The 57,671-nt window shown below is 71.5% G+C and carries 42 protein-coding genes and 3 pseudogenes (2 of these 45 only partly in view); 19 read left to right on the top strand and 26 right to left on the bottom strand.

The features are described from left to right. From A4E84_RS32730 to A4E84_RS32700, 7 genes are all read right to left on the bottom strand, one after another. Window positions 1–184 carry the 5' portion of a non-ribosomal peptide synthetase gene (locus A4E84_RS32730; RefSeq protein WP_062930003.1) on the bottom strand. Its footprint begins 17,273 nt before the window's first position, so 184 of the gene's 17,457 nt are visible here — the first part of the coding sequence; the start codon lies at window positions 182–184; its stop codon lies off the left edge, out of view. Beyond that, window positions 181–14,442, bottom strand: coding sequence for a non-ribosomal peptide synthetase (locus A4E84_RS32725; RefSeq protein WP_063827587.1), 14,262 nt, complete (start codon window positions 14,440–14,442; stop codon window positions 181–183). The genes A4E84_RS32730 and A4E84_RS32725 overlap by 4 nt, the downstream gene beginning before the upstream one ends. Before the next feature lie 93 nt (window positions 14,443–14,535). Continuing rightward, entirely contained in the window at window positions 14,536–14,805 is a 270-nt protein-coding gene (locus tag A4E84_RS32720) for an acyl carrier protein (RefSeq protein WP_062930001.1), read from the bottom strand. Next, window positions 14,802–16,550: a fatty acyl-AMP ligase gene (locus A4E84_RS32715; protein ID WP_079129205.1), complete on the bottom strand. Its 1,749-nt coding sequence runs from the start codon at window positions 16,548–16,550 to the stop codon at window positions 14,802–14,804. Before A4E84_RS32715 ends, A4E84_RS32720 begins: the two co-directional genes overlap by 4 nt. A 259-nt stretch (window positions 16,551–16,809) precedes the next feature. After that, a complete protein-coding gene (locus A4E84_RS32710) occupies window positions 16,810–17,775 on the bottom strand; it encodes an ArsR/SmtB family transcription factor (protein WP_063827529.1) in 966 nt (321 codons plus the stop codon). Between the two features lie 83 nt (window positions 17,776–17,858). Beyond that, window positions 17,859–18,329: a phospholipase gene (locus A4E84_RS32705; protein ID WP_240004007.1), complete on the bottom strand. Its 471-nt coding sequence runs from the start codon at window positions 18,327–18,329 to the stop codon at window positions 17,859–17,861. Window positions 18,330–18,526: 197 nt separating this feature from the next. Continuing rightward, window positions 18,527–20,332: an AfsR/SARP family transcriptional regulator gene (locus A4E84_RS32700; protein ID WP_159029643.1), complete on the bottom strand. Its 1,806-nt coding sequence runs from the start codon at window positions 20,330–20,332 to the stop codon at window positions 18,527–18,529. A gap of 421 nt (window positions 20,333–20,753) precedes the next feature. Here A4E84_RS32700 and A4E84_RS32695 point away from each other — a divergent pair, with 421 nt between their 5' ends. The 5 genes from A4E84_RS32695 to A4E84_RS32675 are packed head-to-tail and all read left to right on the top strand — an operon-like array spanning window position 20,754 to window position 25,831. Further along, complete coding sequence (locus A4E84_RS32695) at window positions 20,754–21,740, top strand: SCO3242 family prenyltransferase (RefSeq protein WP_062929997.1); 987 nt, start codon at window positions 20,754–20,756, stop codon at window positions 21,738–21,740. Then, window positions 21,737–22,399 (top strand): EboA domain-containing protein, encoded by a 663-nt coding sequence (locus A4E84_RS32690; protein ID WP_062929996.1) that lies wholly within the window; start codon window positions 21,737–21,739, stop codon window positions 22,397–22,399. The genes A4E84_RS32695 and A4E84_RS32690 overlap by 4 nt, the downstream gene beginning before the upstream one ends. A gap of 6 nt (window positions 22,400–22,405) precedes the next feature. Continuing rightward, window positions 22,406–23,266, top strand: coding sequence for a TatD family hydrolase (locus A4E84_RS32685; RefSeq protein ID WP_062929995.1), 861 nt, complete (start codon window positions 22,406–22,408; stop codon window positions 23,264–23,266). Between the two features lie 10 nt (window positions 23,267–23,276). Then, entirely contained in the window at window positions 23,277–24,452 is a 1,176-nt protein-coding gene (gene eboE, locus A4E84_RS32680; protein WP_062929994.1) for a metabolite traffic protein EboE, read from the top strand. Then, complete coding sequence (locus A4E84_RS32675) at window positions 24,449–25,831, top strand: alkaline phosphatase family protein (protein WP_062929993.1); 1,383 nt, start codon at window positions 24,449–24,451, stop codon at window positions 25,829–25,831. Before eboE ends, A4E84_RS32675 begins: the two co-directional genes overlap by 4 nt. Before the next feature lie 22 nt (window positions 25,832–25,853). On the opposite strand, the gene trpD is transcribed toward A4E84_RS32675, so the two are convergent. Beyond that, complete coding sequence (trpD, locus tag A4E84_RS32670) at window positions 25,854–26,912, bottom strand: anthranilate phosphoribosyltransferase (protein ID WP_062929992.1); 1,059 nt, start codon at window positions 26,910–26,912, stop codon at window positions 25,854–25,856. A 150-nt stretch (window positions 26,913–27,062) separates the two neighbouring features. On the opposite strand from trpD, the gene pdxR reads away from it, so the two are divergent. Continuing rightward, on the top strand, window positions 27,063–28,496 hold the full coding sequence (gene pdxR / locus A4E84_RS32665) for a MocR-like pyridoxine biosynthesis transcription factor PdxR (RefSeq protein WP_062929991.1): 1,434 nt from the start codon (window positions 27,063–27,065) through the stop codon (window positions 28,494–28,496). Here pdxR and A4E84_RS32660 read toward each other — a convergent pair. Together A4E84_RS32660 and A4E84_RS32655 are read right to left on the bottom strand one after the other, a co-directional pair. Beyond that, on the bottom strand, window positions 28,445–29,068 hold the full coding sequence (locus tag A4E84_RS32660; protein WP_062929990.1) for an anthranilate synthase component II: 624 nt from the start codon (window positions 29,066–29,068) through the stop codon (window positions 28,445–28,447). The two genes, pdxR and A4E84_RS32660, sit on opposite strands and share 52 nt — an antisense overlap. After that, window positions 29,065–30,678 carry an anthranilate synthase component I family protein gene (locus A4E84_RS32655; RefSeq protein ID WP_079129203.1) on the bottom strand — a complete coding sequence of 538 codons (1,614 nt, stop codon included), beginning with the start codon at window positions 30,676–30,678 and terminating at the stop codon, window positions 29,065–29,067. Before A4E84_RS32655 ends, A4E84_RS32660 begins: the two co-directional genes overlap by 4 nt. Window positions 30,679–30,854: 176 nt before the next feature. Between A4E84_RS32655 and A4E84_RS32650 the strand changes: the two genes are divergently transcribed. Next, a complete protein-coding gene (locus A4E84_RS32650) occupies window positions 30,855–32,288 on the top strand; it encodes a class II 3-deoxy-7-phosphoheptulonate synthase (protein WP_079129202.1) in 1,434 nt (477 codons plus the stop codon). On the opposite strand, the gene A4E84_RS32645 is transcribed toward A4E84_RS32650, so the two are convergent. From A4E84_RS32645 to A4E84_RS44825, 11 genes and pseudogenes are all read right to left on the bottom strand, one after another. Further along, complete coding sequence (locus A4E84_RS32645; RefSeq protein ID WP_079129201.1) at window positions 32,243–32,782, bottom strand: flavin reductase family protein; 540 nt, start codon at window positions 32,780–32,782, stop codon at window positions 32,243–32,245. The two genes, A4E84_RS32650 and A4E84_RS32645, sit on opposite strands and share 46 nt — an antisense overlap. Window positions 32,783–32,787: 5 nt before the next feature. Continuing rightward, a complete protein-coding gene (locus A4E84_RS32640) occupies window positions 32,788–34,047 on the bottom strand; it encodes a cation:proton antiporter (protein WP_062929989.1) in 1,260 nt (419 codons plus the stop codon). 10 nt (window positions 34,048–34,057) lie between these two features. Further along, on the bottom strand, window positions 34,058–35,605 hold the full coding sequence (locus tag A4E84_RS32635; RefSeq protein WP_079129200.1) for a tryptophan halogenase family protein: 1,548 nt from the start codon (window positions 35,603–35,605) through the stop codon (window positions 34,058–34,060). A 653-nt stretch (window positions 35,606–36,258) separates the two neighbouring features. Further along, window positions 36,259–36,711 (bottom strand): DUF3618 domain-containing protein, encoded by a 453-nt coding sequence (locus A4E84_RS32630; protein ID WP_062929988.1) that lies wholly within the window; start codon window positions 36,709–36,711, stop codon window positions 36,259–36,261. Beyond that, window positions 36,708–37,145, bottom strand: coding sequence for a phage holin family protein (locus A4E84_RS32625; protein ID WP_237305027.1), 438 nt, complete (start codon window positions 37,143–37,145; stop codon window positions 36,708–36,710). The genes A4E84_RS32630 and A4E84_RS32625 overlap by 4 nt, the downstream gene beginning before the upstream one ends. A gap of 211 nt (window positions 37,146–37,356) precedes the next feature. Then, entirely contained in the window at window positions 37,357–37,713 is a 357-nt protein-coding gene (locus A4E84_RS44830; RefSeq protein WP_237305026.1) for a phosphatase PAP2 family protein, read from the bottom strand. Between the two features lie 448 nt (window positions 37,714–38,161). Continuing rightward, window positions 38,162–39,181: a hemolysin family protein gene (locus A4E84_RS32615; protein WP_062929987.1), complete on the bottom strand. Its 1,020-nt coding sequence runs from the start codon at window positions 39,179–39,181 to the stop codon at window positions 38,162–38,164. Then, entirely contained in the window at window positions 39,178–40,515 is a 1,338-nt protein-coding gene (locus A4E84_RS32610) for a hemolysin family protein (protein ID WP_062929986.1), read from the bottom strand. The genes A4E84_RS32615 and A4E84_RS32610 overlap by 4 nt, the downstream gene beginning before the upstream one ends. A gap of 338 nt (window positions 40,516–40,853) precedes the next feature. Next, the gene (locus A4E84_RS32605; RefSeq protein WP_062929985.1) at window positions 40,854–41,879 is read right to left on the bottom strand and encodes a hemolysin family protein; all 1,026 of its coding nucleotides are present in this window, start codon (window positions 41,877–41,879) and stop codon (window positions 40,854–40,856) included. Further along, window positions 41,876–43,213 (bottom strand): hemolysin family protein, encoded by a 1,338-nt coding sequence (locus A4E84_RS32600; protein WP_062929984.1) that lies wholly within the window; start codon window positions 43,211–43,213, stop codon window positions 41,876–41,878. Before A4E84_RS32600 ends, A4E84_RS32605 begins: the two co-directional genes overlap by 4 nt. A gap of 318 nt (window positions 43,214–43,531) precedes the next feature. Continuing rightward, a pseudogene (locus A4E84_RS44825) lies at window positions 43,532–43,914 on the bottom strand (universal stress protein); the annotation flags it as partial. A gap of 451 nt (window positions 43,915–44,365) precedes the next feature. On the opposite strand from A4E84_RS44825, the gene A4E84_RS32590 reads away from it, so the two are divergent. The 4 genes from A4E84_RS32590 to A4E84_RS32575 all read left to right on the top strand — a co-directional run bounded on the left by A4E84_RS32590 (window position 44,366) and on the right by A4E84_RS32575 (window position 46,992). Next, complete coding sequence (locus A4E84_RS32590; RefSeq protein ID WP_062929983.1) at window positions 44,366–44,584, top strand: hypothetical protein; 219 nt, start codon at window positions 44,366–44,368, stop codon at window positions 44,582–44,584. A 96-nt stretch (window positions 44,585–44,680) separates the two neighbouring features. Next, window positions 44,681–45,691, top strand: coding sequence for a sporulation protein (locus A4E84_RS32585; RefSeq protein WP_062929982.1), 1,011 nt, complete (start codon window positions 44,681–44,683; stop codon window positions 45,689–45,691). Between the two features lie 154 nt (window positions 45,692–45,845). Next, the gene (locus A4E84_RS32580; protein WP_062929981.1) at window positions 45,846–46,301 is read left to right on the top strand and encodes a tellurite resistance TerB family protein; all 456 of its coding nucleotides are present in this window, start codon (window positions 45,846–45,848) and stop codon (window positions 46,299–46,301) included. A gap of 97 nt (window positions 46,302–46,398) precedes the next feature. Next, window positions 46,399–46,992, top strand: coding sequence for a hypothetical protein (locus A4E84_RS32575; RefSeq protein WP_159029642.1), 594 nt, complete (start codon window positions 46,399–46,401; stop codon window positions 46,990–46,992). 102 nt (window positions 46,993–47,094) lie between these two features. Here A4E84_RS32575 and A4E84_RS32570 read toward each other — a convergent pair whose 3' ends face one another. Then, the gene (locus A4E84_RS32570; protein WP_079129198.1) at window positions 47,095–48,471 is read right to left on the bottom strand and encodes an LCP family protein; all 1,377 of its coding nucleotides are present in this window, start codon (window positions 48,469–48,471) and stop codon (window positions 47,095–47,097) included. 207 nt (window positions 48,472–48,678) lie between these two features. On the opposite strand from A4E84_RS32570, the gene A4E84_RS32565 reads away from it, so the two are divergent. Further along, window positions 48,679–49,047 (top strand): hypothetical protein, encoded by a 369-nt coding sequence (locus A4E84_RS32565; protein ID WP_063827586.1) that lies wholly within the window; start codon window positions 48,679–48,681, stop codon window positions 49,045–49,047. Between the two features lie 18 nt (window positions 49,048–49,065). Here the strand turns inward: A4E84_RS32565 and A4E84_RS32560 are convergent, their stop codons facing one another. After that, window positions 49,066–49,998: a M56 family metallopeptidase gene (locus tag A4E84_RS32560; protein ID WP_062929978.1), complete on the bottom strand. Its 933-nt coding sequence runs from the start codon at window positions 49,996–49,998 to the stop codon at window positions 49,066–49,068. Between the two features lie 6 nt (window positions 49,999–50,004). Next, window positions 50,005–50,394: a BlaI/MecI/CopY family transcriptional regulator gene (locus A4E84_RS32555; RefSeq protein WP_062929977.1), complete on the bottom strand. Its 390-nt coding sequence runs from the start codon at window positions 50,392–50,394 to the stop codon at window positions 50,005–50,007. Window positions 50,395–50,578: 184 nt separating this feature from the next. Between A4E84_RS32555 and A4E84_RS32550 the strand changes: the two are divergent. From A4E84_RS32550 to A4E84_RS32525, 6 genes and pseudogenes are all read left to right on the top strand, one after another. Further along, window positions 50,579–50,839: pseudogene (locus A4E84_RS32550) on the top strand (GlsB/YeaQ/YmgE family stress response membrane protein). A 134-nt stretch (window positions 50,840–50,973) separates the two neighbouring features. Next, window positions 50,974–51,549 carry a TerD family protein gene (locus A4E84_RS32545; protein ID WP_062929976.1) on the top strand — a complete coding sequence of 192 codons (576 nt, stop codon included), beginning with the start codon at window positions 50,974–50,976 and terminating at the stop codon, window positions 51,547–51,549. 105 nt (window positions 51,550–51,654) lie between these two features. Beyond that, window positions 51,655–52,362 (top strand): hypothetical protein, encoded by a 708-nt coding sequence (locus A4E84_RS32540; RefSeq protein ID WP_063827527.1) that lies wholly within the window; start codon window positions 51,655–51,657, stop codon window positions 52,360–52,362. After that, window positions 52,319–52,903, top strand: coding sequence for a TerD family protein (locus A4E84_RS32535; protein WP_062929975.1), 585 nt, complete (start codon window positions 52,319–52,321; stop codon window positions 52,901–52,903). The genes A4E84_RS32540 and A4E84_RS32535 overlap by 44 nt, the downstream gene beginning before the upstream one ends. A 64-nt stretch (window positions 52,904–52,967) precedes the next feature. Continuing rightward, window positions 52,968–53,270: a twin-arginine translocase TatA/TatE family subunit gene (locus A4E84_RS32530; protein WP_062929974.1), complete on the top strand. Its 303-nt coding sequence runs from the start codon at window positions 52,968–52,970 to the stop codon at window positions 53,268–53,270. A gap of 710 nt (window positions 53,271–53,980) precedes the next feature. After that, a complete protein-coding gene (locus tag A4E84_RS32525; RefSeq protein ID WP_062929973.1) occupies window positions 53,981–55,150 on the top strand; it encodes a PP2C family protein-serine/threonine phosphatase in 1,170 nt (389 codons plus the stop codon). Between the two features lie 493 nt (window positions 55,151–55,643). Here A4E84_RS32525 and A4E84_RS32520 read toward each other — a convergent pair whose 3' ends face one another. Together A4E84_RS32520 and A4E84_RS32515 are read right to left on the bottom strand one after the other, a co-directional pair. Continuing rightward, window positions 55,644–55,847, bottom strand: a complete 204-nt coding sequence (locus A4E84_RS32520) for a cold-shock protein (protein ID WP_031104458.1) — start codon at window positions 55,845–55,847, stop codon at window positions 55,644–55,646. A 243-nt stretch (window positions 55,848–56,090) separates the two neighbouring features. After that, the gene (locus tag A4E84_RS32515; protein ID WP_062929972.1) at window positions 56,091–56,429 is read right to left on the bottom strand and encodes a MerR family transcriptional regulator; all 339 of its coding nucleotides are present in this window, start codon (window positions 56,427–56,429) and stop codon (window positions 56,091–56,093) included. A 1,196-nt stretch (window positions 56,430–57,625) separates the two neighbouring features. Here A4E84_RS32515 and A4E84_RS44815 point away from each other — a divergent pair. Continuing rightward, window positions 57,626–57,671: pseudogene (locus A4E84_RS44815) on the top strand (hypothetical protein) (its annotated part continues 220 nt past the right edge of the window); the annotation flags it as partial.

Here is a 57,671-nt window from a genome sequence, read left to right as displayed (position 1 = left end):
CGACGGCCGCGCGCAGGGCGTCCGTGTCGAGGGGGGCGGCGCCGCCGTGGTCGGTCAGTTCGAACACGGACTGCGCGGTGTAGACGTCGTCGCCGGAGCGGTCGTAGACGCTGTGGAAGAGGAGCCCCTCCTGCAACGGGGAGAGCGGCAGAATGTCCTCGATGGCCTTCGGCTGTCGGCTCATGTGTGTGTCTCCCACTCCTGCGTCAGCTCGTCTTCGAACTCGTCGATCTCGCGCTGGTCGATGGACGACAGCGCCACGTCGGACGGAGTCAGTCCGCCGGCGTCGGGGCGTTCGGCGTGTGCGGCCAGGGTTTCGAGGGCCCCGAACCACAGCCGGGCGAGCTCCTCGGCCCGGTCCTTGGTCAGCAGTTCGGCCGCCCAGGTCCACACGGCCACCAGCTCCGGGCCGTGGGCGGTGTCGCGGGTGGCCGCGTTCACTTCCACGGCGTGCGGCAGCGGCATGCCCGGATCGTGGTCGGATCCGGTGTCCGCGCCGACCACCACGGTCCAGTCGGCGGCGTCCTGGCCGGAGCCCACCGTGTAGCGGCCCAGGTAGTTGAACCCGATCCGGGGGCGGGGCCGGGCGGCGAGCCGCTGCGCCGTACGCGGGTCCAGATAGCGGGCCAGGCCGTAGCCCATGCCCCGGTCGGGGACCGCCCGCAGTTGTTCCTTGACCTGTTTCACCAGGGCACCGGCGGCCGGTCCCGCGGCCCAGGCGTCGGCCCGGTCCAGCGAACCGGTACCGAGACGCACGGGGTACAGGGCGGTGAACCAGCCGACGGTCCGCGACAGATCGGCGCCGCCGGCGAACTCCTCCTCGCGGCCGTGTCCTTCGACGTCGACGAGGATGTCCCCCGCCCGCTGCTGCCACTCCGCGAGGGCCAGGGTGAACGCGGCCAGCAGCACCTCGTCGGGGCCGGCCCGGAACGCGGCGGGGACGGCGCCCAGGACGGCCGAGGTGACGTCCGGTGGCAGGGTCAGGGTCAGGTGCCCGGCGGTCGCGTAGGTGTCGCGGGCCGGGTCGGGGGCCGGGAGGCCGGCCGGCGGGTCGGGGGTGTCGAGGACGGCCTCCCACCGGGCGAGTTCGGTATCGGGCCGGGTGGCGGCCAGTTCGGCCAGCCGTGTCGCCCAGCCGCGCAGCGAGGTGCCCACGGGCTGGAGCTGCGGTGCCTCGCCCGCGGCGTCCGCCCGCCAGGCCTCGGCGAGGTCGGGCAGGAGGATGCGCCAAGACACTCCGTCGACGGCGAGGTGGTGCACGGCCAGCAGCAGCCGTCCCTGCCGGTCGGGTCCCGCGTCGAACCAGACGGCCTGCACCATCCTGCCGTCACGGGGGGCGAGCCGGGTGCGCGCCGCGGTGCCCTCGCTCAGTACGGTCCTGCGCACTTCCTCGTCGTCGAGGCGGGACACGTCGACCCGGTGGAGGACGTCCGCGGCGCGCGGCCCGGGACCGTCGGGGATCTCCAGCCGCCAGCCGGCCGCCCCCGCACCGGTGACGTCGGTGTGGAGCGTCAAGCGGAGCGCGTCATGGTGGTCCAGGACCGCCTGGAGTGCCCGCTCCAGCCGCTCGCGGTCGGCCCCGGCGGGGGTGCGGATCAGCTGGGACTGGCTGAAGTGGTCGACGGGCCCGGCAAGTTCGGCAAGCCAGTGGGTGATCGGCAGGAGCGGCACGGGGCCGGTTCCACCGGGTTCGTCGACCCGACCGCCGGTGTGTCCGCCGGCCTCGCGCACGGTGTGGGCGAGCGCCGCGACCGTCTGATGCTCGAACACCTCACGGACGGTCAGTTCGAGACCGGCGCGCCGGGCCCGGCTGACCAACTGGATGGCCATGATGCTGTCACCGCCGAGAGCGAAGAAGCCTTCGTCGATGCCGAGCTCGTCCTGCCCGAGGACCTCGCCGAACAGCGCGCACAGGGCCTCCTCGCGTGCTGTGCGGGGGCCGCGGCGTCGGGTCTCGTCGCCGTACACCGGTCGGGGCAGCGCCCGTTGGTCGATCTTGCCGTTGGGGGTGAGCGGCAGGGTGTCCAACGGCACGATCGCCAGGGGCACCATGTAGTCGGGCAGGTCCTGCGCGAGGTGTTCGCGCAGATCGGCGGTGTCCGGGAGGGCGGTGGCGCCGGCGGCCGGCACGGCGTAGGCGACGAGCCGCTTGTCACCGGGCCGGTCCTCGCGGACCACGACGGCACATTGGCCGACGTCGGGATGACGGGCCAATGTCGCTTCGATCTCGCCGAGTTCGATGCGGAAGCCGCGGATCTTGACCTGGTGGTCCGCTCGCCCGAGATACTCCAGCCCGCCGTCCCGCAGACGGCGTGCCAGGTCACCGGTGCGATACATCCGCGTACCGTCGCCCGCGAACGGATCCGCGACGAACCGCTCCGACGTCAGCCCCGCACGATCCAGATACCCCGTCGCCGGAGCACGACCACCGACATACATCTCCCCCAGCACCCCGAACGGCACCGGACGCAACCACTCATCCAGCACATACACCCGCAGATCCGGGATGCCCTCACCGATCAGACTCCGCGACTGCCCCGCCGCCAGCTCCCCACCCATCGGCAGATACGTCACATGCACGGTCGTCTCGGTGATCCCGTACATGTTCACCAGCACCGGCGCACGATCACCATGACGCGCGAACCAGTCCGCCAGACGAGACGGCTCCAGCGCCTCACCACCGAACACCACATACCGCAACGCCAGATCGGCACCCGGCCGCTCCGCATCCACCTGACTCAGCTGATGGAACGCCGACGGCGTCTGATTCAGCACCGTCACCCGCTCCCGCACCAGCAAGTCCAGGAAATCAGCCGGAGAACGGCTCACATCATGCGGCACGACCACCAGCCGCCCGCCATACAACAACGCGCCCCACAACTCCCACACCGAGAAGTCGAACGCGAAAGAGTGGAACAACGTCCACACGTCATCCGGCCCGAAACCGAACCAGCCGTCCGTCGCGGTGAACAACCGCACCACGTTCTGATGCGCCACCACCACACCCTTGGGACGCCCCGTCGAACCCGACGTATAGATCACATACGCCGCATGCTCCGGCACCAACCCACCCCGACACCCGGCAGAACCAGAAACCGGCATCCCCGCCAGCTCCCCCACCACCACCGGATCATCCAGCACCAACACAGCACCACCGAAGGACCCGAGCCGCTCCACAACCCCAGCCGCCGTCACCAGCAGCTTCGGCCGGCAGTCCCGCACCGTGAACGCGATACGGTCCGCGGGATACGCCGGATCCACCGGCACATACGCCGCACCCGCCTTCAACACACCAAGAATCGCCACCACCAGATCCGCAGACCGCGGCAACGCCAACGCCACGAAATCACCAGGCCCCACTCCCCGACCCAGCAACACATGCGCCAACCGCTCAGCCCGCGCATCCAACTCCCCGTACGACAGCGCCTCACCACCGAACACCACCGCCGTACGCTCCGGCCCCTCAGCCACCCGCGCCTCGAACAACGCCGGCACCGTCGACCGCACACCCCCACCACCCAACCCACCAGCCACAAGCACACGCTCCTCAGCCAGCAGGACATCCACCTCGCCGATGCGCGCCGATGGCCGCTCGGCGACGGCGGTCAGGACGCGGACGAACCGCGTGGCGATCGCGTCGGCGGTGTGCCGGTCGAAGAGGTCGGTGCGGAATTCCACGGTGCCGCGCAGGCCGGTGGGTGCGCCGCCGTCCCCGTGCCGTTCCTCCACGACGAAGGAGAGGTCGAACTTCGCGGCGCGGGTGCTGACGGGGTGTCCGGTCACGGTGAGCCCGGGCAGCTGTCCGACGGTGTCCAGCGCGTCCTGCCGGTCGGAGCCGTCGACGGTGAGGGACACCTGGAACAGGGGGTGGCGGCCCAGGGACCGCTCGGGGTTGAGCGCGTCGACGAGGCGCTCGAAGGGGACGTCCTGGTGGTCGTAGGCCGCCAGGTCGGTGGTGCGCACCCGGTCCAGCAGTTCGGTGAAGGCAGGGTTGCCTGAGGTGTCGGTGCGCAGGACGAGGGTGTTGACGAAGAAGCCGATCAGGTCCTCGAGTGCCTCGTCGTTCCGGCCGGCGACGGGGGTGCCGATGGGGATGTCGTGGCCCGCGCCGAGTCGCGTCAGGAGTGCGGCGAGTGCGGTCTGCACGACCATGAAGAGGCTGGCTCTGCTGCTGTGGGCGAGCCGCAGCAGCCCCTCGTGGACCTGTGCGGGCACCTCGAAGGCGACCTCGTCACCGTCCTCGGACGCGACCAGGGGCCGCGGGTGGTCGGTGGGCAGGGTGAGTTCGGCCGGCAGCCCGGCGAGCGCCTCGGACCAGTGGGCCAGTTGGCGCGAGATCGCGGAGTCCGGGTCGTCCTCGGAGCCGAGGTGTGTGTGCTGCCACAGGCTGTAGTCGGCGTACTGGACGGGCAGCGGCGCCCAGTGGGGTGCCCGGCCATCGGCGCGGGCGGCATAGGCGGTGACGAGGTCGCGGGCCAGCGGCTGGAGCGACCAGCCGTCGGTGGCGGCGTGGTGGATCACCAGCATCAGCACGTGCTCGCGCGGGCCGACCGCGTACAGCCGGGCGCGCAGCGGTGCGTCGGCGGTGAGGTCGAGACCGGTGCGCGCGGCGTCGGCGAGCACGGCGTCCAGCCGGTCCTCGGTGACGTCCTCGACGGGCAGGCCGGGCAGGGCCTCGGCCGGGTGCAGGATCTGCTGGCGGGGTCCTTCGTCGTCCTCGGCGAAGACGGTGCGCAGCGACTCGTGCCGGGTGACGAGGTCACGCAGGGCCGCGCCCAGAGCGTCGCGGTCGAGGTCGCCGGACAGCCGGAGCGCGGCCGGGATGTTGTAGGCCGGGCTGGGTCCCTGGAGGTGCTGGAGGAACCACAGCCGCTGCTGCGCGTACGACAGGGGAATGCGCTCCGGCCGGGGCTCGGCACGGGTCAGCGCAGTGCGCGCCGCGTCGGCCGTAACGAACCGCCCGGCCAGTTCGGCCACCGTGGGCGCCTCGAACAGGGCGCGTACGGACAGTTCGGCGCCGAGGGCGGCACGGATGCGGCCGATGAGCCGGGTCGCGAGGAGCGAGTGCCCGCCGAGGGCGAAGAAGTCGTCGTCCACGGTGACCTGCGCGACGCCCAGGACGTCGGCGAACAGACTGCACAGGATCTCTTCGCGCGCTGTGCGCGGGGCACGTCCCTCGCTCGCTGCGCTGATCGGGTCGGGAGCGGGCAGCGCCTTGCGGTCCAGCTTGCCGTTGGGGGTGAGCGGCAGCGCGTCCAGGGTGACGAACTGGGACGGCACCATGTACTCGGGCAGTTCGGCCGCAGCGTGCTCCCGGAGCGCGCGGTGGTCCGGTGCGCCGTCCGCCGGGACGACGTAGGCGACGAGCCGCTTGTCACCGGGCCGGTCCTCATGGACGACGACGGCCGAGCCGGCGACCGCCGGATGCGCCACGAGAGTCGCTTCGATCTCGCCGAGTTCGATGCGGAAGCCGCGGATCTTGACCTGGTGGTCCGCTCGCCCGAGATACTCCAGCCCGCCGTCCCGCAGACGGCGTGCCAGGTCACCGGTGCGATACATCCGCGTACCGTCGCCCGCGAACGGATCCGCGACGAACCGCTCCGACGTCAGCCCCGCACGATCCAGATACCCCGTCGCCGGAGCACGACCACCGACATACATCTCCCCCAGCACCCCGAACGGCACCGGACGCAACCACTCATCCAGCACATACACCCGCAGATCCGGGATGCCCTCACCGATCAGACTCCGCGACTGCCCCGCCGCCAGCTCCCCACCCATCGGCAGATACGTCACATGCACGGTCGTCTCGGTGATCCCGTACATGTTCACCAGCACCGGCGCACGATCACCATGACGCGCGAACCAGTCCGCCAGACGAGACGGCTCCAGCGCCTCACCACCGAACACCACATACCGCAACGCCAGATCGGCACCCGGCCGCTCCGCATCCACCTGACTCAGCTGATGGAACGCCGACGGCGTCTGATTCAGCACCGTCACCCGCTCCCGCACCAGCAAGTCCAGGAAATCAGCCGGAGAACGGCTCACATCATGCGGCACGACCACCAGCCGCCCGCCATACAACAACGCGCCCCACAACTCCCACACCGAGAAGTCGAACGCGAAAGAGTGGAACAACGTCCACACGTCATCCGGCCCGAAACCGAACCAGCCGTCCGTCGCGGTGAACAACCGCACCACGTTCTGATGCGCCACCACCACACCCTTGGGACGCCCCGTCGAACCCGACGTATAGATCACATACGCCGCATGCTCCGGCACCAACCCACCCCGACACCCGGCAGAACCAGAAACCGGCATCCCCGCCAGCTCCCCCACCACCACCGGATCATCCAGCACCAACACAGCACCACCGAAGGACCCGAGCCGCTCCACAACCCCAGCCGCCGTCACCAGCAGCTTCGGCCGGCAGTCCCGCACCGTGAACGCGATACGGTCCGCGGGATACGCCGGATCCACCGGCACATACGCCGCACCCGCCTTCAACACACCAAGAATCGCCACCACCAGATCCGCAGACCGCGGCAACGCCAACGCCACGAAATCACCAGGCCCCACTCCCCGACCCAGCAACACATGCGCCAACCGCTCAGCCCGCGCATCCAACTCCCCGTACGACAGCGCCTCACCACCGAACACCACCGCCGTACGCTCCGGCCCCTCAGCCACCCGCGCCTCGAACAACGCCGGCACCGTCGACCGCACACCCCCACCACCCAACCCACCAGCCACAAGCACACGCTCCTCAGCCAGCAGCACGTCGATGGCGTGCAGGGGCAGCCCGGGTCGTTCGGCGACCGCGTGGAGCAGGCTCAGGAGGCGGGTCGTCAGGGAGCGGGCGGTGGCTTCGTCGAACAGGTCGGTGGCGAAGACCAGGGCGGCGCGCAGGCCGTCGGGGTCGCCGTCGGGCGTGCGCCGCTCGGCGAAGCCGAGGACGAGGTCGAATTTGGCGGAGCCGGTCGCCGCACCGTGTTCCGTGACGGTGAGGCCGGGCATGGCCGTACCGATCCGCTCGTGGGCCGGCCCGTCGGCGTCGAAGGTGAGGACCACCTGGAAGAGGGGGTGGCGGGCGAGGGAGCGTTCGGGTTTGAGCTCCTCCACGAGTCGTTCGAAGGGCAGGTCCTGGTGGGCGTAGGCGGCCAGGTCGGCCTCGCGGACGCGGTCCAGGAGCTCGGCGAAGGTGGGATCACCTGAGGTGTCGGTGCGCAGCACGAGCGTGTTGACGAAGCAGCCCACGAGGCGCTCCACCGCCTCGTCGCCCCGTCCGGCCACCGGGGTGCCGATCGGCACGTCCGTGCCCGCGCCCAGCCGGGACAGCAGCGCGGCCAGCGCCGCCTGCATCACCATGAACACACTGACCCGGTGCTCGCGGGCCACCTCGGCCACGCGTGTGTGCAGTGCGGCCGGCACCTCGAACTCCAGGCGGTCGCCCCGGTTCGAGGCGACCGCCGGACGCGGCCGGTCCGCCGGCAGCGCCAGTTCCTCCGGCAGTCCCGCCAGCCGGTGCCGCCAGAACTCCAGCTGACCGCCCAGCAGCGACCGAGGATCGTCGCCCGACCCCAGCACCTCACGTTGCCACACCGCGAAATCGGCGTAGTGCACGGGCAGCGGCTGCCAGGCCGGGGCGGCTCCGTCGAGCCGCGCCGCGTAGGCGGCGGCGAGGTCCTCGGCGAGCACGGGCAGGCTCCAGCCGTCGGCAGCGATGTGGTGGAGGAGGACCAGCAGAACGTGCTCGTCCCCGCCCGTCTCGAAGAGGGTCACGCGCAGCGGCGGTTCGGCGGTGAGGTCGAAGGGGTGCCGGGCGGCGCCGGCCAGTTCGCCCTCGAGCCGTTCGGTGTCCGTGGTGACGAGGGTCAGGTCGAGGGCGGCGTCGTCCCGGACCACCTGGTAGGGCCCGTCGGCGTCCTCGGCGAACGTGGTGCGCAGCGGCTCGTGGCGGGCCACGACGTCGTCCAGGGCGGCACGCAGCGCGTCCCGGTCCAAGTGGCCGGACAGGCGCAGCGCCATGGGCAGGTTGTAGGTGGCGCCGGGTCCTTCGAAACGGTGCAGGAACCAGAGGCGTTCCTGCGCGTAGGAGAGGGGGAGGCGGTTGGGCCGCGGGCGGGCGGTCATGGGGGGACGGGCCCGGTCGGCGGTCGCCAGTGCGTCGGCGACGCCGGCCACGGTCGGCGTGCGGAAGACGCGCTGGAGGGGCAGTTCGGCGCCGAGGACGGTGCGGATGCGGGAGACCAGCCGGGTCACCAGCAGCGAATGACCACCCAGATCGAAGAAGGAGTCATCGACTCCGACATCGGCAACCCCCAGAACCTCGGCGAACAGACCGCACAGGATCTCCTCACGCGGACCCCGCGGCAACCGGCCCGAACCCACCCGGTACTCCGGCGCAGGCAGAGCACGACGATCCAGCTTCCCGTTCACCGACACCGGCAACGCGTCCAGCACCACCACCGCCGAAGGCACCATCCCCTCCGGCAACCGCTCACCCACCCACGAACGCACCACACCCGCGTCCACCACACCACCGGCCGACGGCACGACATACGCCACCAGACGCACATCACCCGCACCCTCGTCCCGCACCACCACCGCACACTGACCCACACCCGGCGCAGAAGACACCACACCCTGCACCTCACCCAGCTCCACCCGCTGACCGCGCACCTTCACCTGATCATCGACACGGCCCACGAACACCAGCTCACCGCCGGCCGTCCACCGCACCAGGTCACCCGTGCGATACATCCGCGACCCCGACGCCCCCAACGGACACGCCACGAACCGCTCCGCCGACAACCCCGCACGACCCCAATAACCGTGCGCCAACTGCACACCCGCCAGATACAACTCCCCCACCACACCCACCGCCACCGGCCGCAGACCACCGTCCAGAACGAACACCGACGTGTTCCACACCGGACGGCCGATGGCGACGGCCTGGGTGCCCCGCTCGGCGGGCGTGCAGGGGTGGTAGGTGACGTCCACGGACGCCTCGGTGGGGCCGTAGAGGTTGTGCAGTTCCGCGTCGAGGGTGTCGGTGAACCGGTCGCGCAGCTCGCCGGGCAGGGCCTCGCCGCTGCAGATCACCCGGGTGAGGGTCGTGCACTCGCAAGCGGCGGGCTCGGACAGGAAGACACCCAGCATCGACGGCACGAAGTGTGCGGTCGTGATGCGCTCGTGCTGGATGAGTTCCGCCAGGTAGACGGGGTCGCGGTGGCCGTCCGGCCGTGCGACGACGAGCGTGGCGCCGGTGATCAGCGGCCAGAAGAACTCCCAGACGGAGACGTCGAAGCCGGCGGGTGTCTTCTGCAGGACGTGGTCGTCGGGGGTGAGCGCGTAGGTGTGCTGCATCCACAGGAGGCGGTTGACGATGCCCTGGTGCGGGACGACCACACCCTTCGGACGGCCCGTCGAACCCGACGTGTACATCACATAAGCAGGCCCCTCGGGCACAGCACGCGCCACGAACTCCCCATCACCAGGCAGCGGTTCGTCCACACACAACACCGGCACCCCCACCGGCACCCGCGACACACCCTCCGCCACCGTCAGCACCACCGACGGAACCGCATCCTCCAACACATACCGGACCCGCTCGGGCGGATAACCCACATCCACCGGCACATACGCAGCACCGGCCTTGTGCACCGCCAGCAACGCCACCACCAACTCCACCGACCGGGGCACCATCACACCCACCCGGTCACCCACACCCACACCACGCCCCGCCAGCAACCCCGCCAACGCACACGCGCGCGCATCCAGCTCCGCATACGACAACGACACACCCTCGAACACCACCGCCGTCGCCCCCGGCGACCGCCGCACCTGCTCCACGAACAAATCCGCCAACGACACCGACGGCACCACCCGCCCCGTCGCGTTCCACTCCTCCACCACCCGCCCACGCTCACCCGCCGACAGCACGGCGAGGGCGCTGACGGGGCGTGCGGGGTCGGCGCACGCCTGGTCGATGACGCGCAGGAGCCGTTCGGCGAGCAGGTGGGCGGTGCCGGGGGTGAAGAGGTCGGTGCTGTACTCGAGGCCGCCGTACATGCCGGCGGGTGAACCGTCGGCGGTGAAGCGCTCGCCGAAGTCGAAGGACAGGTCGAACTCGGCGGTGCCGGTGTGGCTGGGCAACAACTCGGCGTCGAGTCCGGACAGACGGCGCAGGGCGCCGATACCGTCGTGCCGGTAGGTGTTCTGGAAGGCCAGCATCACCTGGAACAGAGGGCTGCGGGACAGCGACCGGGACGGGTTGAGCGCACCGACGAGCCGTTCGAAGGGCAGGTCCTGGTGGGCGTATGCGGCGAGATCGGTCTCCCGGACGCGGGTCAGCAGTTCGGCGAACGTGGGGTCGCCGGACAGGTCCGTGCGCAGCACCAGCGTGTTGACGAACACGCCGACGAGCTCTTCGAAGTCCTCGTGGACGCGTCCGGCTATCGGGGAGCCGATCGGGATGTCGTCACCGGCGCCGAGCCGGGACAGCAGGGCGGCCAGGGCGGCCTGCATCACCATGAAGACGCTCACGTCGTGGGCCCTGGCGACAGCGGTGACCCGTGCGTGGAGTTCGGCGGGGACGTCGAAGGCGTGGTGGGCGCCCGCGCCGGTGGACACGGCGGGGCGGGGGCGGTCGCCGGGCATCGGCAGTTCGTCGGGCAGGTCCGCCAGGGCCTGCCGCCAGTGCGCGAGTTGGCGGTCACCGAGACTGTCGGGGTCGCCGGGCTCGCCGAGGTGGGCGTGCTGCCACAGGGCGTAGTCGGCGTACTGGAGCGGCAGTGGCGCCCAGTCGGGGGCGTGGCCCTGCCTGCGGCCGGCATACGCGGTGGCCAGGTCACGGACGAGGCGTTCCATGGACCAGCCGTCGGCGGCGACATGGTGGACGACGAGCAGCAGGACGTGTTCGGTGTCGGACGTGGCGAACAGCCGTGCGCGCAGGGGCGGTTCGGCGGCCAGGTCGAAACGTTCCCGGGCGGCCCCGGCGAGGGCGGTGTCGAGCTCGTCGGGGGCGACCGGCAGCACCGGCAGCAGGGGGTGTGCCGCGCCGGCGGGCAGCACGGTCTGGCGCAGGCCCTCGGTGTCCTCGGTGAGGAGGGTGCGCAGCGGCTCGTGACGGGCCACGACGTCGGCGAGGGCGGCGCGCAGTGCGTCCCGGTCGAGGTCGCCGGCGAGCCGGAGGGCGGCGGGGATGTTGTGGGTGGCCGAGTCCTGGGCCTCCAGGCGGTCCAGGAACCACCAGCGGCGCTGCCCGTAGGAGGCGGGGACGCGTTCGGGGCGGTTGCGGACGGGGACGGGCCGGGCGTCGTCGGCGCCGCCGGCGTCCGCCGACGCGATGTGGCGGGCCAGGCCGGCCGGGGTGGGGCTGTCGAACAGCTGACGGACGGACACGTCCGCCCGGAAGGCGGCGCGGATCCGGGCGGCCAGGCGGGTGGCCAGCAGGGAGTGCCCGCCGAGGGCGAAGAAGTCGCTGTCGGGGCCGACCTGGGGCAGCCCGAGGACGCGCGCGAACAGCTCGCAGAGCAGCTCCTCGTGCGGGGTGCGGGGGGCGCGGGCGGGGGTGTCGTCGGCGTACTCGGGGGCGGGCAGCGCCTTCCGGTCGAGCTTGCCGTTCGGGGTGAGCGGCAGGGCGTCGAGCAGCACGATCGCGGCCGGGACCATGTACTCCGGGAGCGTGTCGGCCAGTTGCTCGCGCAGCGAGTCGGGGTGTGCACCGCCGGACGGGACGGCGTATCCGACGAGCCGCAGGTCACCGGACCGGTCCTCGCGGGCGACGACGGCGGCCTGGGCGACCTCGGGGAGCCGGGCCAGCCGGTTCTGGACCTCGCCGAGTTCGATGCGGTGGCCGCGGATCTTGACCTGGCCGTCGGCCCGGCCGACGAAGACGAGGGTGCCGTCGTCGCGCCTGCGGACGAGGTCGCCGGTGCGGTACATGCGGGCGCCCGCGTCGCCGTGGAGGTCTGCGTGGGGGTCGGCGACGAAGCGTTCGGCGGTGAGGCCGGGGCGTTTCCAGTAGCCGCGGGCCAGGCCGGTGCCGGCGATGTAGAGCTCGCCTGCGACGCCCGGGGGCACGGGGCGCAGGGCACCGTCGAGGACGTAGGCGCGCGTGTTGGCGAAGGGCCGGCCTATGGGCACGGGGCCGTCGTAGCCGGGGGTGCCCGGTTCCAGTCGGTGGTCGAGGCAGTTGACGGTGGCCTCGGTGGGTCCGTACGCGTTGTAGACGACCGCGTCGGGGTGGCGGCGGCGCCAGGCGTCGAGGACGGCGCCGTGCAGGGCCTCGCCGCCGATGACGAGGGTGTCGCTCGGCGACGCGGCGCGGGGCAGGGCGTCGAGGAGCTCCAGGTGGCTGGGCGTGACCTTCATGAACGTGGGTTGTTCGCCGGTGTGCGCGGTGTCCTCGCCCAGTTCGGCGACGCGGACGGTGCCGCCGCTGACGAGCGGTGTGTACAGCGCCGTGACGGTCAGGTCGAAGGCGACCGGCGAGTGCAGGAGGGAGGTCCCGGCGGCGGCCGGGTACTCCTGCCGGGCGCGCTGGAGGTAGGCGGCCAGCGAACGGTGCTCCACCACCACGCCCTTGGGCCGGCCCGTCGAGCCCGACGTGTAGATGACGTACGCCCGGTGCCGCGGCAGCGGCCCCTGGGTGGACCGGTCGGCGGAGTCCTGCGGGCCGGCGGTCGTGTCGGGGTCGTCGACGACGAGGCGCCGCGACGCGGGCGCGGGGACCTGGTCGGCGAGCCGGCTGTCCGTCACGACGAGAGCGGGGTCGCAGTCCTGCAGTACGTAGCGGATCCGGTCCGCCGGATAGGTGGGGTCCACCGGCACATAGGCGGCACCGGTCCGCACCACGGCGAGCAGGGCGACCACCAGGTCGGCGGAGCGGGGCAGCACCACCGCGACGAATGTCTCCGGGCGGGCCCCGGCCCGGCGCAGCCGCCGGGCGAGACGTTCCGCGCGTGCGTCCAGTTCGGCGTACGTCACCACGGTGCCGTCGACGTCGAGGGCCGGACGGGTGGGGGTGCGCCGCACCTGCTCGGCGAACAGGGCGGGCAGGGTGGTCTTGGGCACCTCGCGGGCGGTGTCGTTCCACTCGACGAGGGCGCGCCGCGTGTCCTCGGCGTCCAGGACGTCGGCCCGTCCGACGGGCAGGGCGGGACCCTCCAGCAGCCCGGTGAGGAAGCCGAGGAACCGGTCGCGGTGGGCGAGCAGCTCGGAGTCCTCGTACAGGTCGGGGTGCGCGTCGAAGTCGACGTGGATGCCGCCGGTGCCGTCGGGGGCCCCACTGATGTGCACGGAAAGGTCCCTGACCCGTCCGGTGGACAGCTGGCGGGCGATGACGGTGCGGCCCGCGAGGTCGATGGACAGGTCCTGGGCGACGAGGTTGACGACCGGTCCGGTGAGCGGGAGCGCCGCGGTGCGGCCGAAGTCCCGGTGGAGGTCCTCGCCGCGGTAGCGCTGGTGCCGGACGGCGTCGCGCACCTGCCGGTCGGCCTGGACGACCAGGGCCTCCAAGCTGGCGGCGGGGTGCACGCGCAGCCGCAGCGGCACTTCGTTGGCGAGCATGCCGGGGGTGGTGAGGGCGGCGCGGCTGGTGCGGGCGGCGACGGGGAAGCCGAGAACGACGTCCCGCACCGAGGTGAGGCGGTGGAGGTAGGCGGCGACGGCGGCTAACAGGACGACGGTCCAGCGGGTGCGGGCCGTGCCGGCCGCCGCGAGGAGGGCGGCGACCTGCGGCTCGGACAGCCGGACCCCGGCGCGCAGTTCACTGTGGGCGGGCTGCGCGGAACCGGCCGCGAGCCGGGGCGGCTCCGGCGGGTCGGCGAGGGCGTCGCGCCAGTACGCCCCGTCCCGGTCGTGGGCCGGGGAGCCGAGGTAGGCGGCGTCGTCCGCCAGGAGGTCGTGCAGGGTGCCGAACGGGGTGGGGGGCGTGTCGGCGTCCTTGGCGAACGCCGTGTACAGCTCGGCGATCCGGCGGCAGTGGAGGATCTGCCCCCAGCCGTCGAGGGCGATGTGGTGGTAGCGGAAGGCGAGGATGTGGCGGTCCGGGGCGAGACTCAGCAGCGCGTGCCCGTAGAGGGCGTCGCGGGCCGGATCGACAGGGGTGGCCAGATCGTCCCGCATCCAGGCGAGGGCGGCGGCGTACGGGTCCGCTTCGCCGCTGAGGTCGACGTGGCGCGGGGGCGCCGCGTCGGGCACGGTCCGCAGCCACAGGCCCTCGTCGTCCTCGGCGAAGCGGACGCGCAGCGCCGCGGTGTCCTCGACGGCGCGGACGACGGCTCGGTCGAGCAGCCCGGAGTCCACCGGCGCGTCGATGTCGAAGAACACGCCGCAGTTGTATAGCGGGCTGCCGGGCTGCAGCTGCTGTGCGACCCAGATGCCCAGCTGCGCCGATGACGCCCGGTAACGCGGGGCTCCGTCCTTGGACATGCTCACATCCGCCCTTTCTCCGGCTCGTTCGGGACGTGCGCGCCGGTGCCCGGGACGTGCCGTCGTCCCGGGCGGGCGCTGCGGTGGTGCGGGTCAGTCGCCGTCGGCGATCCGTGCGGCGAGGTGGGCCGCGAGGAGCGCGACGGTGGGGTACTGCCAGGCGACGTCGGGGTCCACGGGCAGGCCCCAGCGGTCCTCGGCCTCCCCTGCCAGGGCGACCGCCTGGAGGGAGTCGAGGCCGTACTCGGCCATCAGGACGTCCGGCTGTATCTCGTGGCCGGCCCGGTCGAGGAGGATGCCGATGCGCTCGGCGAGCCAATGGCGGACCACGATCTCGGACACGGTGTGCGAGTGCGCGGTCATCGCGGCTCACCCGGGGTGATGACGGCGGCGTACTCGCTGTCCAGGCGTCCGGTGGTGAACAGGTCGCGCATCGCGGACCGTTCGATCTTGCCGCTGGTGGTGCGGCGGACGGCACCGCGGCGCAGCAGCAGCACCGCTGCCGGGACGACGCCGAAGTCGCGGGCGACGGTCTGCCGGAGGGCGGTGGCGAGCGCCGCGAGGCGGGGCTCGCCGAGTCCGGCGCGCACCTCGTGTGTGACGACGAGGGCCGCCTCGGGGTCGCGGGGGTCGCTCGGGTGGACGGGCGCGGTGAACACGGCGCCCACGTTGGCGAGTTCCGGATGGGAGGTGCGCAGTTCGTGTTCGATGTCCTGGGGGTACAGATTGCGGCCGCGGAAGATCATCACGTCCTTGATGCGGCCGGTCACGTAGAGCTCGCCGTCGTGGACGGTGCCGAGGTCGCCGGTGCGCAGGTAGCCGGTGTCGCCGTCGGCGGTGGTCGCGCGGAAGGTGACGTCGGTGGCGTCCTCGTCACCCCAGTAGCCCTGGGCGACGTTGGGGCCGCGCAGCCACAGTTCCCCGATCCGGCCGGCGGGCAGGCGGCGGCGGGTCTCCGGGTCGACGACGGCCACGTCGAAGCCGTGGGCCGTGCCGTTGCTCGGCAGGTCGCGGCCGCCCGCGGCGGTGGGCACCGGCCGGAATTCGCGTCGCGCCAGGGCGTCGCCGTCGATCGTGGTGACGACGGGCTCGCGGGGCGGGGCTCCCGAGACGAACACCGTCGACTCGGCCAGGCCGTAGCAGGGTGAGGCCGCCTCGGGACGGAAACCCGCCGCGGCGAACCGCTTGGCGAACTCGGTCGTCGTGCCCGCCTGAACGGGTTCGGAGCCGTTCACGGCATAGCGCCAGCGGGACAGGTCCAGGCCTTGGATCTGCTCGTCCGTCACCTTGCGGCAGCAGTAGTCGTAGCCGAAGTTGGGCGCGGCGGACCACACCACGTCGTAGGTGTCGATCATGCGCAGCCAGTGGTGGGGGCGCTTGAGGAAGGCCGTCGGGTCCATCAGGACGCAGGTGCTGCCGTGGAAGAGGGCGGGCAGCGTCTGTGCCATCAGGCCCATGTCGTGGAACTGCGGGGCCCAGCCGCCGAACCGGGCGCCCTCGGGGACCTCGAGGGTGGAGCAGAGGGTGGCCGCGTTGGTGAGCAGGTTGCCCTGGCTGATCATCACTCCCTTGGGGGTGCCCGTCGACCCGGACGTGTACTGGAGGAGGGCCAGGGTCCCGCGGTCGGCGGCCGGCGGCTTCCAGCCGTCGGGGGCCGGCAGGTCGGCGGCGTCCGCGACGAGCAGGGGCAGCTCGTCCAGGTCCTCCTGGTGCGCCCAGTCCCGGACGGCGGGGAGGTTGGCGGTGTCGGTCAGGACGGCGGACGCCCGCGAGTCGGCGGCGATCGCGCTGACCCGCCTGCGCTCGTGCGGGAAGCGGCCGGGCAGGGGGGCCGGTACGGCGACCGTCCCGGCGTACAGGCAGCCGACGAACGGGACGATGAATTCTGCGGGCTGGCAGAGCAGCAGAATGCGGGACCCGGCGGGAAAACGGCGCCGGAGCCGCACGGCGAGCTGCCGGGCGCGGGTGTCGAGTTCTGCGTGAGTGAGATGCACGGCATCCCGCCGCTCCGGATCGCGCACCCATATGAGCGCGTCCTGTGCGGGGCGTTCGGCGGCCCAATACCGAAGGATTTCCGTGGCATTGGCAGCGGTGCTGACTTCCGACATGACCGTCGATTCCTCGATTCTGCGGTCAGGAATTGATGCACGATCATCGACGGGCTGCGACGCTAGTCGGCCCGCGAAGTAGGCGTCAAGGAAAAAGATCTCGGTCGGGGGTCGCACCCACTGCTTTCCGTGGGTTCCCCGGATGGCTTCATACAGGGTTTTAAAGTCTGGACTTCAGTAGTCCCGCGACGGCCAGCAGGGTGTTTCACTCCCGCCTGAATGACCGTGGCGGGCCGGTCCGGGCGGGATGCGGGGCGGTTCATGCCGCGGGCTGCCGGAACTCACCCGTGATGCGCTGTTCACCATTTCCGGAACCGCGTCCGGATTCCCGTACGCGCATGCCCAGCAGGGCCATTCCGAGGGGGGTCACGGTGTGCAGGACGGTATTGCGATTGCGGTGCGTGGTGATGAGTCCGGACTCCCGGAGAACCGCGGTGTGCTGGCTGGCACCCGCGGAGGAAATGCCGAGCGCTTCGGCGAGTTCGGAGGTGGTGTGCGAGGCGGTGAGGGCTCGCAGGGCCGCCGCCCGGGTCCGGCCCACCAGCGCTCCGAGCGCCTGCCCGGTGTTGTCGGGCTCGTCCCACAATCCGGCGGCCTGGGGGAAGTCCGGCGACACGGCGAACACCAGGGCAGCCCCGCCGCTTTCCGGCAGGGAGCGGATCAGCACGGCGGGCTGGTGCACCAGGAACAGGGACGGCACCAGGACCAGCCCCCGTCCGTCCAGGTGGACGTCCCGGTCGGGTCCCGGCAGCTCCAGGACCGGGCTCTGCCATTGGATCTTGGAGTGCAGGGTCTCGAGGAGCCGGTCGATCCCACCGGTCATGGTGATGCGGCCGCGGGCGTTGCACTCGTGCTCCAGCTGGTTCAGCACCCGGTTCCAGTACGGGGCGAGGGCGTACCGCCACACGTCCCGCACGGCGGCCAGGGCCTCGTCACGACCCAGACCTAGGGCCCGCAGAGCACGGTCGCCCTCGTCGGGGGCCGCGTCGACCAGGCAGAGCAGATCCCCGGGCGCCCGTAGCCGGCCCTGGGGCGAGGCGACCAGCGCGGCGAGCGCGGTGCGCTGGCGCAGGTGCTGGGCCAGCCGGTGACGCCAGCGCAGGTGCGCGGCGCTGCCGGGGCGGCCGAGCAGCCCCAGGGCGAAGACCGTCTCCGCGACCTGGCCGAGTGTGGGGCTCAGCCGGGTCCGTGCCAGGTCTTCTGCCGTGAAGTGGATTCTCTGCACTGTCCGTTTCTCCCCCGGGACGGTCCGGTCGGTGTGCGACCGGTGCGGTACAGGCCTGTGCCGAAGCGTCGGTCGGGTCGCCGTCAGGCGGCCTTGCCGGTCTCCGCGTCCTGCAGCCCGAGGATCCGGACCGCTTCGTAGTACAGCGTCGCGAGGCTGTCGCACTCGGTGCGGCGCTCACCGCTGTAGGCGGCGCACACCCGCTTCAGATCCGCGTAGAAGGCGCTGTCCAGACGGTCCTTGTTCGCGGCGAACTGGCCGGCGGCCTTGTAGTTGCGATAACCGAAGTCGTGCCGGGCGCAGGACAGCGCGAACGGATACCCGTAGGGATTGTCAGGGGACGTGGTGCAGTAGTCGGTGGACCAGTCGAATCCGTACGCCGCCCAGGCCGCCTGATTCTGCCGAGCGGCGTTCCACGACTGATAGCTGGAGGCACTGGTCTGCGTCCATCTGGACAAGACTTCCGGTTTGTCGGCCGGAGCGGCATGCGCGGGAGCCGCGGTGAGAAGTGCGGCGGCCACCGCGGCCACAGCCGCACCGGCCGAAAGACGCATCTGACGAAGCATGCTGGACACCTCCGGGAGACAGGGAACGGCTCATCTGAGCCAGGCGGGCGGAAAGCGGAGTCGCCCGCGCCGACTCAGTTTGCGGAACCCGGATATGCACGCTTTATCGAGCGACTATGGCGGCGGCTTATTCGGCGGCCGGGAGGACTCGGGCCGATGACGGGGACGGCACCCCCGGGCCGGGTTCACCGGGCGCTGACGCGGGCGGTCGGAGCGTTGCGGCGGATGCGGTTGGTCAGCCGCAGGGTCGCCGCCTCCAGGGACTGCTCGGCCGGCAACTGCCCGGCGTGCAGCCTCAGAAGGTGTGCGTAGCGGTAGCTCAGGCAGCCGACGGAGCGCATCCGGCGGCCGGCTTCGAGGAGGTTGAGGTCGACGAGCCGTTCCAGCCGGTCCTCGGCGTCCGAGACGCTCGTGTGCAGCACCTCGGAAGCGGTGCGCACGTCGAAGTCGTCGCCGGGGATCACGCTGAGGGCCTGGTAGGTGGCGGCGATGTCGGGCGGCAGCCGGCGCACGGCCCGGTCGAAGCAGTCGCGCAGGGAGGTCTCGCCGTGGCTGAGCGTCTCCAGGCGGCGCTCGGGGTCGGCGAGTCGGTCCACCAGATCCACGATGCGCCAGTGCGGTTTGTTCTCCAACCGGACGCCCGCCGCCCGTATCGCCAGCGGCAGCCGGGCGCACAGCTCCAGCAGGCGGTGCACGGCCTCCGACTCGGCCGTGATCCGGTCCGCTCCGATGATCGAGGCGAGGAGCGCGACGGAGTCCGCGTGCCCGATGGGCCCCAGGCGCAGATCGGTGGCGCCCCGGCTGTGCATGAACCGCTCCAGGCCCGCGACCAGGACGCAGCACTGTCCGCCTCCCGGCAGCAGCGGCTCGACCTCGGAGAACGAGGCGGCGTTGTCGATGATGACGAGCACCCGCCGGTCGGCGAGGGTGCTGCGGTACGCGGCCGAGCACTCGCCGAGGTCCTGCGGCATGTGGTCGTGGTGGACGCCGAGGGAGCGCAGGAAGCGCTGGAGCACCGTGAGGGCGGTGCGCTCGGGCGAACCCGAGGCGGCCTCCCGCAGATCGACGTACAACTGCCCGTCGGGGAAGTGCCGTGCGTTCTCGCGGCCCCAGTGCACGGCCAGCGCGGTCTTCCCGATGCCGGGGCTGCCGCTGATGAAGCAGACGGCCGTACGCCGACGCGCGGTCTGGGCCAGCAGGTCGTCCAGCGCCCGCAGTTCCCTGTGCCGACCGGTGATGTCGGCGGCGTTCAGTGGGAGTTCGGAGGGGGCTACCACGGGTTCCGTGACGCTGTGCAGGTCGGCCGACGGAGCGGGAACGGTGTCGTTGAGGATGGCGTCGTGCAGCGCCTGGAGTAAGGCCCCTGGTTCGAGGCCGAGTTCGTCGATGGACAAGGCGCGTCCCTCGCGGAAGGTGCGTAACGCCTCGGCGCGCTGGCCGGCCCGGTACTGGGCGCGCATCAGGGTGGCCCGCAACTGCTCCCGCAGCGGGTGGGCGTGCAGAAGGGCACTCAACTCGCCGATTATGGCGCGGTGTTCTCCCAGCTCGGTGCGGATGGTCATGAGCTGTTCGGTGGCGAGGAGCCGCTGCTCCGACAAGTGCACCGCCGCTGTCTCGGCGAACTGCGCCGGTACGTCGCTCAACGCCGGCCCGCGCCATAGCCGCAGCGCTCCCTTGAGCACCTCGGCGGCCTCCACGAGCCGGCCCTCCTGCCCCAGGCTGTAGCCGGACTCCACCTCCCGGGCGAACTCCACCGTGTCGACGCGGTGCCCGGCGATGTTCAGCCGGTAGCCGGGCTGCACCGTCTCGATGACCTCGTCCGTGCAGCCGGCGCCGCGGAACAGCTTGCGCAAGGCGGCCACGCAGATCGACACTTGGGTGCGGGCCGTGCGCGGGGGCCGTCCGTCCCAGACCTCCGCCACGAGGGAGTCCACGGAGACCACGCGTCCCTGCTCCAGAAGCAGCCTGGCGAGCAGTGCGCGCTGGCGCACCCCGCGGACGGGCATCAATGTCCCGCCGACCCTGACCTCGAGGGAGCCCAGCAGTCTGAAATCCAGTCCCGTACCGGGCTGTTCTCTCCCGTCCTGTGCCTCGGTGAGACCGTGGCCGGATATTGCTCGTGGATCGTGCTCGGCGTATGCCACCTCGACAACCTTCCCCCGTCTAGCACACGAGACATGCGTTCACTTCACATGGATCACTGTGATGACAACGAGATCTTTACACCCCTCAGGCCACAACCATGCGCTGTTTCCCGCCACGTCCCGCACGGCACGACAGCCGGGTGTGGGGCGTCAACGCAGAGGACAGCAGTCCGAGTTGTCCACTCGATAACCGCCGGATGCACCGCGCATAGCTCCAGGGCGCATGATCGCCCGCAGAGTACGCCGCCCTACCGAAGTGGAGGAGCCCTTGCCCCGCTCGCCCTTCCCCCAGACCGGCTCCGTCGGCCCCGCGGCCTGGGCGGAACTGGTCCGTGCCCCGGCCGCGTTGACAGTCCCGGGGGACGTGATCGCCGGCGCGGTGTCGGCCCGCCGGCCTCTGGGCCGTCGCGTCGTGGGGCTCGCCGCCGCGTCCACGTGCCTGTACTGGGCCGGAATGGCCCTCAACGACTATGCCGACCGGGAGATCGACGCCCGCGAGCGGTCGCACCGGCCCGTCCCGTCCGGGAGGGTGCGGCCGGGCACGGCCCTGGCCCTGGCGGCTGCCGGCACGGCGGGCGGGCTGGGGCTGGCCGCACTGTCCGGCGGACGCCGCTCGCTGTGCACCGCCGTGCCGCTGGCCGCCCTGGTCTGGGCGTACGACCTGTCGCTGAAGTCCACGCCGCTCGGGCCCGCCGCCATGGCCGGGGCACGGGCTCTGGACGTCCTGCTGGGGGCCACCGCGCCCGGCCCCGGGACGGAGGCGGCACTGCGCCGGGCGCTGCGGCCCGCGGCGCTCATGGCTGCGCACACCGGTGCCGTCACGGTGCTCAGCCGGCACGAGGTGGAGGGAGCGCACCCGGCACTGCCCGCCGCCGCACTCGCCGTAACCGCCGCCATCACCGCCGCGGCCGCCGCACCCCGAGTCGCACCGCCGCACGCCACCCCCCACAACGCCCCGGCCCCGTCCTCGCACCCGCCCCGCGCCGCCCGCCGCCCCCTCTTCGGCACCCCGGCCCACGGCGCGTCCGCGGTGCTGGCCGGGCTGTACGGCGTGGTCGCCGGCGCCGCCCAATACGCCGCCGTACGGGACCCGCGCCCGGACCGGGTCCAGCTGGCGGTGCGAGGCGGCATCCACGCAATGGTGCCGCTCCAGGCCTCGTTGACGGCCCGCGCCGGTGCGGTCGCCGCGGCGGCCTCCGTGTCCGCCCTCCTGCCGCTGGCCCGGCGCCTGGGCCGGCGGGTGGCTGTCACATGAAGGCCCCCGGCGGGCCGGAGAGGGTGGCTCTCCCGGCCGGACCCGTGGACGCGACCCTGTTGCGCGCGGCGCTCGACCAGGACCTCGCCCCGCCGGCCCGCCACTGGCTGCGGGAGTCCCGAGCCCGGGTGGCCGCCGAACCGGGCGCGCTCGCGGGGCTGTTCCCCGCCGTGGGGCGCCGCTGCGGGCGCGGCGTGCTCACCGCGCTGCCCGAGTGGCTGACGGAGGACGCCGCGCGGACCGTTCTGCTGCTCGCGCTGCCGCCCCACGACGCGGGCCTGCCGCCCGAGGTGGTGTCCTGCTACCACGACGGGGACGCCGAGGAGCGCAGGGCCGTGCTCAGGGCCCTGCCCCTGCTGGACGCCGGCGACGGCGGTCTCCCCCTCGTCGAGGACGCCCTGCGGTCCCACGACACCCGGCTCGTCGCAGCGGCGGTCGGACCCTACGCGGCCCGCCGACTGCCCCCGGGGCCCTGGCGGCACGCCGTGCTCACGTGCTTGTTCACCGGAGTACCGCTGACCGCCGTCGCGGGCCTCGAACGGCGGCTGGACGCGGAACTGGTCCGCATGCTGCACGACCTGGCGCGGGAGCAGCGGGCCGCCGGGCGTCCCGTACCACCCGAGATCCCGCCCCTGCTCGAGCACTTCGCCAGGAGATGAGGCCCGATGCGCATCCTCGATCCGCACATCCATATGACCTCCCGCACCACGGACGACTACCGCGCCATGCGCGCGGCGGGGGTGCGGTGCGTGGTCGAGCCCTCGTTCTGGCTCGGCCAGCCCCGCACGTCCGTCGGCAGCTTCGCCGACTACTTCGCGTCCCTGGTCGGCTGGGAGCCGTTCCGGGCCGCGCGGTTCGGCATCGCGCACCACTGCGCGGTGGCGCTCAACCCGAAGGAGGCCAACGACCCGCGGTGCGCCGGGGTGTTGGACATCCTGCCCCGCTATCTGGCCAAGGACTCCGTGGTCGCCGTCGGCGAGATCGGCTTCGACTCGATGACGGACGCCGAGGCGAAGGCGTTTACCGCCCAGCTCGAACTGGCCGTCGCCGAAGGGCTCCCCGCCCTGGTGCACACCCCGCACCGGGACAAGGTGGCCGGCACGGCCGCGTCCCTGGAGCTGGTCGCGGCGTCCGGGATCGACCCGGGCACGGTCGTGCTGGACCACCTCAACGAGGTCACCGTCGATCTGGTCGCCGGCACCGGCTGCTGGATGGGGTTCTCCGTCTACCCCGACACGAAGATGGACCCCGTCCGCATGGTGCGCATCCTGCGTGAGTACGGCACCGAGCGCGTGCTGGTGAACTCCGCCGCCGACTGGGGGCACAGCGATCCGCTGCTGACCCGGGCCACCGGCGACGCCATGCTCGCCGCGGGATTCACGGAGGACGACGTGGACCGGGTCCTGTGGCGCAACCCGGTGGAGTTCTACGGGCAGAGCGGACGACTCCGCCCGCTGCTCGACGAGCCCGACGGCACTGCGCCCGCCGAGCACGAGGGCAACTCGATCGTGCGCGGACCGCGCTGAGGAGGGTTCGATGAGATTCCGGCACGCCGACGGCACCGCCGTCCACCTGTCGTACGGGACCAATGTCCACGACGCCGACGACCTCGGCGATGTCGTCGCGCTCCTGGACCGGTACGCCACGCCGGTGCGCGAGCGGCTGGGCGCGGACCGGCTCGGGCTGGGCCTGTGGCTGCCGGAGCCGGCCGCCACGGCGCTCGCCCGGGACCCCTCGGACGTGGACCGGCTGCGCGCGGAGCTGACGGCCCGTGGCCTGGAGGTCGTCACGCTCAATGGCTTTCCCTACCGGCACTTCCACGCCCCCGTGGTCAAGCGCGACGTCTATCTGCCCGACTGGTCGCATCCGGCCCGCCTCGGCTACACCCGCGATCTCGCGGCCGTCCTCTCCCGGCTGCTGCCGGACGACGCGGTACGCGGCAGCGTCTCGACCCTGCCGCTGGGCTGGCGTGCCTTCTGGTCGCCGGCCCACCGGGAGCGGGCCCTGGCCCACTTCGACGAGCTGGGCCGCGAACTGACCGCGCTGGCCCGGACGTACGGCCGCGCGGTGCGCGTCGGCTTCGAGCCGGAGCCGGGCTGTGTCGTGGAGGGCGCCGACGAGGCGGTCACCCATCTCTCCGGGCTGGACCCGGAGACGTTCGGCGTCTGTTTCGACACCTGTCATCTCGCGGTGGCCTTCGAGGAACCGGCGGACACCCTGGCCACCTGGGCCGGCGCGGGACTGCCCGTGGTGAAGGTCCAGGCGTCGTGCGCCCTGCACGCCGACGATCCGTCCGGCCCGGCGACCGCCGCGGCGCTCGCCTCGTTCGTGGAACCCCGGTTCCTGCACCAGACCAGGGAGGCCGTGTTGGGCTCCGGGCGCGTCGGCTGCGACGACCTGGACGAGGCGCTGCGGCCCGGTGCCCTGCCCGGCCGCGGGCCGTGGCGGGTCCACTTCCACGTCCCCCTGCACGCCTCCCCCGCCCCGCCTCTGCGCAGCACACGGCCGGTGCTGGAGTCCGCCCTGTCCGCGCTGTTCGCCGGGGAGCGGGCGCTCACCGATCACGTCGAGGTGGAGACGTACACCTGGTCGGTCCTGCCGCCGGAGCAGCGGCCCGACGGGCCGGAGGGCCTCGTGGAGGGGATCGCCGCGGAGCTCGACTGGGCCCGCCACCACCTCACCGGCCTCGGCCTGAAGGAGGTGTCCGGATGAGCCGGCGCCAGGTGGTCGTGCTCTGCACGGTGGGCGTGACCCGTCGGCTGCTCGCCCACATGCCGCACCTGCGGGCCGTCGGGGAACGGGGCTTCAGCGCCCCGCTCGACACCGTGTTCCCCGCCGTGACGTCGACGGTGCAGGCGTCCCTGGTCACCGGCCGGGCGCCGCGCGACCACGGGGCCGTCGCCAACGGCTGGTTCGACCGCGACCGCGCGGAGATCCGGTTCTGGGGACAGCACGCCGGTCTGGTCGCCGGCGAGAAGGTGTGGCAGGCCGCCCGTGCCCTGGACGACCGGCACCGTACGGCCTACCTGTGCTGGTGGTTCGCCATGGGCGCCGACGTGGACACCCTCGTCACGCCCCGGCCGGTCTACCGCTACGACGGCCGCAAGGAACCCGACTGCTACACCCACCCGCCCGGGCTGCGCGACGTCCTCACGCACACCCTGGGTCCGTTCCCGCTGTTCCGCTACTGGGGCCCGGCGGCCGACATCACCTCCACCCGGTGGGTGATCGACGCGGCCCGCTTGATCCTCGGCAGCGCGGCCCCGGACCTGTCGTTCGTCTACGTCCCGCACCTCGACTACGACCTCCAGCGGTACGGCCCCGAGGGGCCCGAGGCGATCCGCGCGGCCCGCCGGGCGGACGCGGCGCTGGCCCCGCTGCTGGCCGAACTGGACGAGCGGGGAGCGACGGTTCTGGCCCTGAGCGAGTACGGCATCCGCCCGGTCTCGCGCCCCGTCGACATCAACCGGACCCTGCGCCGCGAAGGACTGCTCGCCGTGCACGCCCAGCGCGGCATGGAGTACCTCGACCCGCACATCTCGCGGGCGTTCGCCGTCGCCGACCACCAGGTCGCGCACGTCTACGTGCGGGATCCGGCGGACGTGCCGCGTGTGCGGGCCGTCGTGGCGGGGCTGCCGGGCGTGGAGCAGGTGCTCGACCGGCAGGGTCAGGCGCGGCTGGCCGTCGACCACCCGCGGTCCGGGGAGCTCGTCGCGGTCGCGGAGCCGGACGCGTGGTTCACGTACTACTACTGGCTCGACGACGCACGCGCGCCGGACTTCGCGCGGGGCGTGGAGATCCACCGCAAGCCGGGCTACGACCCGGCGGAGCTGTTCTTCGACCCCGGCCGGCCCGCGGTCCGGCTGCGCGCCGGGCTGACGGTGCTGCGCAAGAAGCTCGGTATGCGTGCCCCGATGACGGTGGTGCCGCTCGACGCGTCCCTGGTGCGGGGCAGTCACGGCCGGCTGCCCGACAGCGACGACGACGGGCCGCTGCTGCTGTGCTCCGAACCGTCGGCGGAGCGCCCACGCTACCGGGCCACCGACGTCAAGCGGCTGATCCTGCGGCTGTCGGGGCTCGGCGGGCCGTGACGGGGACACGGGGAGGGCCGGTTCACCCGGCGGCGGCCAGTTTGGCGGTCACGGTGATCCAGTCGTCGAGGACCTGCGCCGCCGTACCGGAGTCGACCGCCTCGGCGGCCCGGTCCCATCCCGCGGCGAGCCGTTCGGTGACGGTCCGTCCGCCGGGTTCCAGTGCGGCCAGGCCGGCTGCGGCCGACAGCAGCACGGCGTCCCGTACCGGGCCGGGTTCGCCGTCCAGCACCCGGCGGGCGACGCGGGCGTTGTGGGCCCGGTCGCCGCCGCGCAGCGCATCGACCGGGGCGCGGGGGACGCCGATGTCCAGCGGGTCGAAGCGGCTCTCGTGGACCTCGCCGTCCTGGACCGACCAGATCGTGGAGGTGGTGGTGACGGTCAGTTCGTCGAGTCCGTCGTCGCCGCGGAACACCAAGGCCCGTGTGCCGCGCCCGGCCAGCACCCCGGCGATCAGCGGGGCCATGCGGCGGTCGGCCACGCCGACGGCCTGGGCGGTGGGCGCAGCGGGGTTGGACAGCGGCCCGAGGACGTTGAAGACGGTGGGGACGCCGAGTTCGCGCCGGACGGCGGAGGCGTGCCGCATCGACGGGTGGAAGAGCGGGGCGAAGCAGAACGTGATGCCGGCCCGGGCGACGGTCTCCGCGGCGTGGTGCGCCGGCAGGTCGAGCGGGATGCCCAGTTCCTCGAGTACGTCGGCGGAGCCGCAGGCCGAGGACGCGGACCGGTTGCCGTGCTTGACGACTCGTGTCCCGGCGCCGGCCGCGACGACGGCCGCCATGGTGGACACGTTGACGGTGTGCGCGCCGTCGCCGCCGGTGCCGACGATGTCGAGCGTGGGGCCCGGCACGTCCACGGTGTGCGCGTGCGCGGTCAGCGACCGCACCAGGCCGCTGATCTCCTCGACCGTCTCACCCTTGGCCCGCAGGGCGACCAGGAACGCCGCCATGCGGGCGGGGGTCACGGTGCCGCTCATCGTCTCGTCCATGGCCCACGCGGTCTCGTCGGCGGACAGGTCGCGCCGGTCCAGCAGCGTGGTCAGCAGGGCGGGCCAGCCGGGTTCATGCGTGCTTCGGGTCACGTCGGTTCTCCCTGGGGTCGGTTCGCCGCGCGAGCGCCGGCGGGACGGGGCCGGCGGTGCGTCCGGTCCCAGTCTTCGCAGGGCGGTGAGCCGTCCACCAGACCATTCGCAGTGGTCCCTTGCGGTCCAATCACCACAGGAGGGTGGAACATGAGCTGGCTGCCGTCGATCGAGGTGTCCCGCGCCGCGGGCGAGTCCCTGACCGCGCAGATCCAGCGGGTGCTGAAGCGGGAGATCACCGAGGGGGTGCTGCACCCCGGGACCCGGTTGCCGCCGAGCCGCCGGCTCGCCGACGACCTCGACGTCTCGCGCAGCGTGGTCGTCGAGGCGTACGGGCAGTTGATCGCCGAGGGCTATCTGGAGGCCGTGCAGGGTTCGGGGACGCGGGTGGCGCGCCATCTGGCGACGACGTCGGCGGCGGTCGTGCCCACGCTGCTGGACGAGGGCCGGGTGCCGGCCGTGCGCTGGGATCTGCGCTCGGGCCGGGCCAATGTGTCGCACTTCCCGTACCGCGAGTGGCTGGCGGGATACCAGCGCGTCCTGCAGACGGCCCGGCAGGGCGATCTCGACTATCCGCCGCTGTCCGGAGTGCCCCGGCTGCGTGAGGAGTTGGCCCGCCATCTGGGCCGGGTGCGGGGTGTGCGGACGGCGCCGGGCCAGGTCATGGTGGTGTCCGGGTTCGCGCACGGGCTGGGGCTGCTGTGCGCGGCGCTGCCCGGCCTCGGCATCGGCGAGCTGGCCATGGAGGAGCCGGGGCTGCTGCGGCAGCGGGAGTTCGTGCTGGAGGCGGGGATGCGCCCGCGAGGTGTGCCGGTGGACGACGACGGCCTGGACGTGGAGGCGCTGGCCCGCACCGGGGCGCGGGCCGTGCTGGTGACGCCGTTCCACCAGTTCCCCACCGGGGTGGCGCTGTCCGCCGAGCGGCGTGCCGCGCTGGTGCGCTGGGCCCGGGATGTGGACGGCTACGTCATCGAGGACGACTACGACGGCGACTTCTGGTTCGAGCGCCGCAGCCGGCCGCTGGCGCTCCAGCGGCATGCCCAGGACCGGGTGGTGTACGCGGGCACGGCCTCCAAGACGCTGGTGCCGGGACTGCGGCTGGGCTGGCTGGCGGTACCGGACCTGCTGCTGGCTCCGTTGGAGCGCGTGCGGGCCCGCCGCGACCTCGGTTCCGACAGCCTGACGCAGTTCGCCTTCGCCGAGCTGCTCGGCTCGGGCGCGTACGACCGGCACATGCGCCGGCTGCGGGGGCGCTACCGGCTGCGCCGGGACACCCTGGTGGAGGCCGTGCGGCGCTTTCTGCCGCAGGCCCGGCTCGGCGGTCCGGCCGCCGGTCTGCACGCGTATCTGCGGCTGCCGCGCGGCACCGACGAGGCCGCCCTGGTGGCGGCGGCGCTGCGCCGGTCGGTGCTGGTGCGCGGCGGGCGGGACTTCCACGGCCGCCCGCCGGGCACGGGCCCCGCGCTGGTGCTGGGGTACACGGCGCTGCCCCGGTCGGGTCTGACGGAGGCGGTACGGGCGCTCGGCGCGGCCTACTCGGAGATGGCGGGCCGGACGGCGCCCGCACCGGCCCGGATCGCGTGACGGCCGGTGGCCAGGTCCAGGAAGTTGTCCAGCATGGCGAGTCCGGCGTGGGTCTCGACGGACTCGGGGTGGAACTGCACGCCCTCGACGGGCAGGGTCCGGTGGCGCAGTCCCATGACGTAGCCGTCGTCCGTGGAGCGGGCGGTGACCTCGAGGACGTCCGGGAGGGGTTCGCGGACGACGAGGGAGTGGTAGCGGGTGACCACCGGTTCGTCGGGGGCGCCCCGGAACACACCGGCCCCGTCGTGGCGGAGGGTGCTGGTGCGCCCGTGCATCAGGTGCTCGGCGACCGTCACGTGTCCGCCGAAGGCGAGCGCGACGGCCTGGTGGCCCAGGCACACGCCGAGCAGCGGCACTCGTCCGGCGAAGGTGTGCACCAGCTCTACGTGGCCGCTGCCGGCGGGGTGCCCGGGGCCGGGGCCGAGCACCACGGCGTCCGGGGCGAGCTCCGCCAGCTCCCACGGGGAGCGGGTGCCGGAGCGCACCACCTCGGTGGTGGCGCCCAGGGAGCGCAGATAGCGGTCGATGATGTGGACGAAGCTGTCGTAGGCGTCCACGAGCAGCACCTTCACGACCGCTCCTCCCGTCCCTGGGTGTCGTGGAGTTCGCGGCCGGTCAGCGCCCAGTACGTGGCGGCCATCTTCGCCAGCGTCTCGGCCCACTCCGCGGCGGGGTCGGAATCGGCGACCATGCCGGCGGAGCTCTGCGTGGCGTAGGTGCGCCCGTCGTGCACGACGGACCGGATGCACAGGGCGAGTTCGCTCCATCCGCGCACATCGACGAGACCGACGGCGCCGGCGTAGGCGCCGCGCGGCTCCTCCTCCAGTCCGTCGATGATCTCCATGGCGCGGATCTTGGGGGCGCCGCTCATGGTGCCCGCCGGGAAGGTCGCGCGGATCGCGTCCCATGGGCCCGCCTGCGGCCGGAGCCACCCGGACACCGTGGACACCAGGTGGAACACGTGGGAGAAGCTCTCCACCGACATCAGCCGGTCGACGGGCAGTGTGCCCGGTTCGCTGACCCGGCCGATGTCGTTGCGGCACAGGTCGACCAGCATGATGTGTTCGGCGCGCTCCTTGCGGCTGTTCACCATCCGCGCGATGTTCCGCTCGTCGGCCGCGGCGTCCGGCCCGCGCCGGGTCGTCCCGGCTATGGGCCGCATGAGGATGCGGTCCCCCTCGATCCGCAGGTACAGCTCCGGGCTGGCCCCGATCAGGACGCTCCCGGCACGCGGTACGAGGTACATGTACGGCGACGGGTTGCGGCCGCGCAGCCGCCGGTAGACGTCGACGGGCGTGAGGTCGGTCTCGACGTCGATCCGGTGGCCGATCTGGATCTGATAGATGTCGCCGACGCGGATGTGCTCCAGGCACGTCGCGGCCCAGCCGAGGAAGGTCGCCCGGTCGACGCTGTCGCGCACCGAGCGGGGTTCCGGCGCCTCGGGGTGGCCGACGGCCGGCGACGCCTGCGCGCGGTGCGCCAGGGCGGGCGTGACGCGTGCCGGTACCCGCTCGAAGCCGGGGCCGTGCGCGCGCCGCAGCTGGACCGCGCCGGTGTCGCGGTCGTACCAGACGGTGTCCCGGAAGAGCGTCAGCGTGACGTCCGGTGTGGCGGACTCGGCGCGCGGGGGGAGTTCCTCCATGTGCCAGGCCGCCTCGTAGGAGAAGGTGGCGAGAAAGCCGAAGGCGTACGTGGTCGCGGACACGCCGGTGTCCAGCCGGAACAGCGTCCGCGCCCGTTCGAGGAGGTCCCACACCTGGGCGGAGGTGTGGAACGCGCGGCTCCCCGGTACGCCGTCGCCGGTCATGCTGGCCGTGTCGGCGGCGGCGAGGAGGGCCGCGCGGAGCTCGGGGAGCCCGTCCACCTCGATGCGGTGCGCGTACACCCGTACCTCGGCGAGCCGGCCGCAGCCGACGACGGCGGGCCTGTGGTCCTGTTCCGGGCCGACGGGGCTCTCGGTGAGGAACACGTCCTGCTCGCCCGCCTCCTGCCGCAGCAGCGCGTACAGGTCGAACGGGGCGTGCGGCGGCAGCTCGGCCGTGGTGACACGGACGTCGAGGCGCTGCGCGGATGATTCCCGGGATTCGTTCTCCGTCCGCTCGCCGGGCTCCGGCGGTTTCTCCTCCCGCGGTCCTTCCTGCGGGAGAAGTGCGTCCGCCGGTGTTCCTGTCCTCGCTGGCATTCCGGCCCCATCCGTCGTGAACTGCTGAATCGGCGTCATGAGACAAGCAGTTTCCGCCCGGCGGCGACCAGACCAATTCCGTGGAATGCGTGCGGTCCATTCCCTGCGCCGCTTGACCCTTTGTGAAAGCGAGTCTTGTATGGCGGCCATCCCCCACGCACTGGAATGGGAGCCACATGAATCCGACGCATTCACACGTCGTGGACGACTGGCGTGGTCTGCCCGCCGCCCAGCAGCCGGAATGGCCCGACCGGAAAGCGCTCCGCCGGATCACCGAGGAACTCGCCGCCGCTTCCCCGCTCGTGCTGGTCGAGGAGTGCGACCGGCTGCGGGAGCTGCTCGGGGCGGCCGCACGCGGGGAGGCGTTCGTGCTCCAGGGCGGCGACTGCGCGGAGACCTTCGCCGGGTCCACCGCCGATGCCGTGCAGGGCACGCTGAGGACGATGCTGCAGATGGCGCTGGTCCTCACCCACGGGGCCTCGGTCCCGGTCGTCAAGGTCGGCCGGATGGCCGGGCAGTTCGCCAAGCCCCGGTCCAGCCGCACCGAGACGCGGGACGCCGTCACGCTGCCGTCGTACTTCGGCGACGCGGTCAACGGCCTCGAGTTCGCGCCGGAGTCACGCCGTCCCGACCCGGCGCGGCTGCGTACCGCCTACGAGACGTCGGCGGCCACGCTCAACCTGGTCCGCGCCTTCTCCCACGGCGGCTCGGCCGACCTGCACCAGGTCCAGAGCTGGAACCGCGGGTTTCTGACGGACACGCCCGCGGCCGCCCGGTACGAGCGGCTGGCCGGCGAGATCGACCGGACGCTGGCCTTCATGCACGCCTGCGGGGTGGACCCGCGGCAGCTGCGCACGACGGAGTTCTTCACCAGTCACGAGGGGCTGCTGCTGGACTACGAGGCGGCGCTGACCCGGGTGGAGCGGGAATCCGGCCGGGTGTACTCGGCCGGGGCCCATCTGCTGTGGATCGGCGAGCGCACCCGTGACCCGGCGGGCGCTCACGTGGAGTTCTTCTCCCGGATCGCCAACCCGGTCGCGGTCAAGCTGGGCCCATCCACCACCCCGGACGAGCTGATGGCGTACGCCGACCGGCTCGACCCGGACCGGACCGCGGGCCGTCTGTCGTTCGTGGTGCGGATGGGCCGGGACCGGGTACGCGATCTGCTGCCCGTCCTGGTGGAGAAGGCCGCCGGCAACGAGGTCAAAGCCTGCTGGCTGACGGACCCGATGCACGGCAACACATTCAGCGCCGGCGGGCACAAGACGCGTCGCTTCGACGACGTGCTGGACGAGGTGCGCGGCTTCTTCGAGGTGCACCGGTCCCTGGGCAGCCGCCCCGGCGGGCTGCATCTGGAGCTCACCGGGGACGATGTGACGGAGTGCCTGGGCGGCGGCCGGGCCATGGGCGTCGAGGACCTGCCGCGCGACTACACGTCGGCCTGCGACCCGCGCCTGAACCACAGCCAGTCCCTGGACCTGGCGTTCCTGGTCGCGGAGATGCTGCGGGACGCGGGGGAGACCACCGGGCGGGACGCGACCGCGGCCATCGGGCGGCGGGACGCTCAGCCGGCGTCGGGGGGCCAGGACGCGAACCTGCGGCGTCCGTAGAGCAGCGGGAGTGCGTCGCCGAACTCGGTCAGGCGCACCACCTCCCCGAACACGATGCGCTGTCCCCCCACCCGTACGGTGCGGGCGACGGCGCAGTCGGCCACGGAGTGGGCGTCCTTCGTCAGATGGGGTCCCGCGGCTCCGTCGGGGAAGTCCCACGCCGTCGCGTGGAAACGGTCCTGCGCGCCGGAGGCGAACCGCTCCGCGGTGGGCCGCCCGGCGGTGTGCAGCAGGTTCACGGCGAACGCGCCGCTGCCCAGGACCGCGTCCAGGGTGGGGCTGCCCACCCGCATCCCGACCAGCAGCGTCGGCGGGTCGACGGCCACGCTGCACAGCGAGGAGCAGGTCATGCCCCAGGGGCGGTCCTCACCCGGATCCACGGCCGTGACGACGGCGACCCCGGTGGGGAACCCGGCCATGAACGCGCGGAATCGCGGCGACATCGCCTCGGAGACAGGGCCGCGCAGTTCACCGGGGGTTGAGATGGCGTCCATGTGTTTCACCGCCCGTTCGGGGTCGCGGGCGGTGCCCCGGCCATGGTGGCGGCGGGGACACGCCGATCGATGGCCCACAGCAGCGGGCCGCTGAGTGCCGTCGTGACGAGCGCCATGACGACCAGTGCGAGGTACAGGGCGGGGGCGAGGATGCCCGCCTGATAGCCGATCTGGAGGACGGCTATCTCCGTCAGGCCGCGGGCGTTGAGCAGCGCGGCCAGCTGCAGGCGGGTCCGGCGGGAGCGCCCGCCCAGCCACGCCCCGAGGTAGCTGCCCACGAGCTTCCCGGCCATGGCCAGCGCCAGAGCGAGCAGCACGGCCGTGCCGGAGAAGGTGCCGAGCGGCTCGGCCCCGAGGCCCACGCCCGTCACCGTGAACAGCAACGGCAGGACGGCCCTGCCCCAGCCTCCGACGGTCCTGGCGGCACGGGTCCACACGCCGTCCTCGCCGTCGGCGGGGAGGGCCAGGGCGACCAGGACGGCACCGAGCACGTCGGTGAGTCCCAGCCGTGCGGTGCCCAGCGCGGTGCCGGCGGCCACCACGGCGATGACCGCCACCGGCACCGCCGGGCCGACCCGGCCGGCCCAGGCGAGGGCGGGTCCGCTGCCGGCCGCGCGGCGCACCGCCCACGCCAGCAGCAGCCCGGCCACGAACACCGCGTACGGGGTCGTCCGGCCGCCTCCGGAGGCGATGCCGACGGCGATCGCCAGCAGCCCCCAGGTGACGGCGTCGATGGTGACGGCGACCGCCATCGCGAGCCGCCCGGTCGGGGTGTGCTGCAGGTCCCGGTCCTCCAGGATGCCGGCCAGCACCGGCACCGCTGTCACGGCCAGGGAGATCGCCAGCATCAGCACCAGCACCCCGGCGGGCGCGTCGCCCTGCAGGGCGGGGTCGCCGCTGTGCAGCACCCAGAGGGCGAACAGCGCCCCGCAGGCCATCGGCAGCAGCGCGGAGCCCGCCGCGGTCCACAGCAGGGCCCGGCCGGACTGCCGTCCCGCGGTTCCGCCGCGGATCTCGTGGACGGCCTTCACCAGGAACAGCGCGAGCCCCAGATGACCGGCCGTCTCCAGCAGCCGCCATCCCTCCACGTCGTGCGGCCACGGGCCGAAGGCCGCGGCGAGCAGCCCTCCGGCCAGCAGGCACGCCATGATCTCGCCGACGATCCCCGGCTGCCGCAGCAGCCGGGCTGCCCGCCGCCCGAGCAGCGTCGCGGGCACGACGACGGCGAGCGTGAGGACGGTCGGACCGTACGGAATGGTCTCCACGTCCGCCCCGTCAGTGCATCTGGGCGAGGTACTCGTACTGGCTGGGCAGCCGCGACACGAGTTCCTTGGACTGGTCGCGCAGCATCTGGAACTCCCGCTCCGCGCCTGCGCCGTCCATCAGGCGCAGCGCGGCCGGCGGCCGCAGCTCCAGTCCGCCGAGGCCCAGCAGCATGGCGTGGTAGGAGTACGCCTCGAAGCCGTGGTAGTGCGGGTAGATGTTCTCGGCGGTCGGCGTGCGGCTCTTCCAGATCTCCAGCCGCTCGGCCAGCCCGTCGGGCAGGACGCGCTTCTTGGCGTCACGCCAGTAGTCGTTGTCGGCGCGGGCGGCGCACCGGTAGTGCAGGACGAGGAACTCCCGTACACCGTCGATGGCGTCCGCGACCGTACGGTTGTACGAGGCCTGGACGCCCGGGTCCCAGCTCTCGTCCGGGAAGTGCTTGACCAGCTCCTCGATGCCCTGCTGGATGAAGAAGATGCCCGTGGACTCCAGCGGCTCGACGAACCCGCTGGACAGCCCGATGGCGACGCAGTTCTTGACCCACGACGAACGGCTGCGGCCCACCCGCATCTTGATGTGGTTGGCCTCGAGGCCCTCCGCGCCGGGGCCCGCGAACTCCCGGAGCGTGCGCTCCGCCTCCTCCGGCGTGGTGTAGTCGCTCGCGTACACGTAGCCGGTCCCGACCCGCCCGAAGAGCGGGATGGTCCAGATCCACCCGGCGTCCTGTGCCGTCGCCGTCGTGCACGGCCGCAGCCCGCGCTGCTCCATGTCCACGGGCACGCGCAGCGCGACGGCGCTGTCGTTGGGCAGCATGTCCTGGAACGACTGGAAGGGCACGTCCAGCGTCTGGTTGATCAGCAGCCCGCGGAACCCGGTGCAGTCGACGAACAGATCGCCCTCGACGTCCCCGTGCTCCCGCGTCCGTACGGCGCTGATGAAGCCGCGCTCGTCCTGTGCGACCTCCACGACGTCGTCCTCGATGTGCCGGGCGCCCCGCTCGGTGGCGTACTCGGTGAGGAACTCGGCGAGCAGGCTGGCGTCGAACTGGTAGGCGTACGGGAACTGCGTGTCCTGCTCGGCGAGCGTGCTCCGCTCGGCCTCGCTGTCGCCCCGCTCCTTGAACTCCTGCTCGAACAGCGTCCCGTCCAGGTGGCGGGGCGAGCGCTCGGCGTCACAGATCGCTGCCATGAGGAACACGTCCTGGTCGAACCGGTCGCCGGTCCTGCGGTCCAGCCACCAGTCGGTGATCGGGAACCCGTCCACCTTCCGCAGCCGCTCGAAGGGGTGGTAGAAGTAATGCCCCTTACGCCGCCAGTTCTCGAACCGGATTCCCAGTTTGTACGTGGCATTGCACCGGGGCATCCATACGTTCTCCGGCAGCCCCAGATAGCTGAAGAAGTGCCGTACCGTGCTGAAAGTCGCCTCTCCGACCCCGATCGTCTTGATCCTCTTGGATTCCACCACCGTTACGGAAATGCGCTCTCCGAACGCGGCGCGCAGATATGCGGCGGTCATCCACCCGGCCGTGCCGCCCCCGACGATCACAACTTTTTTCAGCACGCGATTCTCTCCCCGGTCGCCCGTCAATTGATGAGCTGAAGTCGCATGAGCCTAGGCAGATACTTCAGGAAGCCTCCACAGGGGCGCCAGGTTCTTAAGCCTCCGCGGAAAATCCCATGCCAGCACCGCGTTTCCGGCCCCCGCTGCGGTTGCTGGAGGCAACGATCCAGCCGTTTTTCCACCCCGTCCGGGGCCGGGGCCAAAGCCGGGGCGTCGTTCCCTCTCCAGAGCCCGACAGGCGCTCCGGCAGGCCGCGTCAGAGGTCGCCCGGCAGGCCGAGGCCCGTGAGGGCGCCCACCGGGTCCATCGGCGGGCGGCCGTGCAAGGTGCTGCTCGCCCACACCGACGCCCGTCACAGCGCGCCGCGGCCGACCGCGGAAGCCCCTCGCCGACACGCTCGCCCGCGCTGCGGAACGGTCCGCATCACGCACGATGACATCGCCCTGCTGATCACCCGTCGCCATTCGAGTTGTCGGGGGCTTTCAGCCGGGCCAGGTTCCGGTCAGGCGGCACGTGGCGGTGGCGTCGGGCGCGTCCTCGTCACAGCCAAGCATCTGCCACGCCTGCTGAGCGCCGCGCCGGCGATCATGCCGTTGTCGGCGGTCAGGGCGAGACCGACTGGCTTGTAAGCGATCGTCGGGGCTTTCCTCTGCTCACCGTTTCCCGCGGCGGCATGCCAGCCATACGAGCGCGGCACCCACGGCCGCCGCCAGCAGCACGGTTCGGTTGTCCCGCGCTGCCCGCGCCCCCTGGGCTGCTTTCTGCCGCACTGGTTCGGGCGCCTTCTCCTGGAGCAGGTGACCCGTCCGGGCAGCCTTGTCCCGTGCCTGCTCGGCGGCGTGAGCCGCCTTGCCCTTCACCGGATCCGGCAGCTTGTCCTGCACCTGATGTGCGGCCTCAGCTGCCTTGGCCTTCAGTTCCCCGGCCTTCACGGCTGCCTGCTGCTTGACGTCAGCGGCCTTCTCCTGTGCCTTGGTCGTCTTGACATCGGTCCTGGCTGCCAGCGACTCGATCGTCTTCCCGAGCCCCTGACGGGTCCCCTCGATCTGCTCGCGCAGTTCCTCGGGGCTGGAAGCGGTCTGCTCGTCGTGAGGCGGCTGGGTCATCGCTGTGCACTCTCCTTGATCTCGGCCACGTCGGCCTTGACGCTGTCGATCGTCTGCTGGGGTGCCGGTGGCGCACCCTCGCTGATCTGCTTCTTGCCGGTGAGGGCCATGAGCGCGGTGATCGCGCCCAGCACTGCGGTGATGATCAGCGCCGCGGCCCATACCGGCAGCGGCACGGCGAGGGCGGCGATGGCGGTGGCCGCGAGAGCCTGCAGGGTCAGGAAACCGACGATGCCGGCACCGCCGAAGAGGCCGCCGCCCTTGCCGTACCGCTTGCCCTTCTCCTTCATCTCCGCCTGCGCCAGCCTCAGTTCGCCGCGCACCAGCTCCGTCAGCTGTTGCGAAGCCCGTTGCACCAGCTCACTGACCGGCTCCGCACCGGAGTCCTGCGTCTGTCGGCTGGGTCCGGCGGAGTGCGACTGTGCACTCGACACGACGATCACCTCCCGTCCTTCCTGGTCCGCGCCGGGCGGGCCACGTTGGTGCCCGTCCGCCTGGCGAGGGCGCGAGTACCCCGAACGGGCCAGTAGGGACACTGCTACGACCACCCGCGTGAGAAGCCGCTCGTGTCCAGGCCGGCTGCCGTAGCGCTACCGTGCCCGTACGTCTACCCGCCGGCCACGGCTTCGCGCCGGTCGTGCCTGATCAGCAGGGGCGCTGACACCAACGCCGGTGGCGCAGCAGCAAGCGTGGGGTGGAGCGGGCCAACCAGGCGGCGACGAGGCCGACGGCGGCGCCGGTGGCGACGTCGCTCGGATAGTGGGCGCCGCTCTGGACACGTTCGACAGCCACCATCGTGGTCGGCACCGCGCACAGGGCACCGGCCAGTGGCCATGAGGGGGCCACGGCCGCCGTGAACGCGACCGCGGCCGAGGTGTGCCCGGAAGGGGACGACGACGACTCGGGACGGTCCTCGACCTCGTCGTGCGGGATCCACTCCCTCGGCGGCCGGGGACGCTCGGCCAACTGCTTGCGCACGCCGTTCGCGGCCACCTGGGCCACGGCCACCGTCGCCTGGCGGGGCGGCTGCCGCCGTGCCAGCGCGCCAGCCGCCCCGCCAGGCCATTACCGCGGCCGCACCGCACCACAGCTTGGTGCCCTCCGCCGTCTCCTCCACCGCCGACAGAGTTCTGTGGATGCTCGACGAGGTCCACGCGGCCACCCGCTGCGTCACACGGCGATCAGCCTCACTCACTTCTGCCAGCAAGCCCACGACCTGTGGGTATCCGCCGGATCAGCGCTCACACCCGGAGATCGCCGGCAGTACCCGACGCCATCAGGGGCCGCGCTCCTGGCGGCGCCTGTCCTCCTGCGACGGCCTGTCCCGGCCCATTTCGCCGGGCGCGGTCGCTCGTCGAGCGATCAAGCTCCGGAAGGGACTTCTACAGCAGTGTGGATACAGATGCGTGAGCGCCCCGGGAAGCCGGGGCGCTCGGGTCAGTGGTTGCCGTTACGCCGTCTGTGGCTGCAGGAAGCGCGCCAGCAGGTCGTCCAGGCTCACCATGCCGGTGAGTCGGCCGGAGTCGTCGCGGACCACGGCGAGCGAGGACCGGCGGCGACGCAGCAGGTCGATCGCGTCGGTGACCGTGGCGTCCTCGGTCACTTCGGGTACCGGGCGGGCCAGCGCACGAGCGGTGGTCGTCCGCCCCTGGGCACGGGCCACCACGGCGTCACGGGCATGCACCGAGCCGAGGACGGCGTCCTGCTCGCGGACCAGGAGCCGGGTACGGTCGCGGTCTGCGGCCAGGCGCAGGATCTCGTCGACGTCGGCGCCGGCGTCGACCGAGGGGATGTCGGTGACCGGGGCCTGCAGGTCCCGCACCGGGGTCTCGGACTCCGTCAGCGAACGTGTCAGCAGTTCCGAGTCCGTCTCGCTGATCAGGCCGAGCCGCTCGGACTCGGCCACGAGATGGGTGAGCTGCTCCCGGTTGTGGACGGAGGCGAGTTCGTCGCGCGGGCTGACCCGGCACATGCGTACGAGTCCATTGCTGATCGCGTTGAGCAGCCGGATCAGCGGCCTTACGGCCTTCACCACGGCCCGGAAGGGCGGTGAGAGCAGCATCGCGGAACGCTCGGGATGGGCGATGGCCCACGACTTGGGGGCCATCTCGCCGAGCACCATGTGGAGGAACACGACCACGATCATGGCGACCGCGAAGGCGACGCCGTAGCTGAGCGCGCTGGGCAGTCCCAGCTTGTGCAGCAGCGGGTCGAGTTCGTGCGAGATCGCGGGCTTGGACACCGAGCCCAGGCCCAGCGTGCACACGGTGATGCCAAGCTGGGCGCCGGCCAGCATCAGGGACAGCTCGCGCATGCCGGCCAGGGCTGCCTTGGCGCCTGCCCGGCCCTCGGCCGCGGCCTTCTCCATGCGGTGCCGCTTGGCGGCGACCAGCGCGAACTCGGCGGCCACGAAGAATCCGCTGCCGATCAGCAGCAGCACGGTGACGAAGAGCGCCATCGGGAAACTCATGCCTGCTCCTCCGTCTCCTGGATCGGTCGCTGAATCCACACGCGTTCGGGTACGTGCCGGTCGAGGGTGCGTACGTCGATCACGGCGTCGCCCCCGTCGGGCAGCGCGACCGTGAGCCGGTCCCCGATGGTCGGGAAGCGGCCGAGCCGGTCGACGATCAGGCCGGCCACGGTGTCGTAGTCCTCCTCCTCGGGCAACTCGATGCTGGTCGCCTCGGCGACCTCGTCCAGGCGGCGCCCGGCGTCCACAAGCCAGCCGTCGCCGTCAGCGACGGCGACCTCGGTGACCTTGTCGGACTCGTCGGCGATGTCGCCGACCAGTTCCTCGGCGATGTCCTCGTACGTGACGATGCCCGCAACCCCGCCGTGCTCGTCGAGGACGACCGCGAACTCGTCGTCCCGCTCCCTCATCTGCGTCACGGCGTCCGGCAGCGGGAGAGTGTCCGGCAGCAGCAGCGGTCGCCGGGCGACCGCGCCGGCCGTGGTGTCCGTAAGACGGCCTGCGGACAGCCGCATCAGCTCGGCCACTCCGAGCACACCACTGACGTCGTCGGGGTGGTCACCGAGCACGGGGTAGTTCGAGTGGCCATGCTTGGCGATCAGGCCGACCGCTTCGGCGGCGGTGGCGTCCTTGCGGACGAAGACCGCGTCCACGCGTGGCACCATCACCTCGTCCAGCGTCCGCTCGGAGAACTCCAGCGCGTGGTCCAGCAGGGCAGCCGTGTCCTTGGGCAGTGCGCCCTGCTCGTGGGACTCGCCGATCAGATGGCCCAGCTCCTCCAGCGTGGCGCCGTGGTGCAGCTCCTCCACCGGCTCGATGCCGACCTTGCGCAGCAGCTTGTTCGCCGCCCCGTCGAAGATACGCACGACCGGGCCGACGACCTTCAGATACGCCAGCGTCGAGGCGGCGAGCGCCTTCGCCAGCCGCTCCGGCACAGCGATCGCGAGGTTCTTCGGCGCCAGCTCGCCCAGCACCATCTGCACGACCGTGGCCAGCACGAAGGCCAGCACGACCGAGATGCCGCTCACGGCCGCGTCGGGGATACCCAGGCCCGACAGGGCCGGCCTGAGCAACGTGGACACCGAGGGCTCGGCGATGAAGCCGACCACCAGGCCGGTCACGGTGATGCCGAGCTGCGCGCCCGACAGCATGAAGGACAGCCGCTCCAGCACCTTCAGGGCGCGCGCGGCCTTCTTGTCCCCGGACTCGGCCTCACGGGCGAGGGCGAGGCGGTCGACGGAGACGTAAGCGAACTCCTGGGCGACGAAGTATCCCGTTCCGGCGGTCAGGACGAAGACGGCCAGCAGGCCCAGGAGGGCGTTCGCGGCGCTCATCGGCGCATCGATTGCGAGGGGGCATCCCGCCTCGTGCCGTGCTCAGGAGATGCCTGGCGGGATGGTCGGGGGCTGTGCCCCGAGGGGTCCGTCGAACTGGCGGACAACGGGTGGCTCCTCTTTTCTAGGTGTACGGACAGAAAACGATTCTGGCCGAAATCATGTTCCCGGCCGATGAGAGCGCCGCACGCAGCAGATCGAGGTCGTCGCCGATGGACGGCGACAGGGTGGCCAGCATGGCGATGGCGACACCCCTGTGTCCCCGCTCAACCTGCGCGGGTCCGGCGCTGCGAAGCCGGGCCGCTCCGTGCGGGAGCCCGCTCGTGGCGGCCCGGCGGTCAAGCTGCGGCCGGGGCCGCCGGTCCGACCAGCTCAGAGAGCACGTCCTCCATGGTCACGAAGCCGATGACCTTGCCGCCCTCCCCCACAACGGCGGCGAGGTGGCTGCCCTCGGCGCGCAGGGCGGTGAGCGTGTCGTCGAGCGGGGTGTCGATGCGCACCCGGGTGACCTTGTGCAACGTGGTGCGCGGGAAGGGGGCGTCGCGGTCGGTGACGCCGAGGGTGTCCTTGATGTGCAGGTAGCCCAGGACGGTGGCCTCGGGGCCGGTGACAGGGAAGCGGGAGAAGCCCGCCTCGGCGGCCAGCCGCTCCAGCCGGGCCGGGGTGATCGTGTGGTCGACAGTTCGCATCCGCTGGGCCGGGACCAGGATCTCGCCCACCGGCCGGGTGCCCAGCTCCAGGGCGTCGCGCAGCCGCTCTCCGTCGGCGGGGCTGAGCAGCCCGGCCTCGCTGGAGTCCACGACCATACGGGCGAGCTGGTCGTCGGTGAAGACCGACTCGACCTCGTCCTTCGGCTCCACGCGCAGCAGCTTCAGCAGCGCGTTGGCGAAGGCGTTGATGCCGAACACGAACGGCTTGAGCGCCCGGGTCAGCGCCACCAGCGGCGGTCCGAGCAGCAGCGCACTGGGCACGGGAGCGGCGAGCGCGATGTTCTTCGGCACCATCTCGCCGATCAGCATGTGCAGGTAGGTGGCGAGCGTCAGTGCGATGACGAAGGCGACCGGGTGCACGAGGCCGTGCGGGATGTGCACCGCCTCGAAGGCGGGCTCCATCAGATGGGCGATGGCGGGCTCGGCGACCGCACCGAGCACCAGCGACGAGACCGTGATGCCGAGTTGAGCGGTGGCCATCATCGCCGACAGGTGCTCCAGCGCCCACAACGTCATCCGGGCGCGCTTGTTGCCTGCCTGGGCGCGCGGTTCGATCTGGCTGCGGCGCACCGAGACCAGGGCGAATTCGGCGCCGACGAAGAACGCGTTGGTCAGCAGGGTGAGGGCGCCGATGGCGAGTTGCAGCGCGGTCATCGGGCCTCCTCCAGGAGCTGGACGGCCGGGGAGGTGGCCGGTTCGGTGATCCGTATGCGGTCGGCGCGGTGGTGCTCGACCTCCAGTACGTCGAAGTGCCAGCCGTCGAGGTCCACGACGTCCCCCTTGACGGGGATGCGCGTCAGGCGGGTGGCGATCAGGCCGGCCACGGTCTCGTACGGGCCCTCCGGAGCGGTGAGTCCTATGTCCGTGAGCTGGTCGATGCGGACGCTGCCGTCCGCCTCCCACACCGCGCGCCCGTCCTGCGTCGCCGGGGCGGGTACCAGGTCGGGCACCTCGACCGGGTCGTGCTCGTCGCGCACCTCGCCGACGACCTCCTCGACGATGTCCTCCACCGTGGCCACGCCCGCCGTACCGCCGTACTCGTCGATGACCACGGCCATGGTGCGGTGCTCACGCAGCCGCTCGAGCAGCCGGTCCGCGGTGAGGCTGTCGGGCACCAGCAAGGGCTCCGCGGTCAACTCAGTGACCGGCGTGACGGCCCGCTTCTGCGGCTCCAGGGCGAGCACGTCCCGGATGTGGACAGAGCCGACCACCTCGTCCAGGCTGTCGCGGTAGACCGGGAAGCGGGACAGGCCGGTCGCATGGCTGAGATTGGCCGCGTCGGCCGCCGTCGCGTGCACCTCCAGGGCCTTGACGTCGACCCTCGGCGTCATCACGTTCTCCGCTGTCAGCTCGCTCAGATGCAGAGTCCGCACGAACAGCTCCGCCGAGTCCGCCTCCAGAGCCCCCTCGGCAGCCGAATGCCGGGCCAGCGCGCCCAGCTCGTCGGCGGTGCGGGCGGAGGCCAGCTCCTCGGCCGGCTCCAGACCGAAGCGGCGTACGAAACGGTTCGCGGTGTTGTTCAGGTGCCCGATGAACGGGCCGAACGCGGCCGTGAACGCGCGCTGCGGGCCCCCGACCACCTTCGCCACCGCCAGCGGCCGGGAGATCGCCCAGTTCTTCGGCACCAGTTCGCCGACCACCATCAGCACGACGGTGGACACCATCACGCCCAGGACGGTCGCCACCGAGGAGGCGGCACCGCCCAGACCCATCGCACGCAGCGGGCCACGCAGCAGCGCCGCGAGAGACGGCTCGGCGAGCATGCCGATCACCAGCGAGGTGACAGTGATACCCAGCTGGGCGCCGGACAGCTGGAGCGTCAGGCGCCGTACGGCCTTCAGCGCACCCTCGGCGCCACGCTCGCCCGCCTCGGCGGCCCGCTCCAGTTCACCGCGCTCCACGGTGGTCAGGGAGAACTCGGCCGCGACGAACACCGCGCAGGCCAACGTGAGGAGGAGGGCCAGCAGGAGCAGCAGGACCTCGGTCACCGTGCCACCCCCGCTCCCTTGATCGCGAGAGGCCGGGGAATGGCACGGCTGGTACTGGGAGGCTCACCCATCGGGGGTACGTCGCTCCTTCTCGAATCACATGTGGACAGTGGGGTGGAAACAGGATTGCCTGCCTCTACACCAACTGTAAAGGAGTCGCAAAGCAGCGGGCCGGGGCGGGCAACAGGTCCGCCTGGCTGCCCTTCGGGGACTGATCGGCCCTGCCGGCGCCCGCTTCGGGGTCATCACACCGGTGGTCTCTTGTACCGGACCAGGGCGTGGCCACCGAAGGCGCTGCGGCTCGAGGCGAGCGGTGTGTGCCGAAGATCCGTGGCAGGGGCCCGCGCTGCTCAGGCCGCCCGTCCCCCGGGACCCGGCCACCACCAGCTCAGCGCCACGGGACTGGGCCTCCAGCACCGTCAGCGGCTCACCCGTCACCACGGCATGTGAGACCGGCACCGCCGGCTCCGTATTTTTGCGCGCTTCACCGCCTCGGCCACCAGGTGCTCGACCATGGTCCGGACACCGCCCGTGGGCGGGCCCAACAGAGATGGGCCCAGCGGTGGATGCATGGCGGGCCACAGGAAGGCGTGCACGACCCGCAGCTCCGCGCCTCGCAGCCGCGCCTCTCGCGCCGCCACCTCCACCGCCGCCAGACCCGAGGCCGACCCGTCCACACCCACTACCACCTGACCGGCCACGGTGCCTCCCGGATCCCGGATCCCGGATGCCAGACCTTGCATCTTCAGCTTCACGCCGACCTCATCTCACCGCCAGAGAACCCGGTGTCCACTGACGGGACCGTCCGGCCCCTCCCCTCGTGCCTGATCGCCGGTCACTCGGTCGGCCCCGCAGGGCATCCTGTGCCGCCCCCGGCGGCCTGCAACCACCGGGCAGAACCGTCACCGCTTGCACGGCACGGGCCGCCGACGGGGCAGTACCGGCGAGGAGCCGCTGGCCTGCATCCTTCGCGCACGGCCCCCGGAGCGGCGAACTCGTCGCCGCACTCGCCTCGCAAGAGCCCGTTTTCGGCCTTTCCAGGCGTGCCCGCGCCGACCGTGCCCCTCCCGGCCTGCGACAGCCCTATGCTTCTACTCGTTTGTAGAAGGCCCGCAGCAGGGCCGGGCCTCACGCACCCGGAAGAGGACACGCATGGCTTCGATCGACCTGGACAAGGTGCTCGACAAGGCGTGGGCGGACAAGCCCCTGCCCGAGATCCTGGCCGCCCCGGTGGGGGCACTCAAGGGCGTCTCCGACCGTGACGGCGAGCTGCTCCAGGAGGCGTTCGGGGTCAAAACCGTAGCCGACCTGGCCGAGTTGAAGTACGTCCGCTGGGCGCAGGCCCTCGCCGCGCTGGACTCGGCCAAGTAGCCCGCCCCGCGCACAGCCGTGGTGCCGCGTGCCCGCCCCGGTACGCGGCACCACACCTGAACGAGACACACGCACGCATAAGGAGTGGACGCCACCATGGTGTTCAAACGACTGCTCGGTTCACTCGGCGTGGGCGGACCCACCGTCGACACGGTCCTCGACCCGGGAGCCGCCCGCCCCGGCGGCGCGCTGACCGGCCAGGTCCATCTCAAGGGCGGGGACGCCGACTTCGACATCGAGCACATCACCCTGGAGCTCGTGGCCCGGGTCGAGGCCGAGCACAGTGAGGGCGAGAGCGAGGGGGTTGTCGCCTTCGAGCGGTTCACCGTCGGCGGCGGCTTCCGGCTCGGCGCGGGTCAGCAGCACAGCGTCCCGTTCACCCTGACGCTGCCGTGGGAGACGCCGATCACCGAGCTGTACGGGCAGGGCCTTGGCATCGTCCTCGGCGTGCGCACCGAGCTGGCGGTGGCCGGCGCCAAGGACAAGGGCGACCTGGACCAGCTGAACATCGCCCCGCTGCCCGCGCAGGAGGTGATCCTCGAAGCCCTCGGCCAGCTCGGTTTCGGCTTCAAGTCGGCCGACCTGGAGTACGGGCGCATCGGTGGCACCGGCCAGCGGCTGCCGTTCTACCAGGAGATCGAGCTGACCCCGGCACCGCAGTACGCGCACCAGGTCAACGAGATCGAGGTGACCTTCCTGGCCAACCCGGGCGGCGTCGAGGTCGTCATGGAGGCCGACAAGCGCGGCGGCTTCTTCTCCGGCGGCCACGACGCGCTGACCCGCTTCACTGTCGGCCATCACGACTCCCGTGACTGGAACACGGAAGTCGACGGCTGGATCCGCCAGCTGGTCGAGCACCGGGCGTCGCACGGCTCCCACGGCGCCTACGGTCACGGTGACCCGTACGCCGGGCACGGACACGGCGGACACCACGGGCACGGCGACCACCACCACGACGACCACCGCCGTTCCGGCCCCGGCATGGGCACCGCCGTCGCCGCCGGCGCCGCCGGGCTCGCGGTCGGTGTCGTCGGCGGCATGGTCGCGGCCGAAGTCGTGGACGAGGTCGGAGACTTCTTCGAGGGCGACGAGGAGGACGAGGGCTGATAGCAGGCCCCGGCAGACCGTAAAGGATGCACCGGCCGGGGGCATGGAGGGGCACATCTCCCCGCCCCCGGCTGATAACTTCTACTGTGCTGTAGAAGAAGCGCTGTCCGGAGCACCCCGGTCCGGGCATCCTCCCGACACGTACGGAGTTCTCATGGCCCTGTGGGACCGCCTCAAGGAGTCCGCATCCACGATGCAGACCCAGCTCATGGCGAAGAAGAACGACCTGAAGAGCGGCGCCTTCCGCGACGCCAGCATGGCGATGTGCGCGCTCGTCGCCGCCGCCGACGGCACCGTCGACCCCTCCGAGCGGCAGCGGGTGGCCCAGCTCATCGCCACCAACGAGGTGTTGCAGAACTTCGACGCCGACGACCTGCGCCGCCACTTCGAGGAGAACCTCAACAAGCTCACCGCCGACTTCGCCTTCGGCAAGGTGAGCGTCATGCAGGAGATCGCCAAGGCAAAGAAGAAGCCCGCCGAAGCACGGGCCGTCATCCAGATCGGCATCGTCATCGGCGGCGCCGACGGCGACTTCGACAAGGACGAGCAGGCCGTGGTCCGCGAGGCTTGCTACACCCTCGGTCTGCCGCCCCACGAGTTCGACCTCTGACCGACCCGGACCGTGTGGCGGGCCGGCGCTCCTTGGGCGCCGGCCCGCCACAAACACGGCGACAGCTGGAGTGGCAATGCGGGACGTCGGCCAATCCGTGAGGCGGAGCTCCCTGCGGCATCTGCGCACGGCAGCGGTCCTGGCCAGTGCCGTGATGCTGGTCAGCATCGTGCTCTCGGCCCTGCCCCAGGAAAAGATCCCACTGCCGTTCCGCGCCGGACACCGTCAGGACCGGCACACGAGCACCGCAACCGTCACCGATGAGGCCGAAACCGTCTTCCGTCTCGTGGAGGGGGCGGGACTCCCCGTCGAGAACGCGGTCCTCTACGCCCACCGCGAGGAGGATCCCGATGGGCTCCTGGGGGTGCAGAACAACTACCGCAGCAAGCTGACATTCGAGGATCGGCGGATCGACGGCGGCGCGGTCACCGCACCCGATCCCGGCAGCGTCCATCTCGGCGGTGCGATCGAGGTGTTCCCCGGCGCGGATGCCGCCCGATCCCGCGCCGAGCGCCTGCAGACCTCCGCGGCCCGATCACCGGCCCACGCCGAGCACGCCTACCTCAAGGGACGGATTCTGTTGCGCCTGTCCCCGTACCTGACCGAGAGCGCGGCCGACGCCTATGCCGCACCCCTCTACGCCACGGAGGTCGTCCGGCCGGGACCCGAAAGGAACACGGCGGACGCCTAAGGGGCCCCTCGTTCGAATCTCACGCTCTGCACGAGTCAGCCTCGTCCCGCTGCTCACCTGGGTGGGCGGTTCCTGGGCTGCCAGGCGGATCGGAGGCGCGCTTCACAGGATGACCTCGGGGTCGAGGTCAGTTCCGACCGTCAGGGTCACGGCGTCGGCGGTAACATCCGTGCCCTGCCCGGCCCGCGCATCGGCCAACCGGGAGGCGAGCACCTCGGCCTTTGCGTCCATGCCCTGCGGATGGCTGACCGTGGTGGTGCGCGTTGTCTCCGGGGCGTTGCCCGTGCCGACGACGGTGAAGCCGGCGTGGCGCAGCTTCTCGGCGACGGCGGCGGCACGGCCCGGGATGCCGGTGCCGTTGAGGACCTGGACGCGCACGGAGGAGGCGTAGAGGGGCTCCTCGGAATCCGCTTTGAGCTGCTTCTTGTCGACCTCCTCGTCCTTGGCCAGGGCCGTGAACAACTCGGCGGCCTGCGGGTACTGCCACACGATGTTCGCCTTGTCGGAGGGCACGTCGGCCTCGCGTGGGTAGTTGGGCACGGTGAGGAAGGTCAGGCGGTCGCTGGGGATGCCCTTGAGCTCGGAGGCGAGTCCGTACAGCGGCTTGATGCCCGCAAGGTTGTCGTCCGTGGTGAGGGACTTGGTGGCGGACTGAAGGAAGCCGTACAGCGCGTTCGGGCTGGTCAGCCTGGACTGCGCCTTTTCGGCCAGGGCCTGCATGAACTCCTGCTGGCGTCCGATGCGTCCGGTGTCGGAACCGTCACCGATGCTGTAGCGGGCGCGTACGTATCCGAGCGCCTCCTCGTCCCTGACGGTCTGGCAGCCGGCCTCCAGGTCCAGGTGAGCCTTCTCGTCGTGGATGGCCTGTTCCGGGCAGACCTCTATGCCGTCGAGGGCGTTGACCATGCCCTTGAAACCCTGGAAGTCGACGGACATGAAGTGGTCGATGCGCAGGCCGGTGTTGGCCTCGACCGTCCTGATGGTGCAGGCCGCGGCCTCGGCGACCTCGCCGCTGGTGCCGCCGATCGCGAACGCTTCGTTGATCTTGAAGTGGTGTGGCGCGGACTTGGTGCTGTCACCCTTGTCGCAGGCCGGTATCTCCACCCACGAGTCGCGGGGGAAGGACACGACGGTGGCCCACTCCCGGTTCGCCGGGATGTGCAGCATCATCAGCGTGTCCGACTGCATGGTGGTGAGACCCTTGCCGTACTTCGCATTGCCGCCGTCGCGGCTGTCGGAGCCGACGACCAGGATGTTCTTGGAGCCGGGGCTGAGGTTGACCGGTCGGTTGCCGCCGAGCTTGTTGTCGAGGTCGGCGCCCTGGATGTTGCCGTCCAGATCCTGGTAGAGCCAGGCGCCGACACCCGCGACACCGAGGACGAGCGCCGAGCACATGCCCGCGCTCCACATCAGGACCCGCCGCCCCCGCCGCGTCAGCCGAACCTTCCCCGCTCCGGCCGGAGCGCGCCGCCTTCCCATACCGCTCACTGACGCCCACTCCTCCGCCTGGGTCCCGCCGTCCGTTGCCCTCGGGCGGCCAGCCCTGTGTCCGCCGAACGACTGAACTCTACATCCATGTAGAGATACGGCGGGAAAGAGTGGGCCTCACCTCGACCGGGCTCTGCGTGGCCGTAACATCCCTTGCTCCGCGCGCATGCAGGACACGGAAGCCTTGGGGGATTGGGCGTGAGCAGCACCAACGACGCGCGGACGGCGGTCGGCGAGCCGGCGCGGACGCTCGGGGGACGGAACCGGGCGGCGAAGGTCGGTGCGTTCTTCGCGCTGGGCGGCGTCGCGTTCCTCGCGAACTTCGCCACCGGCATCGCCTGGATCAACCCCGGCATCTTCGTCGGGCTGGCCATGCTGTGCGCTCTGATCGCCATACCCGCCGGGCACATGGGCCGCTTCCGGGGACGCCGGGTGGACGGGGAAGGCCGCGGGCTGGCCTTGGCCGGCATCCTGGCGGGCTGGCTGGTGCTGGTCGTCTGTTTGCTCGCGCTCCTGGCCTACGTGGGGCTCGTCGCCGGACTCGCCGCGCTCACCGATCACGCCTGAGGCCCCACCCCACCCGGTTCAGAGGGGTGTGGCCGCGTGCAGGATGAAGACCATCGTCACGGCGGAGTTCGCCGACGACATCGCCGACACGGCAGCCCCCACCGCCGCGCCCCACGTCGCCGCACCCACCGATGTGAACAGCGGCGGCCAGCTGCGCACCGCCGGAGCGGGTCCGAGCAGGGCCGCCACCCGGCGCGGCACCGGTCCCGCCGCCAAGCCGGCCAGGGTCGCCACCGGAGTGCCGCGAGAGACCAGGGCCGCCTTGCCGATCGCGCACGCCACGGCCCGTCGGCTGCCGACTGTCTGGGCCGCGTCCTCGTCCGCCCACCGTTCCGCCGTGTACGACACCGCCGTCCGCAGCGGACGCAGGAACGGGTTGGCCCGCGCGGCCAGCTGGACCGCGAGAAGAAAGCGGTGGTGGCGGGCGGCCAGATGGGCGCGCTCGTGGGCGAACAGCGCCCGGCGCTCGGCCGGTTCGAGGCAGTCCAGCATGGCCGTGGTCACCACCACGCGATCCCGCCGACCGCCTCCCGGCAACGCGTACGCGTAGGGGACGTCATCCGGAAGCACGGCCACCCCCGTCTCCCGCAACCCGGCCAGCGCCCGATGAGCCCGACGGCGCACCCGCCCGTGCCGCCACAATGTCCGACCACACGCCACCAGCACCACGACGAGCGCGGGAATCGCCGCCTTACCGACGATCTCGTCGTACGGGACCGCCGCCCGCACCTCGGGGTCCGACCAGCCGTCGGGCAGCGGGTTCCCGGGAAGCTGGGCGGTGCCGACCACCATCACCAGGCCGAGGCACAGCGTGCTGCAAGCCGCCATCACCGCGGCCACCCCGGTCAGCAGCCGGGTCGCGGTCCGTGGATGCAGATGCTGCTCGGCCAGGCGCGCGATCGGCCACGCGGTCAAGGGCAGCACCAGCGGCAGAAAGACGAACATCCCCATGAGGATTCAGTCTTCCCCTTCGTTCCTCGCCTGATCCAGCAGGTCTCGCAGCAGCCGCTCGTCGTCCGGGCCCAGGCTCGTCACGAAGCTGGCCAGCACCGCTTCCCGGTCGCTTTCGGAGTCCAGCACCTTGCGCATCCTGTGGGCGGCCAGCCCCGCCTGGTCCGACGCGGATGTCCAGGCGAAGGAACGGCCCGCGCGCTCCCGCGTGACCGCCCCCTTGGCCAGCAGCCGGGTCAGGATGGTGATGACGGTCGTATAGGCAAGGTCTCCGCCCAGGCGTTCCTGCACCCAGCCGGCCGTCGCCGGCTCGTCCGCCTCTCTGAGCGCCGACAGGACCAGCGCCTCCAGCTCACCCTGCCCCCGCCGTCGGGGACGCTGCCGCTGCTCAGCCACGCCCTGTCTCCCTTCCGCCGCCGCCTGTTTCCCGCGCGGACATCGTATAGACGCCCTCAGGACCACCACACCGCCCGACGAGCCTCGACACCCCCGCCACATTCTCTACAGAATTGTAGAAGCTACGCCGCTCCGAGGACATGCCCGTGAACGCAAGCAGGATCATCGAAAGGAACTCGGGGACATGGGTGTCATCGCGTGGCTGGTGCCGGGACTCGCCGGAGCGATCGCCCAAGCCGTCCTGCCCGGCCGCGATCCAGGCGGCATCGGCACGACGCCCATCGGCATCACCGGCGCCTTCCTGGGCGGCTGACTGTCGGCGGAGTTCCTCGACCGGCCGAGCCAGCGCGAACTCTTCGACGCCGCGACTTGGGGCTCGGCCATCGCGGGCGCACTCGTAGTACTGATCGCCTATCGCCTGCTCTTCGGCAACTCACGGGACTGACAAGGAACATCACGCGACCGCGCCGAGCCCGAGGCACGGTCGCGTCACCCTTCCACTTTCTCTACAGTGATGTAGATTCTTGAGTCCGGGTCCGCGCCGCGGGCCTCGACCGCACCTGCCGAGAAGGAGTAGCAGTGGGAGTTTCCCTGTCCAAGGGCGGCAACGTCTCGCTCAGCAAGGAGGCACCGGGCCTGACCGCCGTTCTGGTCGGTCTGGGCTGGGACGTCCGTACGACCACCGGCACCGACTACGACCTCGACGCCTCCGCCCTGCTCCTCGACGCCTCCGGCAAGGTTCTGTCGGATCAGCACTTCGTCTTCTACAACAACCTCAAGAGCCCCGACGGTTCGGTCGAGCACACCGGCGACAACCTCACCGGTGAAGGTGAGGGTGACGACGAGGTCGTCAAGGTGAACCTCGCTGCCGTGCCCGCCGAGGTCGACAGGATCGTGTTCCCGGTGTCCATCCACGACGCCGAGAGCCGCGGACAGAGCTTCGGCCAGGTCCGCAACGCCTTCATCCGTGTCGTGAACCAGGCCGGCGGTGCCGAGATCGCCCGCTACGACCTGTCCGAGGACGCCTCCACCGAGACCGCGATGGTCTTCGGCGAGCTTTACCGCAGCGGCGCCGAGTGGAAGTTCCGCGCCGTCGGGCAGGGCTACGCCTCGGGCCTTGCCGGGATCGCCTCCGACTTCGGCGTGGGCGTCTGAAATCCCGCGGAGGCGGCGCCCGACCGACCCACCCCGGGCAGGTCCGGCGCCGCCTCCGCGCCGCTCCGAGAACGACACCGAAGCCTTCCCCCCTCAGGAGACCATGTGGCCGACCCACTGCGCCTTCGCCAGGAGGACAGGCCGGACTTCGAAGCGGTACTGCACCTGGCACTCACCACCACGGACATCCCTGCGGCCCTGAACGCCGATCCCACCGGCCAGGCCACGGCGCGCCTGCGTCTCCGCGCACTCGGGGACGCCGACGAGATAGCCGCCACGGCACGCGCGGAATACGGCACGTACCTCGCCTTGCGTACATCGGCGGAGCCCGACCCGCCCCCACACCGCGCCGCCGGCAGCCTGCTGCCGGCCCTGGCGGTACTCACCCCGCTCATCGCCGCCGCATCCGCGGCGGTCCTGCTCGTCCTCGGCTACCTGCTCCAACTGACCGGCACGGAAGACACGCTCCCCGGCTCACTGGTCACCGCCGGATGGGTCCTGACGCTGATCGCGGGCTCCAGTGCCCTCCTCGCCTTCGCCGCGATGCTGAGAACGGCGATACGCGGCGGCGACGGCACGGCACATGAGGCACGCGTGCAGCAGGCACGGCAGAACTGGCAGCGGGCCCTGTTGGACCGGGGCATGCTGCCCCACCTGCGACGCTGCCTCCGCGAGGATCCGTCCCTCCGTCCCACCCCGACCCTGGGCGTCCGCACCGCCCACTTCCATGACTCCCGCACCGCCACCAACCCGAAGGAGCACCCCTCCCATGTCGGTCAACCTGAGCAAGGGCCAGCAGATCAGCCTCAGTAAGTCCGACGGCACCGCCCTGACGTCCGTCCGCATGGGACTGGGCTGGCAGGCCGCGCCCCGCAAAGGCTTCCTCGCCAAGCTCACCGGGGCGCGGGAGATCGATCTGGATGCCTCCGCCGTCCTCTTCGCCGCCGGGCAGACCACGGACGTCGTCTTCTTCCAGCACCTGGTCAGCGACGACGGCTCGGTCCGGCACACCGGCGACAACCTCACCGGCGGCGCTGGCACGGGAGGCGACGACGAGGCCGTCCTGGTCGACCTGGCCCGCGTACCCGCCCACATCGACCAGATCGTCTTCACCGTCAACTCCTTCACCGGCCAGACCTTCGCCGAGGTGCAGAACGCCTTCTGCCGCCTGGTCGACGAGACGACCGGAGCCGAACTGGCCCGCTACACACTCACCGGGGGCGGCAACCACACCGCCCAGATCATGGCGAAGGTCCACCGCTCCGGCGGCGGCTGGCAGATGAAGGCCATCGGCGCACCCGCCACCGGCCGTACCTTCCAGGACCTGCTTCCGGCCATCACGCCCCACCTCTGAGCGCCACCGCCGCCACGCTCGCGCCGTCCAGGCCCGGGTCCCGGAGAAGAGAGAGCAGGACACCATGTTCGGACTGAGCGAACTCGCCGTCATCCTCATCGTCGTCATAGCCGTGATCCTCGCCAAGAAGGGCCCCGAGCTGGCCCGCTCCGCAGGCAAGTCGGCCCGCATCCTCAAGGCCGAGGCCCGTGCCATGAAGAAGGAGGAGAACGAGGCGGCGGCAGCCACACCTCACCGGATCATCCCGGGTGAGACCGCCGTACCCGACACCGGCGCGACCGCCCCCGGCACGGAACGGCCGTCGGCCCCCGCACCCGACCGGACCGGGCACACGGGCGGTACGCCGCCGCAGGACAGCACGCCGTAGGCCCTGGACACGTCGCAGGCCGAGGCGGGCGTCACCCGGGTACACAACGGACTGATGCACTTTCGAACGGGCACTCGTGTGCCACCAACGACTGAGGGGTGGCGAACCGACCATGGACAAGGTGCTGCGCCGTCTGGTCGTCACGGTCATCCGCCTGCCGCATGGTTGTGTTTCGGGGCGGCCGACACCTGCCTGGTCGGGCGGTCTTGACCGTGATGGTGCCTGATCGTCGGCAAGGCCCCCGTCAAAGCCACCCACCGGCCTCGTCGGATTGACCTCGATCACCTGGGCACGTTGAGTGCGCAAGCGGCCCACGCCATGCTGTGCGAGCGCTCGTATGCCCGGCCAAAGCCACCGCTCGTGATCACGGCGTATGCGATGCCGACGATCAACTTTCCCTGTCCGACCGGGGATGCGTTGCCATTCCGACCTCCGATTTGCCCTTTACATCCACTACGTGAAGGCAGGTACCCCTCAGGGGCGGGGTAACCATCACAGACCTCGGCGCGTCGGCGGACATGGGATACAGAGGAAACAGCATGCCGACTGCATGGCGAGCGACGGCCGCACGATCGCCCACGAGCGCCGCCTGACGGAGGCGGGACGTGCTCGCACCGATCTGGATACCGCCCCGACCAGGCAAAATGGGCAAAGTATGTGAGGTTGCGCAGACTCGGGGAAGAAGGTGCGGCAACCGACAGGAGGTTGCCGTGAGGGGTGGAGATCTGGAACTGGGCGAGTTGCTGGCCGCCGCGGAAGCGGCCCCGCCCGGTGAGTCAGTCGACGTGGTGGCACACGACCTGCAGAAGCGGTTCGGTGCCGAGGCCGTGTCCTTCCTGTTCGTCGACCTCATCGGCCAGCGGCTGGTACGCCTCGCCGCGGCCGGTGACGAGGCCGCCGACCCTGGCGAGCCGGTCGACCTGCAGGGCAGCGTCTACGACAGCGTTCTGCAGAGCCAGCGCCAGCATGTGGAACCGGACGGCCAAGGCGGACGCCGCGTCATCACGCCCGTCACCAACCGCGGCGACTGCATTGGCGTCCTGGAGGTGAGCCTGCAGTCCTCAGACGACACCGTGCTGCACCAAGTCCGCCACGCGGCCCATGCGCTGGCCTACATCATCGTCACGGACCGCCGCTTCACCGATCTGTACCACCAGGGCCGGCGCACCACCGAGACCAGCCTGGCGGCGGAGATCCAGCACCAGTTGCTTCCCTCGGCCTCCTGCTGCGAGGCGGCCCAGTTCACTCTGGCCGCCGGACTGGTCCCGGCCGACGACATCGGTGGCGACACCTACGACTACACGCTCGACCGCGACACTCTGCACCTGTCGATCACCGATGCCATGGGCCACGACACCAATTCTGCTCTGTTGGCCACCTTGCTTGTCGGTGCGCTGCGGCGGGCACGTCGCAGCGGCTGTGACGCCGTCAAGCAGGCCCGCCACGCGCACGATGCCCTGCTGAGCCACAGCCGCGGTCTGGCCACCGGACAACTGCTGTGCGTCGACCTCGAAACGGGGCTGTGCGAGCTGGTCAATGCCGGCCACCCCCGTCCCCTGCTGCTGCGTGACAACGCCGTCGAAGAGGTGAAACTCGCCGTCAACCTGCCCTTCGGTGTGGCGGCACCCACCACCTACCGCCTACAGGAACTACTCCTGAGACCCGGGGACCGTCTGGTCCTGCTCACCGACGGAATGCAGGAACGCGGTGCCGCGGCCGTCGACCTGGCCTCGGTCATTCACGACACCCGCGCGCTGCACCCACGAGAAGCCGTCCGGGCCCTGACCGCTGCGGTGCTCGACGCCTGCCACGGCAACCTCAAGGACGACGCCACGGTCCTGATACTGGACTGGCACAGCAATCGCAGCCGGCCGGTCTGACCGGCCCGCCCCAGCGCGTCGCGGCCGAGGAGGTGATCGGTCAGGCCCTCGTCGAGTCCGACCATCTGCCCGACCTCAAGGCACAGGTCATCGGCACAGGTCATCGCAGAACTGTGGCTCCGAGATATCGAGCTCACCGGCTGGCGCGTCCTGCATCGCAGGTCGGACGATCCGGCTGGGCGGGAAGCCTTCCTCGACGCCTGGACGAGCCTCTGAGCGTCGGCTCCTTCGAGCTGCACGTCAGCTGCGCAGGACATGCGGTTCCCGTGCCCGACGACGCTTGCAGCGACTGAGGTCGGGAGGTTTCGGGGCCGAAGTCGCATCAGCCGCGGGCCCTCCACAGATCAGGGGCCGCGCAGCCATGGCTGCGCGGCCCCTGATCCTGCCGGCCCGGCACGAGAGCAGGCGCCTTGGTCCGGGTGAGTGGCCGAACCCGCAGGAGCGGCGGCCACCTGGACGCGGCGTGCGCGATCTCCCGGGCAGGTCTGCGAGGTCAGGCCACGTTGATGTTCTCGGCCTGCGGACCCTTCTGGCCCTGGGTGACGTCGAACGTCACGGCCTGGCCCTCCTGGAGCTCACGAAAGCCGGTGGAGTTGATCGCGGAGTAGTGCGCGAAGACATCCGGGCCGCCGCCATCCTGCGCGATGAAGCCGAAGCCCTTCTCCGCGTTGAACCACTTCACAGTTCCCGTAGCCATGTCTCATGCCTTCCAGTCGATGAACGCCTCCCACTCCTTGTGGCAGACGGAGGTGATCGCCCTGGTTCCTGCGGCACAGCACAGCAAAACGCCCATACCGAAGGTGTGGGCAAGAGGGAATTCCGAACCACGACAGCTGACGCAGACGCTACACGCCTACACACCGCGTCACCACAGGAATGATCAAGCCGAACACCGAGACCGTGCGTGCGGTGCCCGCCGACACCGACGGGCACGCTCATCTCATGCTGCTGCCGTCGGGTTCGCTGATTCGGCGGCGCGGCGGTATTCGGCGTTGAGGCGTTGGGCTTCCTCGAGCTGGTCTTCAAGGATGACGATCCGGCAGGCGGCCTCGATGGGGGTCCCGTGGTCGACGAGTTCCCGGGCGCGGGCGGCAATGCGCAGCTGGTAACGGGAGTAGCGGCGATGTCCGCCCGCGGAGCGGAGTGGGGTGATGAGGCGGTGTTCGCCGATGGCGCGGAGGAAGCCCTGGGTGGTGCCGAGCATCTCGGCGGCCCGGCCCATGGTGTAGGCGGGGTAGTCATCGTCATCGAGACGGCCGAAGGTGTCGTCTGCTGTCATTGCACCTCTCTGCGGAACGCGTGGAGGGGCCCTGGCGCCGTACTGCCGCCAGGGCCCCGAAGGAACTACTACACCATCTGCCGGCCCTGATACTGCACCGGCCCTCTGTTTCCGCAGGCCCGACCGGGATGCTGTCGGGGCCGCGGGGATCGCGGTTGCTTGACCGGAGACCACCTCACTATCGATGTCCTGCGGTACCCGGGCCCAAGATTTCCGCCCGGGCGATCCTGATGGCGCTCGGCTCCTCCGATCTTCCCTCTTGATCAACTACTCACTGACGGAAAATGCGAACTGCTGGTGGCCTCGAACAGCGCCACTCTTCGGCAGCCAGCCCCGTCGCCCGTCCTGCGTCTGCTCTGGCTTGGAACCCCACTGCCGATCCTCCCGGTGCGCGCGTCCGCAGCCGACGCCTTCACCGAGGTACTGCTCACTGACTTCACTGCTGAGTACTGCGAACCTTCACTTACTGGTACTGCCACTGCCGTACTGCTCATGGCGGCCCCTGATCACTGCGGGCCGCCCGGTCCGGTCGTCAGTCCCGTCGCCGTCCTGCAACCGCTCTGGCTTCGGAACTCCACCACCGCACCGTCTTGCGAACTACAACTGCGTACTGCTGCCCGGCAGTTCATCTCTGCCGGGCCTCTCTTGATCTCGGCTACGAAAGAAACCTTAACCACACCGCCAGCCAATGTCTACTCCAGCGAGTACAGATTTCCGCGCGCTCGAAGAGGAGGTACTTCGCCTCGATCAGTCTGCCTCGACCGGTCCCATGGATGGTTCAAGCAGCTGCGAGGCTCTGTCCGGCGCTCACAGTGACCCACCGCCGCGTGGCAGGTCGGGCTGGGTGTGACGTCGCCGACTGCGCCACGGCGAGCGTCGGCGACACCGGCCAGCACTGCGTCTTACGACGGGGCAAACGCCCTGCGCCACGGCGGGGGCCGCTGCACCCTGGAACCGACCGCGCACCCCGACACCATCGAGGTCGCCGTTCACGGTCCCGGCCGACATGTGCCGCGCATGCGCACCCCTGACCTGAACGGCGGCACCCGGGGGCTTCGGCCGGCCCGTGGTCACCCGCCTCGTCCACGCCGCGGCGGTCACCCGCGGGGCCTCCGGCGGCACAACCATGAGCGCCTTCATTGCCCGGTAGCGTCACCGCTCAAGCAGCCGAATGGCCGGCGAACAAGGTCCGCCTCATGCCGCAGCCTGACGAGTTACCGGTTGACGTTGCCGCCGTGGTGG

The organism is Streptomyces qaidamensis (assembly GCF_001611795.1).
Classification (GTDB): domain Bacteria; phylum Actinomycetota; class Actinomycetes; order Streptomycetales; family Streptomycetaceae; genus Streptomyces; species Streptomyces qaidamensis.
The sequence above is the reverse complement of the archived record's forward strand: the minus strand, read 5'-3'. Positions and strand labels throughout refer to the sequence as shown.

What these genes read in the sequence shown, in the direction of transcription:
- A4E84_RS32715 (WP_079129205.1), bottom strand. Translation starts at nt 16,550, where the DNA reads ATGTCGGAAGTCAGCACCGCTGCCAATGCCACGGAAATCCTTCGGTAT.
- A4E84_RS32655 (WP_079129203.1), bottom strand. Translation starts at nt 30,678, where the DNA reads ATGCCAGCGAGGACAGGAACACCGGCGGACGCACTTCTCCCGCAGGAA.
- eboE (WP_062929994.1), top strand. Translation starts at nt 23,277, where the DNA reads ATGAGATTCCGGCACGCCGACGGCACCGCCGTCCACCTGTCGTACGGG.
- A4E84_RS32605 (WP_062929985.1), bottom strand. Translation starts at nt 41,879, where the DNA reads ATGACCGCGCTGCAACTCGCCATCGGCGCCCTCACCCTGCTGACCAAC.
- A4E84_RS32520 (WP_031104458.1), bottom strand. Translation starts at nt 55,847, where the DNA reads ATGGCTACGGGAACTGTGAAGTGGTTCAACGCGGAGAAGGGCTTCGGC.
- A4E84_RS32570 (WP_079129198.1), bottom strand. Translation starts at nt 48,471, where the DNA reads ATGGGAAGGCGGCGCGCTCCGGCCGGAGCGGGGAAGGTTCGGCTGACG.
- A4E84_RS32580 (WP_062929981.1), top strand. Translation starts at nt 45,846, where the DNA reads ATGGCCCTGTGGGACCGCCTCAAGGAGTCCGCATCCACGATGCAGACC.
- A4E84_RS32530 (WP_062929974.1), top strand. Translation starts at nt 52,968, where the DNA reads ATGTTCGGACTGAGCGAACTCGCCGTCATCCTCATCGTCGTCATAGCC.
- A4E84_RS32560 (WP_062929978.1), bottom strand. Translation starts at nt 49,998, where the DNA reads ATGGGGATGTTCGTCTTTCTGCCGCTGGTGCTGCCCTTGACCGCGTGG.
- A4E84_RS32630 (WP_062929988.1), bottom strand. Translation starts at nt 36,711, where the DNA reads ATGACCCAGCCGCCTCACGACGAGCAGACCGCTTCCAGCCCCGAGGAA.
- A4E84_RS32690 (WP_062929996.1), top strand. Translation starts at nt 21,737, where the DNA reads ATGAAGGCCCCCGGCGGGCCGGAGAGGGTGGCTCTCCCGGCCGGACCC.
- A4E84_RS32650 (WP_079129202.1), top strand. Translation starts at nt 30,855, where the DNA reads ATGAATCCGACGCATTCACACGTCGTGGACGACTGGCGTGGTCTGCCC.
- A4E84_RS32535 (WP_062929975.1), top strand. Translation starts at nt 52,319, where the DNA reads ATGTCGGTCAACCTGAGCAAGGGCCAGCAGATCAGCCTCAGTAAGTCC.
- A4E84_RS32645 (WP_079129201.1), bottom strand. Translation starts at nt 32,782, where the DNA reads ATGGACGCCATCTCAACCCCCGGTGAACTGCGCGGCCCTGTCTCCGAG.
- A4E84_RS32725 (WP_063827587.1), bottom strand. Translation starts at nt 14,442, where the DNA reads ATGTCCAAGGACGGAGCCCCGCGTTACCGGGCGTCATCGGCGCAGCTG.
- A4E84_RS32615 (WP_062929987.1), bottom strand. Translation starts at nt 39,181, where the DNA reads ATGAGTTTCCCGATGGCGCTCTTCGTCACCGTGCTGCTGCTGATCGGC.
- A4E84_RS32675 (WP_062929993.1), top strand. Translation starts at nt 24,449, where the DNA reads ATGAGCCGGCGCCAGGTGGTCGTGCTCTGCACGGTGGGCGTGACCCGT.
- A4E84_RS32585 (WP_062929982.1), top strand. Translation starts at nt 44,681, where the DNA reads ATGGTGTTCAAACGACTGCTCGGTTCACTCGGCGTGGGCGGACCCACC.
- pdxR (WP_062929991.1), top strand. Translation starts at nt 27,063, where the DNA reads ATGAGCTGGCTGCCGTCGATCGAGGTGTCCCGCGCCGCGGGCGAGTCC.
- A4E84_RS32590 (WP_062929983.1), top strand. Translation starts at nt 44,366, where the DNA reads ATGGCTTCGATCGACCTGGACAAGGTGCTCGACAAGGCGTGGGCGGAC.
- A4E84_RS32685 (WP_062929995.1), top strand. Translation starts at nt 22,406, where the DNA reads ATGCGCATCCTCGATCCGCACATCCATATGACCTCCCGCACCACGGAC.
- A4E84_RS32720 (WP_062930001.1), bottom strand. Translation starts at nt 14,805, where the DNA reads ATGACCGCGCACTCGCACACCGTGTCCGAGATCGTGGTCCGCCATTGG.
- A4E84_RS32610 (WP_062929986.1), bottom strand. Translation starts at nt 40,515, where the DNA reads ATGAGCGCCGCGAACGCCCTCCTGGGCCTGCTGGCCGTCTTCGTCCTG.
- A4E84_RS32515 (WP_062929972.1), bottom strand. Translation starts at nt 56,429, where the DNA reads ATGACAGCAGACGACACCTTCGGCCGTCTCGATGACGATGACTACCCC.
- A4E84_RS32705 (WP_240004007.1), bottom strand. Translation starts at nt 18,329, where the DNA reads ATGCGTCTTTCGGCCGGTGCGGCTGTGGCCGCGGTGGCCGCCGCACTT.